This window comes from Streptomyces sp. NPDC006551, from assembly GCF_040611675.1.
Classification (GTDB): domain Bacteria; phylum Actinomycetota; class Actinomycetes; order Streptomycetales; family Streptomycetaceae; genus Streptomyces.
Map to the genome: position 1 here is coordinate 1 of NZ_JBEXOT010000014.1, position 57,671 is coordinate 57,671.

48 protein-coding genes and 2 tRNA genes (1 of these 50 running past the window's edge) are annotated in these 57,671 nt (G+C 70.4%); 12 read left to right on the forward strand and 38 right to left on the reverse strand.

What is annotated here, in order from left to right; all coding sequences use genetic code 11:
• Positions 1-80: 80 nt before the first annotated feature.
• Positions 81-153: transfer RNA gene (locus tag ABZY12_RS15690), tRNA-Ala, on the reverse strand.
• A gap of 120 nt (positions 154-273) precedes the next feature.
• On the opposite strand from ABZY12_RS15690, the gene ABZY12_RS15695 reads away from it, so the two are divergent.
• The gene (locus tag ABZY12_RS15695) at positions 274-1,491 is read left to right on the forward strand and encodes a glycosyltransferase 87 family protein (RefSeq protein ID WP_356890430.1); all 1,218 of its coding nucleotides are present in this window, start codon (positions 274-276) and stop codon (positions 1,489-1,491) included.
• On the opposite strand, the gene ABZY12_RS15700 is transcribed toward ABZY12_RS15695, so the two are convergent.
• From ABZY12_RS15700 to ABZY12_RS15735, 8 genes are all read right to left on the reverse strand, one after another.
• The gene (locus tag ABZY12_RS15700) at positions 1,460-1,693 is read right to left on the reverse strand and encodes a hypothetical protein (protein WP_137989347.1); all 234 of its coding nucleotides are present in this window, start codon (positions 1,691-1,693) and stop codon (positions 1,460-1,462) included. The two genes, ABZY12_RS15695 and ABZY12_RS15700, sit on opposite strands and share 32 nt — an antisense overlap.
• 3 nt (positions 1,694-1,696) lie before the next feature.
• Positions 1,697-1,900 (reverse strand): hypothetical protein, encoded by a 204-nt coding sequence (locus ABZY12_RS15705; RefSeq protein ID WP_356890432.1) that lies wholly within the window; start codon positions 1,898-1,900, stop codon positions 1,697-1,699.
• Between the two features lie 163 nt (positions 1,901-2,063).
• A tRNA-Ala gene (locus tag ABZY12_RS15710) sits at positions 2,064-2,136 on the reverse strand.
• A gap of 96 nt (positions 2,137-2,232) precedes the next feature.
• The gene (locus ABZY12_RS15715; RefSeq protein ID WP_356890644.1) at positions 2,233-2,886 is read right to left on the reverse strand and encodes a histidine phosphatase family protein; all 654 of its coding nucleotides are present in this window, start codon (positions 2,884-2,886) and stop codon (positions 2,233-2,235) included.
• Positions 2,883-3,320: a ribosome silencing factor gene (rsfS, locus tag ABZY12_RS15720; RefSeq protein WP_356890434.1), complete on the reverse strand. Its 438-nt coding sequence runs from the start codon at positions 3,318-3,320 to the stop codon at positions 2,883-2,885. Before rsfS ends, ABZY12_RS15715 begins: the two co-directional genes overlap by 4 nt.
• 107 nt (positions 3,321-3,427) lie before the next feature.
• A complete protein-coding gene (locus ABZY12_RS15725) occupies positions 3,428-5,155 on the reverse strand; it encodes an LCP family protein (RefSeq protein WP_356890436.1) in 1,728 nt (575 codons plus the stop codon).
• A 19-nt stretch (positions 5,156-5,174) separates the two neighbouring features.
• Complete coding sequence (gene nadD / locus ABZY12_RS15730) at positions 5,175-5,795, reverse strand: nicotinate-nucleotide adenylyltransferase (protein WP_356890438.1); 621 nt, start codon at positions 5,793-5,795, stop codon at positions 5,175-5,177.
• 52 nt (positions 5,796-5,847) lie between these two features.
• On the reverse strand, positions 5,848-6,009 hold the full coding sequence (locus ABZY12_RS15735; RefSeq protein WP_356890440.1) for a hypothetical protein: 162 nt from the start codon (positions 6,007-6,009) through the stop codon (positions 5,848-5,850).
• A gap of 226 nt (positions 6,010-6,235) precedes the next feature.
• Between ABZY12_RS15735 and ABZY12_RS15740 the strand changes: the two genes are divergently transcribed.
• The gene (locus tag ABZY12_RS15740) at positions 6,236-7,372 is read left to right on the forward strand and encodes a M48 family metallopeptidase (RefSeq protein WP_356890442.1); all 1,137 of its coding nucleotides are present in this window, start codon (positions 6,236-6,238) and stop codon (positions 7,370-7,372) included.
• Here ABZY12_RS15740 and ABZY12_RS15745 read toward each other — a convergent pair.
• From ABZY12_RS15745 to rfbA, 8 genes are all read right to left on the reverse strand, one after another.
• Positions 7,357-8,439 carry a hypothetical protein gene (locus tag ABZY12_RS15745; protein ID WP_356890444.1) on the reverse strand — a complete coding sequence of 361 codons (1,083 nt, stop codon included), beginning with the start codon at positions 8,437-8,439 and terminating at the stop codon, positions 7,357-7,359. The two genes, ABZY12_RS15740 and ABZY12_RS15745, sit on opposite strands and share 16 nt — an antisense overlap.
• Before the next feature lie 63 nt (positions 8,440-8,502).
• The gene (locus ABZY12_RS15750) at positions 8,503-9,093 is read right to left on the reverse strand and encodes a hypothetical protein (RefSeq protein WP_356890446.1); all 591 of its coding nucleotides are present in this window, start codon (positions 9,091-9,093) and stop codon (positions 8,503-8,505) included.
• A 124-nt stretch (positions 9,094-9,217) separates the two neighbouring features.
• Positions 9,218-10,501 (reverse strand): glutamate-5-semialdehyde dehydrogenase, encoded by a 1,284-nt coding sequence (locus ABZY12_RS15755; RefSeq protein WP_356890448.1) that lies wholly within the window; start codon positions 10,499-10,501, stop codon positions 9,218-9,220.
• 102 nt (positions 10,502-10,603) lie between these two features.
• Positions 10,604-11,107: a hypothetical protein gene (locus ABZY12_RS15760; protein WP_356890450.1), complete on the reverse strand. Its 504-nt coding sequence runs from the start codon at positions 11,105-11,107 to the stop codon at positions 10,604-10,606.
• Positions 11,108-11,266: 159 nt separating this feature from the next.
• Entirely contained in the window at positions 11,267-12,394 is a 1,128-nt protein-coding gene (gene proB / locus ABZY12_RS15765) for a glutamate 5-kinase (RefSeq protein ID WP_356890452.1), read from the reverse strand.
• 121 nt (positions 12,395-12,515) lie between these two features.
• On the reverse strand, positions 12,516-13,493 hold the full coding sequence (gene galE / locus ABZY12_RS15770) for a UDP-glucose 4-epimerase GalE (RefSeq protein ID WP_356890454.1): 978 nt from the start codon (positions 13,491-13,493) through the stop codon (positions 12,516-12,518).
• A 95-nt stretch (positions 13,494-13,588) separates the two neighbouring features.
• Positions 13,589-14,197 carry a dTDP-4-dehydrorhamnose 3,5-epimerase gene (gene rfbC, locus ABZY12_RS15775; RefSeq protein WP_356890456.1) on the reverse strand — a complete coding sequence of 203 codons (609 nt, stop codon included), beginning with the start codon at positions 14,195-14,197 and terminating at the stop codon, positions 13,589-13,591.
• A gap of 56 nt (positions 14,198-14,253) precedes the next feature.
• Positions 14,254-15,123, reverse strand: coding sequence for a glucose-1-phosphate thymidylyltransferase RfbA (gene rfbA / locus ABZY12_RS15780; RefSeq protein ID WP_356890458.1), 870 nt, complete (start codon positions 15,121-15,123; stop codon positions 14,254-14,256).
• A gap of 103 nt (positions 15,124-15,226) precedes the next feature.
• On the opposite strand from rfbA, the gene rfbB reads away from it, so the two are divergent.
• The 9 genes from rfbB (at position 15,227) to ABZY12_RS15825 (ending at position 28,026) form a co-directional block, all read left to right on the forward strand.
• The gene (gene rfbB / locus ABZY12_RS15785; RefSeq protein WP_356890460.1) at positions 15,227-16,216 is read left to right on the forward strand and encodes a dTDP-glucose 4,6-dehydratase; all 990 of its coding nucleotides are present in this window, start codon (positions 15,227-15,229) and stop codon (positions 16,214-16,216) included.
• Positions 16,213-17,094, forward strand: coding sequence for a dTDP-4-dehydrorhamnose reductase (gene rfbD, locus ABZY12_RS15790; protein ID WP_356890462.1), 882 nt, complete (start codon positions 16,213-16,215; stop codon positions 17,092-17,094). The genes rfbB and rfbD overlap by 4 nt, the downstream gene beginning before the upstream one ends.
• The gene (locus ABZY12_RS15795; RefSeq protein ID WP_356890464.1) at positions 17,091-18,359 is read left to right on the forward strand and encodes a hypothetical protein; all 1,269 of its coding nucleotides are present in this window, start codon (positions 17,091-17,093) and stop codon (positions 18,357-18,359) included. The genes rfbD and ABZY12_RS15795 overlap by 4 nt, the downstream gene beginning before the upstream one ends.
• Before the next feature lie 154 nt (positions 18,360-18,513).
• Positions 18,514-18,912, forward strand: a complete 399-nt coding sequence (locus ABZY12_RS15800) for a DUF2304 domain-containing protein (protein ID WP_356890466.1) — start codon at positions 18,514-18,516, stop codon at positions 18,910-18,912.
• A complete protein-coding gene (locus ABZY12_RS15805) occupies positions 18,909-19,640 on the forward strand; it encodes a glycosyltransferase family 2 protein (RefSeq protein WP_356890468.1) in 732 nt (243 codons plus the stop codon). Before ABZY12_RS15800 ends, ABZY12_RS15805 begins: the two co-directional genes overlap by 4 nt.
• A 4-nt stretch (positions 19,641-19,644) precedes the next feature.
• Positions 19,645-20,541 carry a glycosyltransferase gene (locus tag ABZY12_RS15810; protein WP_356890470.1) on the forward strand — a complete coding sequence of 299 codons (897 nt, stop codon included), beginning with the start codon at positions 19,645-19,647 and terminating at the stop codon, positions 20,539-20,541.
• Between the two features lie 62 nt (positions 20,542-20,603).
• Positions 20,604-22,841 (forward strand): bifunctional glycosyltransferase family 2 protein/CDP-glycerol:glycerophosphate glycerophosphotransferase, encoded by a 2,238-nt coding sequence (locus ABZY12_RS15815; RefSeq protein ID WP_356890472.1) that lies wholly within the window; start codon positions 20,604-20,606, stop codon positions 22,839-22,841.
• A gap of 71 nt (positions 22,842-22,912) precedes the next feature.
• Positions 22,913-26,494: a CDP-glycerol glycerophosphotransferase family protein gene (locus ABZY12_RS15820; RefSeq protein WP_356890474.1), complete on the forward strand. Its 3,582-nt coding sequence runs from the start codon at positions 22,913-22,915 to the stop codon at positions 26,492-26,494.
• A gap of 2 nt (positions 26,495-26,496) precedes the next feature.
• The gene (locus tag ABZY12_RS15825) at positions 26,497-28,026 is read left to right on the forward strand and encodes a DUF6020 family protein (protein WP_356890476.1); all 1,530 of its coding nucleotides are present in this window, start codon (positions 26,497-26,499) and stop codon (positions 28,024-28,026) included.
• A gap of 88 nt (positions 28,027-28,114) precedes the next feature.
• Here the strand turns inward: ABZY12_RS15825 and obgE are convergent, their stop codons facing one another.
• From obgE to ABZY12_RS15920, 19 genes are all read right to left on the reverse strand, one after another.
• The gene (obgE, locus tag ABZY12_RS15830) at positions 28,115-29,554 is read right to left on the reverse strand and encodes a GTPase ObgE (RefSeq protein WP_356890478.1); all 1,440 of its coding nucleotides are present in this window, start codon (positions 29,552-29,554) and stop codon (positions 28,115-28,117) included.
• A gap of 107 nt (positions 29,555-29,661) precedes the next feature.
• Positions 29,662-29,916, reverse strand: coding sequence for a 50S ribosomal protein L27 (rpmA, locus tag ABZY12_RS15835; protein ID WP_356890480.1), 255 nt, complete (start codon positions 29,914-29,916; stop codon positions 29,662-29,664).
• A 14-nt stretch (positions 29,917-29,930) separates the two neighbouring features.
• Complete coding sequence (gene rplU / locus ABZY12_RS15840; RefSeq protein ID WP_114036861.1) at positions 29,931-30,251, reverse strand: 50S ribosomal protein L21; 321 nt, start codon at positions 30,249-30,251, stop codon at positions 29,931-29,933.
• Between the two features lie 210 nt (positions 30,252-30,461).
• Positions 30,462-31,373, reverse strand: a complete 912-nt coding sequence (galU, locus tag ABZY12_RS15845; RefSeq protein WP_356890483.1) for a UTP--glucose-1-phosphate uridylyltransferase GalU — start codon at positions 31,371-31,373, stop codon at positions 30,462-30,464.
• A 95-nt stretch (positions 31,374-31,468) separates the two neighbouring features.
• Positions 31,469-35,110, reverse strand: coding sequence for an Rne/Rng family ribonuclease (locus ABZY12_RS15850; RefSeq protein ID WP_356890485.1), 3,642 nt, complete (start codon positions 35,108-35,110; stop codon positions 31,469-31,471).
• Between the two features lie 232 nt (positions 35,111-35,342).
• A complete protein-coding gene (locus ABZY12_RS15855; protein WP_356890487.1) occupies positions 35,343-36,134 on the reverse strand; it encodes a TIGR03936 family radical SAM-associated protein in 792 nt (263 codons plus the stop codon).
• A gap of 124 nt (positions 36,135-36,258) precedes the next feature.
• Positions 36,259-37,356, reverse strand: coding sequence for a hypothetical protein (locus tag ABZY12_RS15860; protein ID WP_356890489.1), 1,098 nt, complete (start codon positions 37,354-37,356; stop codon positions 36,259-36,261).
• Positions 37,357-37,429: 73 nt separating this feature from the next.
• The gene (locus tag ABZY12_RS15865; RefSeq protein WP_356890491.1) at positions 37,430-39,358 is read right to left on the reverse strand and encodes a TIGR03960 family B12-binding radical SAM protein; all 1,929 of its coding nucleotides are present in this window, start codon (positions 39,356-39,358) and stop codon (positions 37,430-37,432) included.
• A 50-nt stretch (positions 39,359-39,408) separates the two neighbouring features.
• The gene (locus ABZY12_RS15870; RefSeq protein ID WP_356890493.1) at positions 39,409-40,932 is read right to left on the reverse strand and encodes a CYTH and CHAD domain-containing protein; all 1,524 of its coding nucleotides are present in this window, start codon (positions 40,930-40,932) and stop codon (positions 39,409-39,411) included.
• Between the two features lie 65 nt (positions 40,933-40,997).
• Positions 40,998-42,197 (reverse strand): rod shape-determining protein RodA, encoded by a 1,200-nt coding sequence (gene rodA, locus ABZY12_RS15875; RefSeq protein WP_356890495.1) that lies wholly within the window; start codon positions 42,195-42,197, stop codon positions 40,998-41,000.
• Between the two features lie 4 nt (positions 42,198-42,201).
• Complete coding sequence (gene mrdA / locus ABZY12_RS15880; RefSeq protein WP_356890497.1) at positions 42,202-44,394, reverse strand: penicillin-binding protein 2; 2,193 nt, start codon at positions 44,392-44,394, stop codon at positions 42,202-42,204.
• Positions 44,395-44,413: 19 nt separating this feature from the next.
• On the reverse strand, positions 44,414-45,076 hold the full coding sequence (gene mreD, locus ABZY12_RS15885; protein ID WP_356890499.1) for a rod shape-determining protein MreD: 663 nt from the start codon (positions 45,074-45,076) through the stop codon (positions 44,414-44,416).
• A 4-nt stretch (positions 45,077-45,080) separates the two neighbouring features.
• The gene (gene mreC, locus ABZY12_RS15890) at positions 45,081-46,139 is read right to left on the reverse strand and encodes a rod shape-determining protein MreC (protein WP_356890501.1); all 1,059 of its coding nucleotides are present in this window, start codon (positions 46,137-46,139) and stop codon (positions 45,081-45,083) included.
• A 117-nt stretch (positions 46,140-46,256) separates the two neighbouring features.
• Positions 46,257-47,276 carry a rod shape-determining protein gene (locus tag ABZY12_RS15895; RefSeq protein WP_093876113.1) on the reverse strand — a complete coding sequence of 340 codons (1,020 nt, stop codon included), beginning with the start codon at positions 47,274-47,276 and terminating at the stop codon, positions 46,257-46,259.
• Positions 47,277-47,557: 281 nt separating this feature from the next.
• A complete protein-coding gene (ndk, locus tag ABZY12_RS15900; protein ID WP_356890504.1) occupies positions 47,558-47,971 on the reverse strand; it encodes a nucleoside-diphosphate kinase in 414 nt (137 codons plus the stop codon).
• Between the two features lie 130 nt (positions 47,972-48,101).
• The gene (locus tag ABZY12_RS15905; RefSeq protein ID WP_356890506.1) at positions 48,102-48,467 is read right to left on the reverse strand and encodes a DUF4233 domain-containing protein; all 366 of its coding nucleotides are present in this window, start codon (positions 48,465-48,467) and stop codon (positions 48,102-48,104) included.
• Between the two features lie 5 nt (positions 48,468-48,472).
• The gene (locus tag ABZY12_RS15910; RefSeq protein ID WP_356890508.1) at positions 48,473-49,972 is read right to left on the reverse strand and encodes a folylpolyglutamate synthase/dihydrofolate synthase family protein; all 1,500 of its coding nucleotides are present in this window, start codon (positions 49,970-49,972) and stop codon (positions 48,473-48,475) included.
• A gap of 114 nt (positions 49,973-50,086) precedes the next feature.
• The gene (locus tag ABZY12_RS15915) at positions 50,087-51,229 is read right to left on the reverse strand and encodes an ATP-binding protein (RefSeq protein ID WP_356890510.1); all 1,143 of its coding nucleotides are present in this window, start codon (positions 51,227-51,229) and stop codon (positions 50,087-50,089) included.
• A 127-nt stretch (positions 51,230-51,356) separates the two neighbouring features.
• Positions 51,357-53,978, reverse strand: coding sequence for a valine--tRNA ligase (locus ABZY12_RS15920; protein ID WP_356890512.1), 2,622 nt, complete (start codon positions 53,976-53,978; stop codon positions 51,357-51,359).
• A gap of 138 nt (positions 53,979-54,116) precedes the next feature.
• On the opposite strand from ABZY12_RS15920, the gene ABZY12_RS15925 reads away from it, so the two are divergent.
• Entirely contained in the window at positions 54,117-55,097 is a 981-nt protein-coding gene (locus tag ABZY12_RS15925; protein WP_356890514.1) for a hypothetical protein, read from the forward strand.
• Between the two features lie 506 nt (positions 55,098-55,603).
• Here ABZY12_RS15925 and clpX read toward each other — a convergent pair.
• Together clpX and ABZY12_RS15935 are read right to left on the reverse strand one after the other, a co-directional pair.
• Positions 55,604-56,887, reverse strand: coding sequence for an ATP-dependent Clp protease ATP-binding subunit ClpX (gene clpX, locus ABZY12_RS15930; RefSeq protein ID WP_356890516.1), 1,284 nt, complete (start codon positions 56,885-56,887; stop codon positions 55,604-55,606).
• A gap of 168 nt (positions 56,888-57,055) precedes the next feature.
• A protein-coding gene (locus tag ABZY12_RS15935; RefSeq protein ID WP_356890518.1) for an ATP-dependent Clp protease proteolytic subunit crosses the window boundary here: on the reverse strand, positions 57,056-57,671 show its 3' portion. The gene runs 56 nt beyond the window's last position; 616 of the gene's 672 nt are visible here — the last part of the coding sequence; its start codon lies beyond the right edge, outside the window — the gene reads right to left on this strand; its stop codon occupies positions 57,056-57,058.

Sequence of the window (57,671 nt, forward strand, 5' to 3'; positions counted from 1 at the left end):
CGCCCCGCGCCGCGCCCACCGCACCCCCCCCAAACACAAACCCCCCCCAACCCCCCCCCCCCCCCCCCGCTTCTCTTCTGTGGAGCTAAGGAGAATTGAACTCCTGACCTCCTGCATGCCATGCAGGCGCTCTACCAACTGAGCTATAGCCCCTTGCTGTCCGCCCCGCTCCGGGTTTCCCCCGCGGCGACAGACAGAACATTAACCGGCTCCCCGGGGGATCACCAAATCGTTTCCCTGGCGGTCGAGGGACGGCAGGTAGGGTCCCCCTCTGTGACCGTGACCGTCCTCGCCCGAGCCCGTGCCCGCCAGTGGCCCCTCGCCACCGCCGCGGCGGTGTGCCTGCTCTCCTTCATCGCCTTCTGGGTGGCCCAGCGCCTCGCCCACGTGAACATGCTGGACGTGATGGTCTACCGGGCCGAGGGCGAGACGGTCCGGGCCGGCGGCGATCTCTACGCGATGCGCGCCACCTCGGCGAACCTCGCCATGACCTACCCGCCCTTCGCCGGGCTGCTGTTCGTCCCGCTGACGCTGGTCGGCGTCCCACTGATGCGGACGCTGGCCACCGCGGGGAATCTCCTCCTGGTGATCGCGCTGGTCCAGCTCTCGCTCCAACTGGTCCGCCCGGCCCTGCCGCGCGAGGAGTTGTGGCGCAGGACGTTCTGGGTGGCCGCCGTCGTGATCTGGTGCGAGCCGGTGTGGACGACGCTGCGGTACGGCCAGATCAATCTGCTCATCGCCGTCGCGGTGCTCTGGGACCTCACCCGGCGTACGGGCCACCGCTGGGCCGGTGTCGGCATCGGTCTCGCCACTGCGGTGAAGCTCACACCCGGACTCTTCGTCGTCCTCCTCCTCGCCGCCGGTCTGTTGATCCTGCGGCGCGACAAGGGCTGGAACCAGTGGCTGCGCACGGCCGCCACCGCGACCGCGACGTTCCTCGCCGCGACCCTGCTCAGTGCGCTGGTCCTGCCGTACGACTCCCGGCGCTTCTGGACAGGGACGCTCTTCGAGAGCGGCCGGGTGGGCTTCGCCGAGGAGACCGCCAACCAGTCACTGCGCGGGGTGCTCGCCCGGCTGATGCACACCGACGATCCGGGCATGTGGTGGGCGGTCACCGCGGCCGTTCTCGGCGGTGCGGCGCTGGTGCTCGCGATACGGGCCGCGCTGCGCGGGGACAAAGCTCTGGCGGTGGTGGTCTGCGCGGTCACGGCGCTGATGATCAGCCCCATCTCCTGGTCCCACCACTGGGTGTGGTGCGTGCCGCTGCTGCTCCTGATCGCGGACCGGGTGAAGCCGGTGTGGCCGGTACTGCTGCCGGTGGCGCTGGCCTTCGCCTCGTTCGCGCTGTGGTGGGTGCCGCACGACCCGGGGCGGCCCGAACTCGACCAGAACGCCGGTCAGATGGTGCTCTCCGCGATCTACCCGCTGACCGTGACGGCGCTGTTCGTCGGGTACGGCATCAGGCGGTGGCGAAGGAGTAGAACCGCTTGAGGGTGCAGTGCTCGTCGAGGAGCCGTCCGTAGATCGGCTCGCCCTCGAGCTCGCGGTACGTCTCGATCGGGTCGCCTTTTATGATCAGCGCCCGCGCGCACTCCTCGCACCAGTACTGGTACTCGGTGTTGACCGGGTCCATGTCCCGGACGATGGGCGTACCGCTGCCGCACCAGTCGCACTTCCGCCTGTGTGCACCCATCACTCAGCTCCAGCTGTGGCCGCAGGACGTGCACACATAGGACACTCCGCCGTTGTCGCCGAGCACTTGGGCGACCTGGACGGAGCCGCACGAGGGGCAGTCGAGCCGGGCCCCGGCGCCGTCCTCGGCCCCGGGGTGGTCCTCGACGGGCTCCGCGACGGCATCGACATCGGCACACTCGGCCCCATCGGAACCGCTCGCGGTCATGCGCACACTCCCTCCCGTCCGGACCTTCGTCCCCTCCGGCCGTCCGATTCTGCCATGGCGCCGCAAGAGGGGTCAGCGCGCTGGGCCGATCCGGAGAAGGCGGGCGCACAAGGGAGGGGAACGACGAATCCCGCCCCCTACTGGGGACGGGATTCGGTGACTGTGGAGCTAAGGAGAATTGAACTCCTGACCTCCTGCATGCCATGCAGGCGCTCTACCAACTGAGCTATAGCCCCTCGTGTTCTTCGCGCTCCGCGCTGCGAACAAGAAGAACTTTAGCCTGTGACCTGCCGGAAAGTGAAATCCGGGTCTCCGGGCGGTACCGCGGCCGGTCAGTCGTCGTCGCCGAGGACCGGCTCGGGCAGCGTGCCGGCGTTGTGCTCGAGCAGACGCCAGCCGCGGGCGCCCTCACCGAGGACCGACCAGCAGCAGTTGGAGAGCCCGCCCAGGCTCTCCCAGTGACGCGCCTCCAGCTCGAGGAGACGGCCGATGGTGGTGCGGATCGTGCCGCCGTGGCTGACGACGACCAGCGTGCCGTCCTCGGGCAGCTTGTCGACGTGCTCCAGGACCACCGGGGCTGCCCGGTCGGCCACCTCGGTCTCCAGCTCGCCGCCGCCCCGGCGCACGGGCTCGCCGCGCTTCCAGGCGGCGTACTGCTCGCCGTACCGCGCGACGATCTCGTCGTGGGTCAGGCCCTGCCACTCCCCCGCGTACGTCTCGCGCAGGGCGGAGTCGTACGCGACGGGGTGGCCGGTGAGGGAGGCCAGCTCGGTCGCGGTGGCCGCCGCCCGCTTCAGGTCGGAGGCGATGATCGCGTCCGGCTTCAGCGAGGCGAGCAGCCGGGCGGCCCGGCGCGCCTGGGCGACACCGGTCTCGGTCAGCTCGATGTCCGTGGAGCCCTGGAAACGGCGCTCCAGGTTCCAGGAGGTCTGGCCATGACGCCACAGGACGATACGGCGGCCCCTGCCGCCCTTGGTGCCGTTCAGCTCAGCTCACCGTCCGCTCCGTCGGCGCCGGTGAGGCGGGCGTGCTCCTGCGCCTTGCCGCGCGTCTTCAGGGCGTCCTCGGGCAGGGAAAGCTCGGGGCAGTCCTTCCAGAGCCGCTCCAGGGCGTAGAAGACCCGCTCCTCGCTGTGCTGGACGTGGACGACGATGTCGACGTAGTCCAGGAGGATCCAGCGGGCGTCGCGGTCGCCCTCCCGGCGCACCGGCTTGGCGCCGAGCTCCTTGTTCAGGCGCTCCTCGATCTCGTCGACGATCGACTTGACCTGGCGGTCGTTGGGAGCGGAGGCGAGCAGGAAGGCGTCGGTGATCGACAGCACATCACTGACGTCGTACGCGATGATGTCGTGCGCGAGCCGGTCGGCCGCCGCCTGGGCGGCGGCGTTGACGAGCTCGATGGAGCGATCCGTGGCGGTCACAAGCAGGCTTTCGTCGGCGGTCAGAGACACCTCAAGGGTCTCACGTACCGCCGACCGCCCCGTAAACCTTTACGGGGCGGTACGACGAGGGGAAGGTCACCCGCTGGTCAGCCCTTGGTGCCGGGGATCTTGTAGTCCTCGCCCAGCACCACGGTGACCTCGGCGTTTCCGGCGGCCTTGCCCTTCTTCACCGAGCCGGCCGGCAGCCCGAGCGTCTTGGCGACCTCGCTCGCGGTCGCCTTCTGGGCGTCGTCGGTGTAGAGGACCTCGGACTTGTTCTCGGTGTCCGTCCCGGAACCGCCGGCGAAGGCGAAGCCGCCGTTGATCAGGACGATCCGGGCGGCCTCGGTGGCGCCGTCGTCACCGGTGGCGTTGCGGATCGAGACGCGGGCCGCCGCTCCCTTCTCGGGGGCGCTGACCTTTCCGCCGAGGATGTCCTTGACGACGCTGTCGACGGCGTCCTCGCTCAGCGAGCCGTCCTGCTCCACCGGCAGCAGCGCCGTCTTGTGGTCGCCGACCTTGGCGTGCTCGGCCAGCTTGGCGAGGGAGGCGCCGAGATCCTTCTCCGGCAGCGAGGGGTCGAGGATCTGGGCGAGCGTCTCGACGGTGACGGTGGCGGCCTTCGGGTCGTCGGAGATCTTCCGCAGCACGCCGTACATGACCTGGCCGAAGCGCTGCAGCTGCTTGGCCTCGGCCTCGCCGGGCGCGCGGTAGGTGGCGTAGGCGACGGCGGCGCGGCCGTTGAGTGTCTGGTTCTCGCCCTTGGCGACGAGCGGCGCGTCGTCCTTCTTCTCGCCGGGCACCTCGGTGTCGGTGGTGACCTCGATGTTGCTGACCAGCTCGACCAGGTTCTCCAGGTACGGGGTGTCGAGCCGCCACGTTCCGGTGATCCGGGTGCCGAGGAGGTTGCCGATCGCCTCGCGGGTGCCGCTGGAGCCGTCGTCCTCGACGGATTTGCCGAGCGTGGTGGTGGTGCCCTCGTCGTTGGCGACGGAGAGGGCGTTGGGGAGGAGGACGGTGGTGCCCTGCTTGGTCGTGGTGTTGTCCACCAGCAGGGCGGTGGAGGTGCCGCCGCCCTTGGTGTCGTGGAGGTGGACGACGATCGTGTCGCGCTTCTGAGGGCCGGTGGCGGTGTTCTGGGGCTGTCCGTCGTCGGACGTGCCGGGGAGCATGCCCGCGGACCAGAGGTAGCCGACACCGCCGACGGCGGCGAGGACGAGGACGACGACCAGGGCGACGATACGGTTGCGGCCGCGGCGCCTGGCCTCCTCGCGCCGCTCGGAGCGGCTCTCGGTGAACTTCAGCCAGTCGATGACGTCTTCGGAGTCCTCGTCGGGCTCCTCGATGAACGAGAACTGCTCGGTGCGGTAGGCGCGCTCGTCGCCACCGTCGCGGTCGCGGTCGTCCTGCGGCGCCGGGCGCTGGCCGGGCACTCCGGCGGGGGCGGCGACGGGGGCCGCCACCGGGGCGGGGGCGGGCTCGGCCTGGGCGGCGGCCCACTGCCGGCCGGTCTGCTGCGGGCCCGTCTGCTGCGGGCCGGTGTCGTAGTCGTAGGGGGCGTAGCCGTAGTCCTGCGGCTGCTCGGCCTGCTGGGGTTGCTGCGGCTGCTGGGCCTGCTGCGCGTACGGGTCGTACCGCTGCTCCTGCCCCTGGAGCGGCTGACCGTAGGCGTCGTAGCCGTAACCGGGCTGCGGCGCCCGCTGCTGGGCGTACGGGTCGTACTGCGGCTGTGCCTGCGGCGGAACCTGCTGGTAGACCGGCTGCCCGTACTCGTCGTAGCCGACGATCTGCGGCTGCGGGTAGTACGGGTCGTACGGGTTGTGCTGATCGTTCACCGGTGCCCCTCTCCGAGGCTCACTCGCCGCGGTACAACTGGCGCTTGTCGATGTAGCGCACCACGCCGTCCGGCACCAGGTACCAGACCGGGTCGCCCTGCGCGACCCTGGCCCGGCAGTCGGTGGAGGAGATCGCGAGCGCGGGCACCTCGACCAGCGAGACCCCGCCCTTGGGCAGGCCGTCGTCCGTCAGGTCGTGGCCCGGGCGGGTGACGCCGATGAAGTGGGCGAGCGAGAACAGTTCCTCGGCGTCACGCCAGGTGAGGATCTGCGACAGTGCGTCGGCCCCGGTGATGAAGAAGAGGTCCGAGTCGCTGTTGAGGGAGCGCAGGTCCCGCAGGGTGTCGATGGTGTACGTCGGTCCGCCGCGGTCGATCTCGATCCGGCTGACCGAGAACTGTGGGTTGGACGCGGTGGCAATGACCGTCATCAGATAGCGGTCCTCGGCCGCCGAGACGGCCTTGTGGCTCTTCTGCCACGGCTGCCCGGTCGGCACGAACACCACCTCGTCGAGGTGGAACAGGGCGGCCACCTCACTGGCGGCCACCAGGTGTCCGTGATGGATCGGGTCGAACGTCCCGCCCATCACGCCGAGTCGGCGCTTGCCGCGACTGCCAGTAGGCACTTCCTGCTCTCCCATGCGTGCAGAGCCTACTGGCACGGCAGCGGACGCCGGTTCCGCGGTCCCCGGCTCAGCGGTCGCGGTTGAAGCGGGTGGTGATCCACAGCAGGAGGAGGAGCGCACCGAGCGCGCCGAAACCGGTGAGGTAAGGGCTGAGGCTTTCGTGGTTGCCACCGTGCTTGGCGCCCTCGGCGAGCGTGACCAGGTTGGCGGCGGTGCTGTGGAGGCTCATCTTCGGCAGGACCTATCGATCGGGGGTGGGAGCGGAGACTTCGCCCACATCGTATGCGGGGCCTTCGGGCACGCTCACGCCGACTCAGTCGTTGGCGACGGTGTCGACCCCGACGATATCCACAGGCCCGACGATATCCACAGGCTCGGGCGCACCATGGGCCCAGCGCCTAGGCTGTGATGCGTCAGGGGGACGAGCAAGGTCTCGTACGAGCAGGGGGCACACCATGACCGAGAAGTCCGACAACCACGAGGGGAACGTGCCGAGCAGGCAGCGCAAACGCTTCCCCGGCATCTCCTCACGCGCCTACGAGCATCCCGCCGACCGTTCGGCCCTCGTCGCCCTGCGCAGGCTGACCGGCTTCGACACGGTCTTCAAGGCCCTCAGCGGACTGCTGCCGGAGCGCAGCCTGCGGCTGCTCTTCCTCTCCGACTCCGTACGGGTGAGCGACGCCCAGTTCACGCACCTCAACGACATGCTCAGGGACGCCTGTTACATCCTGGACCTGGAGAAGGTCCCGCCGATGTACGTCACCCAGGATCCGCAGCCGAACGCGATGTGCATCGGCCTTGACGAGCCGATCATCGTGGTCACCACCGGGCTCGTGGAGCTCCTCGACGAGGAGGAGATGCGGGCGGTCGTGGGCCACGAGGTGGGCCACGCGCTCTCCGGGCACTCGGTGTACCGCACGATCCTGCTGTTCCTCACCAATCTGGCGCTGAAGGTGGCCTGGATCCCGCTGGGCAATGTCGCGATCATGGCGATCGTGACGGCGCTGCGGGAGTGGTTCCGCAAGTCGGAGCTGTCGGCCGACCGGGCGGGGCTGCTGGTCGGCCAGGACCTGCAGGCGTCGATGCGCGGTCTGATGAAGATCGCGGGCGGCAACCATCTGCACGAGATGAACGTGGACGCGTTCCTCGCCCAGGCGGACGAGTACGAGAAGGGCGGCGATCTGCGCGACTCCGTGCTGAAGATCCTCAACGTGCTGCCGCGCTCGCACCCCTTCGCCACCGTCCGGGCCGCCGAGCTGAAGAAGTGGTCCGAGTCCCGCGACTACCAGCGGATCATGGACGGGCACTACCCCCGGCGCTCGGAGGACAAGGACACCTCGGTGAGCGACTCCTTCCGCGAGTCGGCCGGGCACTACGCCGACTCGGTCCGCACCAGCAAGGATCCGCTGATGAAGCTGGTCGGTGACATCGCGGGCGGCGCGGGCGACCTGGCCGGTGATCTGGGCGGGAAGCTGCGCAGCCGGTTCGGCGGCGGAGCCTCGCGCGGCGGCGCTGACGGTGAGGGCGGGACGCCCGGCGAGACCGGCGGCGGCGAGGGCGGCACCGCCAAGGGCGGTCAGAGCGAGGGCTGAGCGCCAGGCGCCAGCGCCCCGCAGAGCGACGAGACGGCGGGCCGGCCCGTGGCGTACGGGTCGGTGACCGCCGGACCGCCGGAGGCGGAGACCCGCTCGCCGGCCAGGAGCGGCTTCAGGGCTCCGGCGGCTCCGGCGCCGCATGCCTGCGGGCCGGCCTGGACGACGCTGGTCAACAGCTCGGCACGGTGCATGCGCAGGTCCTCGCGGTCGAAGCGGAAGTGCAGCTCGCGATGGACCGTGAAGAGGGAGGCCTGGGCCGTCGGACCGGCGCCGGAGGCGGCCGGGCGCACGGCGTAGGTGAAGGTGTGGTCGGTGGTCACCTCCAGCATGTCCGTCGCCGTCTCCGCGAAGCGGAGGGTGCCCTGGACGCGGGGGGTGGGGTCGGCCAGGCCGACCTTGGCCGGGTCGAACCGCACCAGCCAGCCGGAGACCGCGTGCCGGCCGTCGTCCAGCGACGACTCGACGCTCCGGTCGAACTGCGCCAGCTGGTCGGGGTCGAGCAGCAGCCGGACGGGCCGCACCGTCACCCCGGTCAGCACGTCGGGCTCCAGCGAGGAGGCCACGAGATAATCCTTGGCGATGCTCAGGGCCGTGACCACCTGGCTCTCCGAGAAGTGGCCGGTGCGCCCGGTGTCCGGGAGGTTGATGCCGGCGGCGCCGCCGCGGAACTCGGCGGCCGGGCTGCGGGCGAACAGCTGGGCGGGTTCGCCCCCGGCCACGGGGCCCTGCGGGGCCAGCGGGACCACGGTGATCCGCAGCGGTTCGGCCCGCTGGTCGCCGGGCGGCATGTAGGGGTTGCGGACGCCGAGATAGATGGCGGTTCCGAAGGCGAGGAGAATCAGCAGCACCAGCAGGACGGCCTGACGGGAGCCGTTCCTGGTCTCCCGGACGCCGGAGAGGCTGCGGACCGCCTGGGCGTGCTCGCCCATCCGCTCCGCGGCGGAGAACTCCTGGAGCCGGGCAGCGCGGACGAACGACTCGTCGAAGACGACGGATCGGTACTCGTCCTCACCACCGCCGGGGTCGGGTGCCATCCCCTCAGGCGGGTCGCCACGCCCTGCCATACCTTCAGAGTAGGTCCGCTGAAGCTCCGGTAAACGCCCAGGTACACGACAAGTTCCGAACGATCAGGGGGTGCGGGGAGCGGCCGGGACCGGGGGCGGGGAGTAGGCGGCGGAGGCGGAGGGCGCCGTGACGGCGGGAGGCACGGCGCGCGGCTTGTCGATGCCGGTGGTGGCAGGGGCGGGGATCCGGTCGTGGCGGTTGGCCGAGGCTCCGCGGTAGACGGCGGTGAAGGCGAGGGCGACCATGCCGACGCCCATCACCAGGGCGAGGACCCAGGCGACCGGCCGGTGCCAGCGGGCACTGCCCCGATAGGGGCGCAGGGCGCCGCCGTGCGGGCCGTACGGACCGCAGTCGTCGTCGGCGTCCTCGGAGTCCCAGCTGTCGGCGTAGCGGCCGCCGAAGGGGTCGGGGTCGTCCCCGAAAGGTTCGTCCGGGGCGCCGCCCGCCCTGGCGCGGGCGGCCTCGGCTTCGGCGCGCGCCTGCGCGGCCGCGAGCAGCCGCTCCACGGCGGTCGGTTCATGGACCTCGGCGGCTCGGACGAAGTCCTCGTCGAAGACCACGGTGGCGTAGTCCTCGTCCGCGCCCCCGCGGTCGTCAGCATCGTCAGGGTCCACGCCGTCCGGGAACGGCTTGCCCCCCACGTCGTCCGGCACGTTTTTCAGAGTAGACCTGGGAGGTGGTTTTGGGCAGGGAGAGTGCGAACCGTCCCCGCCCGTCCGGCCCTCGTTCCGCCCTCGTTCGGCGCCGCGAGGGCGGCGCCGAACGAGCGAATCGGGATCACCGCGTGTGACCGTCGCCGGTGACGATGTACTTCGTCGAGGTCAGCTCCGGCAGGCCCATCGGCCCGCGCGCGTGGAGCTTCTGGGTCGAGATCCCGATCTCGGCGCCGAAGCCGAACTGGCCACCGTCGGTGAAACGGGTGGAGGCGTTGACGGCGACGGTGGTGGAGTCGACCAGCTGGGTGAAGCGGCGGGCCGCCGCCTGCGAGGTGGTGACGATCGCCTCGGTGTGGCCGGAGGACCACAGCCGGATGTGGGAGACGGCGGCGTCCAGCGAGTCGACGACGGCGGCGGCGATGTCGTACGAGAGGTACTCGGTCTCCCAGTCCTCGGGGGTCGCGGGGACGACGGTGGCCTTGGATCCCTCGGCGTGGGCGAGGACCCGCTCGTCGGCGTGCACGGTGACGCCGGCCTCGGCGAGGGCGGCGAGCGCCCGGGGCAGGAAGTCGCCGGCGATGTCCTGATGCACCAGGAGCGTCTCGGCCGCGTTGCAGACGCTGACCCGCTGGGCCTTGGAGTTGACCAGGATGTCGACGGCCATGTCGAGGTCGGCCTGGGCGTCGACGTAGACGTGGCAGTTTCCGGTGCCGGTCTCGATGACCGGCACGATCGACTCCTCGACGACCGTACGGATGAGGGAGGCGCCGCCGCGCGGGATCAGGACGTCGACCAGGCCGCGGGCGCGCATCAGCTCGCGAACCGAGTCGCGGGACTCGCCGGGGACGAGCTGGATGGCGTCGGCGGGCAGGCCCGCCCCTCCGACGGCGTCGCGCAGGACCTTCACCAGGGCGGTGTTGGAGGAGTACGCGGAGGACGAGCCGCGCAGCAGGACGGCGTTGCCGGACTTCAGGCAGAGGGCGGCCGCGTCGACGGTGACGTTCGGGCGGGCCTCGTAGATGATGCCGACGACGCCGAGGGGGACGCGGACCTGACGCAGGTCGATGCCGTTGGGCAGGGTCGAGCCGCGGACGACCTCGCCGACCGGGTCGGGCAGGGCCGCGACGTCGCGGACGTCGGCGGCGATGGCCCGTACGCGCTCGGGGGTGAGGGTGAGCCGGTCGACGACGGACTCGCTGGTGCCGGCCTCGCGGGCGCGGGCGACGTCCTCGGCGTTGGCCTCGACGATCTCGGCGGTACGGACCTCGAGCGCGTCCGCGATCGCCAGCAGGGCCTCGTCCTTGGCCGCGCGCGGAAGTGGCGCGATTTCGGCGGCGGCGGCGCGGGCCCGGTAGGCGGCCTGGGCGACCGGGGACAGATTGTCGAGGGGCGTGAGCGAGGTCATGTCCGCAGGGTACTGGCACCACTGCGGACATCCCTCACGTTTCCCGTCCGTATCCCGCACTGCGAGACGTCTCTCAGGAGGCCCTGGACGTCTCCGGAGGTCTCAGTAGGGGTGCACTCCCACCGGGGCGGCCGGCGGCGGGCCGTATCCCTCGGCGATCCGCTGGTGGTAGGTCTCGCGGTCGATGACCTCCAGACCGACGATCTCCCAGGGCGGAAGCTTGGCGCTCTGCCGGTGCTCGCCCCACAGCCGGAGCGCGACCGCGGCGGCGTCGTGCAGGTCGCGGGCCTCTTCCCAGTACCGGATCTCCGCGTGATCATTGGCGTAGCGGCTGGTCAGCAGGAAGGGGTGGTCGTGGGCCAGCTGCTCGAGACCTCTCCTGACCTCCGTCAGCGGGGCCTCCGCCCCGGAAACGCTGAGCGTGATGTGCCAGAGCTTCGACACGGCCACCTCCCGCTCCTCGGCGCGTGTCTCACGGGCCCCGGTGGCCCGTCCCTCGGCGCCGGTCCCGTTCTCCTCGATGTCGAAGTCGGCTCCGGCCTCGACACTCGTCAGGGCGCGTTCGGCCGTCCCGCGGGGCACTGCCCCTGGGCGCGCTCGTCTCACCGGCGGCCTCCTGTTGTGATGCGTGTGGTGCTGTACCCCGACTTGTCTTGCCCCCGAGACAAAGTTGACCAGCCCGAGGCCGCACATGGGGCGGTTTTGGTGAAGGTCTCTACCGGATGACCGGACTTTCGGCCGTTTCCTCGCGGGATCCCCACGGAATCAGGGGCCGACCACGACGAGGTCGTCGCGGTGCACGACCTCCCGCTCGTACTCCGGTCCGAGCTCCTTGGCGAGTTCGGGGGTGGAGCGGCCGAGCATCCGGGGGATCTCCTTGGCGTCGAAGTTGACCAGCCCGCGGGCCACGGGCCGGCCGTCGGTGTCCCGCAGCTCCACCGGGTCACCGGCGACGAACTCGCCCTCGACTGCCGCGATTCCGGCGGCCAGCAGCGACTTCTTGCCTTCGACGACGGCCCGTACGGCGCCGTCGTCCAGGGTGAGGGACCCCTGCGGTGTGGAGGCGTGGGCGAGCCAGAGCAGCCGGTCGGCCGAGCGGCGGCCGGTGCGGTGGAAGTACGTGCCGGTGTCCCGGCCGTTCAGGGCGTCGGCGGCGCGGCTGGCGGAGGTGAGGACGACCGGGATCCCGGCGGCGGCCGCGATCCGGGCCGCCTCGACCTTGGTGACCATGCCACCGGTGCCGACCCCGGCCTTGCCGGCCGAGCCGATCTCTACATGAGCGATGTCGGCGGGTCCGGTGACCTCGGCGATCCTCGACGTGCCGGGCTTGGAGGGGTCCCCGTCGTAGAGCCCGTCGACGTCCGAGAGCAGCACCAGCAGGTCGGCCCGGACGAGGTGGGCGACGAGGGCGGCGAGCCGGTCGTTGTCGCCGAAGCGGATCTCGTCCGTGGCGACGGTGTCGTTCTCGTTGACGATCGGCAGGGCGCCCATGGCGAGCAGCTGGTCGAGAGTGCGGTAGGCGTTGCGGTAGTGGGCGCGGCGACTGGTGTCGTCGGTGGTGAGCAGCACCTGTCCGACGCGGACGCCGTAGCGGGCGAAGGAGGCGGTGTAGCGGGCGACGAGGAGGCCCTGGCCGACGCTGGCGGCTGCCTGCTGGCGGGCGAGGTCCTTGGGGCGGCGGGTGAGGCCGAGCGGGGCGAGACCGGCGGCGATGGCACCGGAGGAGACGAGCACGATCTCCTTCTCGCCACCGCTGCGGACCTTGGCGAGAACGTCGACGAGGGCGTCGACCCGGTCGGCGTCGAGGCCCCCGGACGCGGTGGTCAGCGAGGACGAACCGACCTTGACGACGACCCTGCGGGCTTCCGTCACGAACTGCCTTGCCACTGTCACCTGCGTCGTCCTCACTCGTCTTTCCCCACGGCGCCGCGCGCGTCCGGCCCCGCACGCCCTGCCGCGCACACCTGCCGCGACTGCCAGGCAATCTACGCGAGCGACGACGGCACCCGCCCGGCTATTCCGCTGGGTGGACGCGGCTCTCCCAGGCCGAGGCGATCATGGAACGGACGTCGTGGCGGGCCTTCCAGCCCAGCTCCGCGGAGATCCGCTCGCTCGAGGCGACGACCTTGGCCGGGTCGCCGGGGCGGCGCTCGACGACGTCGGGGGTGACGTCGAGACCGGTGACCTCGCCGATGAGGTCGATCATCTCCCGTACCGAAACCCCCTCGCCGCGGCCGACGTTGAGGGTGAGGTCGCCTGCCTCGCCGGCGGCGGCGCGCTCGTCGAGCCTGTGGGCGACGGCCAGATGCGCGTCGGCGATGTCGGCGACATGGATGTAGTCACGGACGCAGGTGCCGTCGGGCGTCGCGTAGTCGTCGCCGAAGACCAGGGGCGGCAGACCGGCGTCGAGCCGCTGGAAGACCATCGGGACCAGGTTGAAGACGCCGGTGTCGGCGAGTTCGGGCGCGGCCGTGCCCGCCACGTTGAAGTAGCGCAGGCAGGCGGTGGCGATGCCGTGGGCGCGGCCCGCCGCGCGGACCAGCCATTCGCCGGCCAGCTTGGTCTCGCCGTACGGGCTCAGCGGCAGGCACGGCGTCTCCTCGGTGACGAGTTCGACGTCGGGCGTGCCGTAGACGGAGGCCGAGGAGGAGAAGACGAAACGGCGGACGTCCGCCTCGACGGCGGCGCCGAGCAGGACCTGGAGGCCCGTCACGTTCTGTTCGTAGTAGAAGAGGGGACGCTCGACGGACTCGCCGACGGCCTTCTTCGCGGCGAGGTGGACGATGCCGCGGACGCCGTGCTCGCGCAGGACCCGGTCGAGGAAGGGGCGGTCGAGGACGGTGCCCCGCTCCAGCGGAACACCCTCGGGGACCCGGGCGGCGTCGCCGCCGCTGAGGTCGTCCACGACGACGACCCGCTCGCCGGCGTCCGTCATGGACGTGACGACATGGGAACCGATGTATCCGGCACCGCCGGTGATGAGCCACGTCATCCGGGCAGCCTAACCCGTACGCCGACGGCCCGGCGGCCCCTCGCGGGGGCAACCGGGCCGTCGGCGTACACGCGTCCGATCAGTCGTGCGCCCGCTCAGGCACCGGTGGTGCCGAGCGAGCGGCGGAACGCCAGGCAGTCCTCGTAGACGGGCAGGATGCCGGCCTCGCGGGCCTCGGCCAGCGTGGGCCCCTGGGCGTCCTTGGCGGACAGCTCGGGCTCGCCCGTCACCGGCCACTCGATGCCGATCGCCGGGTCGAGCGGGTACACGGTCCGCTCCCGCTCGGGGGCGTACCCCTCGGAGCAGAGGTAGGCGACGGTCGCGTCGTCGGTGAGTGCGCAGAAGCCGTGACCGAGCCCCTCGGAGAGGTAGACGGCGTTGCGCTCCTTCTCGTCGAGGCGCACCGCCTCCCACTGCCCGAAGGTCGGCGAGCCGACCCGGACGTCGACGATCACGTCGAGCACGGCACCACGCACACAGGTCACGTACTTGGCCTGCCCCGGCGGGACGTCGGCGAAGTGGATGCCGCGCAGGACGCCCGCCGCGGAGACCGACATGTTGGCCTGCTTCAGGCCGAGCGGATGGCCGACGGCCTCGGCGAGCCTGTCCGCCTTGTACCACTCGAGGAAGAGACCACGGGCGTCCCCGTGCTGCTGCGGGACGAATTCCCAGGCACCCTCGATACCAAGGGGATTGACCTTCATTACGAGTCCTTATATCGGTGCGATATCAGTGCGGTGACGCCTCGAATACGGAGCGGCTATGCCTCGTGCTTGAGGAGATTCAGCAGATAGTCGCCGTAACCGCTCTTGGTCAGCGGCTCCGCGAGGGCGCGCAGCTGGTCGTCGTCGATGAATCCGGCCCGCCAGGCGGCCTCTTCGAGGCAGCCGATCTTCATTCCCTGACGCTCCTCGACGACCCGCACGTACTCGGACGCCTGGACGAGGGACTGGAAGGTTCCGGTGTCCAGCCAGACGGTGCCGCGGTCCAGGACGGAGACCTGGAGCTCCCCGCGGTCGAGGTAGTACTTGTTGACGTCGGTGATCTCCAGCTCGCCCCGGTCGCTCGGCTTGAGGCCCTTGGCGACCTCCACGACACGGCTGTCGTAGAAGTAGAGGCCGGGGACCGCGTAGCGGGACTTGGGGTTCTTCGGCTTCTCCTCGATGGAGCGGGCGCGGCCCTGCTCGTCGAAGTCGACCACGCCGTACGCCGTCGGGTCGGAGACCGCGTGGGCGAAGACCACACCGCCGTCCGGCCGCTGGAAGTCGGCCAGCTGCCGGCCGAGGCCGACGCCGTGGAAGATGTTGTCGCCGAGGATCAGCGCGACGGGCTCGTCGCCGATGAACTCCTCACCGATGACGAACGCCTCGGCGATGCCCGCGGGGCGCTCCTGCGTGGCGAACTGGATGTTCAGTCCCCAGTCCGAGCCGTCGCCGAGCAGCCGCTCGAACTGAGGGCGCTCCTCCGGGCCGGTGATGACCAGGATGTCCCGCAGGCCGGCCATCACGAGGGTCGACAGCGGGTAGTAGATCATCGGCTTGTCGAAGACCGGCATCAGCTGCTTCGACACGGCACGGGTGATCGGCCAGAGCCGGGAGCCGGTACCACCGGCAAGCAAAATTCCACGCATGGTCCTGCACCCTACGACAGCGCCGGGGCGCCCGCCGCCACCGCACGGGTGACACCCGCCACTGAACAGCGGGCAACGGGGAGACCATAGAATGGCGCCCCTTATGAAGATTCTCGTCACCGGCGGCGCCGGCTTCATCGGTTCTCAATTCGTGCGGGCACTCCTTCTGGGAGAACTGCCCTCGGGCCAAGACGCCCACGTCACCGTCCTGGACAACCTGACCTATTCGGGCAACGAGGCGAACCTCCTGCCGGTGGCCGACAAGGCGGGTTACACCTTCGTCCACGGCGACATCCGTGACTTCGCGACGGTCGACGACGTGATGCGCGGCCAGGACGCCGTCGTGCACTTCGCCGCCGAGTCCCACGTGGACCGCTCGATCATGGACGCGTCCCCGTTCGTGACCACGAACGTGCTGGGCACCCAGGTCCTCCTCGACGCCGCGAAGCGCCACGGCGTCGGCCGCTTCGTGCACGTCTCCACGGACGAGGTCTACGGCTCCATCGCCGAGGGCTCGTGGACCGAGGACTGGCCCCTCGCCCCGAACTCCCCGTACTCGGCCTCGAAGGCCGGCTCGGACCTGCTGGCGCTCTCGTACCACCGCACGCACGGCATGGACGTCGTCGTCACGCGCTGCTCCAACAACTACGGGCAGTACCACTTCCCCGAGAAGATGATCCCGCTGTTCACCACGAACCTGCTGGACGGGAAGAAGGTGCCGCTGTACGGCGAGGGCCTGAACATCCGCGACTGGCTGCACGTCTCCGACCACTGCCGTGGCATCGAGATGGTGCTGCGCGGCGGCCGCGCCGGTGAGGTCTACCACATCGGCGGCGGCACCGAGGTGACCAACAAGGAACTCACCGGCATGCTGCTCGACGCCTGCGGCGCCGGGTGGGACATGGTCGAGCACGTCGCCGACCGCAAGGGCCACGACCTGCGCTACTCCCTGTCGATCGCCAAGATCCAGGAGGAGCTCGGCTACACCCCGCTCGTCACCTTCGAGCAGGGCCTGGCCGACACGGTCTCCTGGTACCGCGACAACCGCGCCTGGTGGGAGCCGCTCAAGGCGAAGGCGGCGCTGTCCGCATGACGCGCTGGCTGATCACCGGTGCGGCCGGCATGCTCGGCCGCGACCTGACCGAGGTCCTGCGGGAGAGCGGGGCGTCCGTCACGGCGTTGACGCGCCACGACCTGGACATCACCGACCCGGAGGCGGTCCGCGCGGCGGTCGCCGGCCAGGACGTCGTGGTCAACGCGGCCGCGTGGACCGATGTCGACGGCGCGGAGGCCGACGAGGCCGCGGCGACCCGGATCAACGGTGAGGGCGTGCGCGTCCTGGCCGGGGCCTGCGCCGAGCGGGGCGCCGTCCTGCTCCAGGTCTCCACGGACTACGTCTTCCCCGGCGACGCCGACCGGCCGTACCCGCACGACGCCCCGACCGCGCCGGTGAACGCCTACGGCCGCAGCAAGCTGGCCGGCGAGCGGGCGGTCGCCGAGCTGCTGCCCGAGCGCGGCTATGTGGTGCGTACGGCGTGGCTGTACGGCGCGCACGGCCGCAACTTCGTCTCCACGATGCTGAAGCTCGCCGAGCAGCGCGAGACCGTCGACGTCGTCGACGACCAGCGCGGCCAGCCGACCTGGACCGGCGCGCTCGCCCGTCAGCTGCGCGATCTCGGTGAGGCGGCGGTGGCGGGCAAGGCCCCGGCCGGCGTCTACCACGGCACGGCGACGGACACGGCGACCTGGTTCGACCTGGCGCGGGCCGCCTTCGAGCTGTCGGGTCTCGACCCGGAGCGGGTGCGGCCGACCACGTCGGAGAAGTTCGTCCGTCCGGCGCGCCGCCCCTCGTACAGCGTCCTGGCGCACGAGCGGTGGGCCGAGGCGGGCGTCGCCGCGCAGCCGCACTGGCGTGACCAGCTCACCGAGGCGCTGAGCGTCATGACGCGGGGCGGGCGGCCGAACGCGTGACTTTGCTCGAACGCATCACCACCGCGCTGCCCCAGGGCACGGCCTTCGTCGGCGCCGGCACGGCCGTCCTCGGCGTGGCCAGCTATGTCCATCTCGCCGCGGCGGGCCACACGCTCGCCGTGGACGACATGGCGAGCTTCTCCGTCCTGTGGACCGTGGTGTTCTCCATCGGTCTCGGCCTCTTCTTCCCGGTCGAGCAGGAGATCACCCGGGTCGTGGCCTCGCGGGTCGTGGCCGGTGACGGGGCGCTGCCGGTGCTGCGCCGCGGTGCGGCGCTGTCCTTCGGGCTGCTCGCGGTGGTGCTGCTGCCGATGTCGCTGTTCGGGCGACAGCTGGCGGACCTCTTCTTCCACGGTGACGTCGGTCTGGTGGTCGCGATGGGCGGCGCCTTCGCGGCGCTGGCCCTGGCCCATGTCACCCGTGGCGTGCTCGCGGGTCTGGGCCGGTTCCAGGCGTACGGGCTGCAGCTCGGGCTCGACGGCGGCCTGCGGATCGTGATGTCGCTGGCGCTGGCGCTGGCGGGTGTCCGTTCCTCCTTCGCCTTCGCGGCGGTGCTGACGGTTGCTCCGCTGATCGCGGTGCTCGTCACCCTGCGACCGGTGTTCCAGGGGGCCCGTCCGGGCTCGGCGGCGCACTGGCGTGAGCTGATAGAGCACCTGGGACTGCTGGTCGGTTCGACGCTGCTCGCCCAGCTCCTCGTCAACATCGCTGTGATCAGTACGAAGCTGATCGCGACGGACGACAACGAGCTGGTCACCGCGCTGCTGGCGGCGCTGGTGCTCGCCCGTGTCCCGCTCTTCGTGTTCGGGGCGTTCCAGGTGTCACTGCTCGCCGGGCTCTCCTCGGCCGCGGCCGAGGGCGACACGCAGGGTTACCGGCGGCTGCTCCTTCGGGCGGCGGCGGTGACGGGCGGCCTGGGGGTGGCCGGCGGGCTCTGCGCGGTGGCGCTGGGACCGCTCCTGCTGCCCGTCTTCTTCGGCGCCCCGGACGTGCTCGGACCGGTCGACTTCGCGTGGCTCTCGCTCGGAACGACGCTGTACATGCTGGCCATGGTGCTGGGGCAGGCACTGCTCACGAGCGGTGGCGCGCGGCAGCAGTTGCTGGCCTGGATCGTGGGCACGGTGGTGCTGGTGGCGGTTACTCTCAGTCCGCTCGAACTGCGCAGCAGGGTGGAGATCGCCTACGCCGTGGGGTCGCTCGCGGTCGTCACCAGCATGATTCTCGCCCTTCGCTCTCGTGTAGGCTACCGTTCGGTGCACTCATAGGAATGATCACCATTCCCTCACTCTCCGTAACCATCGCGGCGGACAGTGGACTGCAATTCAAGCGGCTCATTTCTCCCAGCCGCTCAGCCCGGAAGAGTAGACAGGCCCTTTCCATGAGTCGTCCGATACACCGGAGTCCGGCATGAAGTTGTGGATGCTGACTTCGGTCACCGGAGTCATTCTGGTCGCGTGCATCGTCGAGCTCCTGCGTCGGCGCAAGCTCAAGGAGAAGTACGCGTTCCTCTGGGTGATCACCGGCCTGGTGATCATCCCGCTCGGGTTCTTCCCGTCCCTGCTCGACTCCGTCGCGCGTGCGGTGGGGGTCGCCTCGGGCGTCAGCCTCATTCTGTTCCTCAGCGTGGCGTTCCTGTTCATCGTCTGCCTCCAGTTGAGCTGGGAGGTCGGCCACCTCGAGGAGGAGGGCCGGACGCTATCGGAGGAGGTCGCTCTGTTGCGGATAGACGTACAGGAACTGCGGGCACAGGCATCGGACGCCCAGCAGGCACCGGCCGGGGAGATGGCCGACTCGGCCGAACAGGGGGGCGGCAAGTGATCGACGGCAAGCGCGTACTGATCATCATGCCCGCGTGGAACGAGGCCGACGGCGTCGCCGACGTCATCAAGGAGGTCCACACCACGCTGCCCGGTGTCGACGTCCTCGTCGTCGACGACGGCTCCGCCGACGGCACGTCCCGGGTGGCCAAGGCCGCCGGCGCGACCGTGATGACCCTGCCGTACAACCTCGGTGTCGGCGGCGCGATGCGGGCCGGTTACCGCTACGCCCACGACCGCGGCTACGACGTCGCCATCCAGGTCGACGCGGACGGGCAGCACGACCCGCGCAACGTTCCCGAACTCCTGGCCCGCCTGGGCCACTCCGACCTGGTCATCGGCGCGCGCTTCGCCGGCACCGGGGACTACGAGACCCGCGGCCCGCGCAAGTGGGCCATGCTCGTCCTCGCCTTCTGGCTCTCGCGCATGGCCAAGTCGAAGCTCACCGACGTGACCTCCGGCTTCCGCGCCTGCAACCGCGACCTGATCGACGTGTTCGCGCACTGGTACCCCGTCGAGTACCTCGGCGACACCGTGGAGAGCACCATCGCCGTCGTCCGGGCGGGCTACCGCATCGAGCAGGTCCCGGTGGCCATGAGGCCCCGCGCGACCGGCACGCCCAGTCAGTCGCCCTGGAAGGCCACGCTCTACCTCGGCCGCATCGGCATGATCCTGCTGCTCGCGCTGAGCCGCCGGTCCGCCCTCGGCCCGGCGCGGAAGGGCAAGTGACGCGGTGGAGACGCTCGACATCATGCTGCCGCACTACGGCGACACCGGTCTGCTCCAGGCCGCCGTACGCAGCGTGCTCGACCAGACCGACAAGGACTGGCGGCTGACCGTCGTCGACGACGGCCGCGAGGAGGGCGTACCCGAGTGGTTCGCCTCCCTCGGCGACAGCCGGGTGCGCTACATGCGCAACGAGCGGAACCTCGGCATCACCAAGAACTTCCGCAAGTGCGTGGAGCTTGTGGAGTCCACCCACTTCACCATGCTCGGCAGCGACGACCTGCTGCTGCCCGACTATGTGGCCACGATCCGCGCCGCCGTCGAGGCGGTCCCGGACGCGGCGATCTACCAGCCGGGCGTCGAGGTCATCGACGAGCACGGCAACCCCTCCACCACGCTGGGCGACGAGGTCAAGAAGCGGCTGTACGCGCCGAAGGACAAGGGCCGCCGTCTGGTCCTGTCCGGCGAGCCGCTGGCCGCGAACCTGCTCGGTGGCAACTGGCTGTACTTCCCCTCGATCGCCTGGCGCGCCGACGCCGTCAAGGAGATCAGCTTCCGAGAGGACCTCTCGGTCATCCAGGACCTGGCTCTGATCATCGAGCTGATCCGGCGCGGGGAGAAGCTGGTGGTCGAGCCGGTGACGGCGTTCCGCTACCGGCGCCACTCCGGAAGCCTCTCCTCGGCCGAGGCCGTGACCGGCGCCCGCTTCGGCGAGGCCGTGCGGTTCTTCAACGAGGTGGCCGTGGATCTCGACCGGCACGGCTGGCCGAAGGCCGCCCGGGCCGCGCGCCGGCACCTGTCCATGCGACTCCACGCGCTGACCCTGCTTCCCGGTGCGCTGCGGCAGCGTCAGTCGGCCACGATACGTCGGCTGCTCGGCTACGCCCTGACTTCCACTCCTTGACCGCCCTCCCGGGGCTGCAGGACGCGGTCCCGCCGCCCCGCTGAACTCCCTCTGGTAGCAACATGACTCCCACTCAAGCAGCAGACCTGCCGGCGGTACCTCGGTTCAGCATCATCGTGCCGGCGTACGGCGTCGAAGCGTATCTGCGGGACTGCCTCGACTCCGTGCTGAGCCAGTCGTTCGGGGACTTCGAGGTCATCGCCGTCAACGACGCCTCGCCCGACGCCTGCGGCGAGATCATGAACGAATACGCGGCGCTGGACGCGCGGGTCGTGGCGGTCCAGCTGGCGACCAACGTCGGCCTGGGCCGCGCCAGGAACGCCGGAATGGCCCGCGCCAAGGGCACGTACCTGCTGTTCCTGGACAGTGACGACACCATGCTGCCCGGCGCCCTGCAGGCGATCGCACAGCGCCTGGAGCAGACCGAGGACCCCGATCTGCTGGTCTTCGACTACGCCCGTACGCACTGGGACGGCCGGATCACCCCCAACGCGAAGGCCGCGGTGCTGGCCGAAAGTCCTCGTGGCGCCTTCGCCCTGGACGAGAAGCCGGAGCTCCTCGGCCTGCTGCAGGTCGCCTGGAACAAGGCGTACCGCCGTGAGTTCGTGGAGCGTTGGGGCTTCGCCTACCCCACGGGCTACTACGAGGACACGCCCTGGACCTACCCGGTCCTGGTCGCCGCCGAGCGGATCGCCGTCCTCCCCCGGGTCTGCGTCCACTACCGCCAGCGGCGCCAGGGCAGCATCCTGCACAGCAGGAGCCGTAAGCACTTCGACGTCTTCGACCAGTACGAGCTGGTCTTCTCCTTCCTGACGGAGCACCCGGAGTTCGAGCGCTGGCACAGCGCCCTGTTCGAGCGGATGATGACCCACTTCCGGGTGATCGAGCGCTCGCCGGGCCGGCTCCCGGACGATGCCCGCGAGGAGTTCCACACCCGGGCCCTGGCAGCCGAACGCGCCCACCGCCCCGCCGGCTACAAGGAGCCGCAGGGCTCCCCGTCCGCCGCGCGCAGGGCCGCCGCACGGCTGCCGGTGCCGCTGCGCAAGGTCGCCCGCGGCGCCTACCGGTCGGCACGCAGGCTGCGCAGGGCCCCGCGCAAGCTGCGCAAGCCGCTGCGCAACATGGTCCTCAACGGCTACTACCGCGCGCAGCGCATGCTGCCGGTGCAGAACGACGTCGCCGTGTTCGCCGCGTACTGGAACACCGACTACGCCTGCAACCCGGCGGCGGTGCACCAAAAGCTCCTCGAGCTGGCCCCGAAGATCAAGACGACCTGGATCCTCAAGCCCGGTTCGCGCAACACCCCACCGCCCGGCACGAACGTCGTCCACCCGGGGTCCTTCGCCTTCTGGCGCGCGATGGCCCGTGGCAAGTACTTCGTGAACAACGTGAACTTCCCCACCCGGGTGGTCAAGCGGCCCGGTCAGATCCATCTGCAGACGCACCACGGCACTCCGCTGAAGCGGATGGGTGTCGACCTGGCGGAGTTCCCGGTCGGCAAGGGCGACCTGAACATGAAGACGCTGATGCAGCGGGTGGACCGCTGGGACTACAGCGTCTCGGCGAACAGCTTCACCACGGCGATCTGGGACCGCGCCTATCCTGCCGAGTACACCTCGCTCGACTACGGCTATCCGCGCAACGACGTCCTCGTGCGGGCCACCGAGGAGGACCGGGCGCGGGCCCGCGAGAAGCTCGGCATCACCCCCGGCTCGACGGTCGTGCTCTACGCGCCGACCCACCGCGACTACCACAGCAGCCCCCGCCCGATGCTGGACCTGGAGCGGTTCGCCCATGAACTCGGCGACGGCTTCACCGTGCTGTCCCGCGCGCACTACTTCCACCTGCACGTCCCCGACGGCAGCGGCGTGAGGGGCGGGCACGGCATCCTCGACGTCAGCGGACACCCCTCGATCGAAGAGCTGTACCTCGCGGCCGACTGTCTGCTGACCGACTACTCCTCGCTGATGTTCGACTACGCGCTCCTGGACCGGCCCATCGTCGTCTTCGCGAACGACTGGGAGGTCTACCGCGCCACCCGAGGGACATACTTCGACATTCACGTCGAATCTCCGGGCCATGTGGTGGAAACCGAGACAGACCTCCTCGACGTCTTCCTCTCAGGACGCTGGTCGGACGAGGCGTCCACGAAGGCGCGGGCGGAGTTCCGCAGACGTTTCTGTGAGTTCGACGACGGTTTCGCCGCGGAGCGTGTGGTGCGAAAGGTCTTCCTGAACCAGGACAATGAACCGCCGGTGACGCTCCCCACAGAGCGACCGAGCCCTCGTGCACGAGGCTAGAGCTACCGTGTCCGGCGAGCCCGGCCATCGCCGTCACGAACGAACACCTTGAGGAAAGGCGCAGTACCCCAATGCCTCCCCGCCTGTCAGTAGTCGTTCCCGTTTACAACGTGGAGCTCTTCCTCGACGAGTGCCTTCAGTCGCTCGTCGACCAGACGTTCACCGAGTGGGAAGCCGTCGTCGTCGACGACGGCTCCACCGATGGCAGTCTGGCGATCGCACGACGCTGGGCGGCGAAGGACGCGCGTATCCGTGTCGTCGAGCAGGAGAACAAGGGACTGGGCCCGGCACGGAACACCGGTGTCGCGCATCTCACCGACGGTACGGAGTTCCTCGCGTTCGTCGACAGCGACGACATCGTGCTGCCTGACGCCTACGAGCGGTGCATCGCCGCTCTGGAAGAGTCCGGCTCCGATTTCGTCAGCGGCAACGTGAACCTCCTCAAGGCCGGCGAGGTCCTTCCCTCGCCGCTGCACGAGAAGCGTCTGGGCAAGGACCGCACGCGGACGCACATCACCCGTGACAAGGCTCTCGTCTACGACCGCACCGCCTGGAACAAGGTCTTCCGCCGGTCGTTCTGGGACCGTCACGCCTTCGAGTTCCCCGGCATCCTCTACGAGGACGCCCCGGTCACCCTCCCGGCCCACTTCCGGGCCTCCTCGGTCGACGTCCTCGGGGAGCCGATCTACCTGTGGCGCCAGCGGACCGGCGGCGCCCCGTCGATCACCCAGCGCCGCACGGAGCCGGTCAACGTCCGCGACCGCATCCGCTCGTGCGACTCCGTCAGCCGCTTCCTCGCCTCCCAGCCCGGCGAGGCGTACGCCGAGCACAAGCGCTGGTACGACGAGATCTTCATCAGCGACGAGCTGCCCCTGTTCATGGGCGTCCTCGACGAGGCCGGGGACGAGTTCCGCACGCTGTTCATGACCGGGGCCGCCGACTTCCTCAGCCGCGTCGACCCCCGGATCATGCCCCGTCTCACGGTCTCCCTGCGGCTGAAGTGCCATCTGATCTCCCAGGGACGCCTGGACGAACTCCTCGACCTGCTCGCCTTCGAGCGGGAGACCGGCCGCGCGGTCCCGGTGACCCGCCAGGGCCTGCGCCACTTCGCCGACTATCCGGTCATAGACCGGGCCAAGGGCGAGGTTCCGCGCCAGGTCCTCCGGGTCGACTCCGACTTCTCGGCGCGGGCCCGGGTCGAAGAGGTGAACTGGCGCGGCGGCCGCCTGCACATCGACGGCCACGCCTACATCCGTAACCTGTCGGCCGAGAAGCCCAAGCCGGCGCTGCGCGTGCTCATGCTGCGCGAGACCGGCAGCCGGCGCACGGTCCTGGTCCGCCCCACCCGGACGCAGGCACCCAAGGCCACCCAGACCTCGGGGCAGTCGCTGCACAACTACGACTGGTCCGGCTTCGCCCTCGACCTCGACCCCGCCAAGCTCAAGGGCCGGGGCGGCTGGCGCGACGGCGTCTGGCGGCTGACGGTCGCCACCGTGCAGCAGGGCGTGATACGCCGTACGCGCCTCAAGGCCGGTGAGAGCGGCAGCGCCGAGAGTCCCGCCCAGCACTGGGTGGAGGACGACGTCCGGGTCGTGCCGTACGTCGTCGACAGCCACCTGTACGTCCGCGTCGACCGGGTGCGTGCCCGGCTGACCGGCCACCGTGCCGTGGACGGCGCGATCGAACTGACCGGAGTCCTCGGCCACGAGGCCGCGGCGGGCGGCGCGACCGCCAGGCTGCGCCTGACGCACGCGACCTCCGGCGCCCGGAACGAGTACGCGGTGAACCGAACGGCCTCCGCCTCGGGCGCCCAGGAGTTCTCCGTACGGGTTCCGCTCGCGGACCTGGACGTCGAGGGGCGCGACTCGGACAACCCCGAGGTCACCGACAAGTGGACCGCCGAGCTGCTGATCGCCGGCCGCAAGTTCCCGGTCGCGGTGGACGACAAGCACGGCGACCTCGGCCGCCAGCACCCGCTCACCGCCGACGCCTCCGCCCCGTGGGGCGCCAGGGCGATCGCGGTGACCAACGACGGCGTCGGCCGGCTCGTGCTGCGCACCCAGCCGGTCCAGCCCATGATCAGCGGCATCACCGTCACCCCCGAGGGACGGATACTCCTTGAGGGCTCCGTGCCCGCCACGGTCGACGAGCCGGTCGAACTGGTGATGCGCCACAGCCGCCACGCGGAGGAGCACGCCCACCCGGCCACCGTCGAGGACGGCACCTTCCGGGCCGACTTCCTGCCTGTGCCCGCCGGGATCACCGAGGTCCCGCTGCGCCAGGGCCGGTGGTACTTCTTCGCCCGTACCACCGAGAGCCGCCTCGAGGTGCCCCTCCGGGTCGTCCCGACGTCCATGCCGGACCTGCCGGTCGGCTTCACGGCCCGCGGCCGCGACTACGCCCTCACCCACCGGTTCTACGACCGGCTGCTCGTCGAGGCCGCCCCCGACCTCGGCACCGAGGAGTTCGGCTGGTACCGCCAGCGCCAGCTGCGGACCAAGCTGTACGCCGAGGCCCGCACCGCGCCCCTGCGCGACACCGTGCTGTACGCCTCCTTTTCCGGCCGCCAGTTCTCCGACTCGCCGCGCGCGGTCTACGAGGAGCTGCTGCGTCAGGGCTCGGACCTGGAGCACGTGTGGGTCGTGGAGGACCGGCGGGCGGACATCCCGGAGGGCGTCAAGGTCATCCGCCGGTGGAGCCGCGAGTGGTACGAGGCCCTGGGTCGCAGCCGCTTCATCGTCACCAACACCCACCTGCCGCACTGGATCCGGCGCCGCGAGGGCCAGGTGATCGTGCAGACCTGGCACGGCACCCCGCTCAAGCGGATCGGTCACGACATAGACAGCGTGCAGTTCGCGGACCGCAAGTACCTGTCCAAGGTCGCCGAGGAGACGCCGAGCTGGAGCTTCCTCGTCTCCCCCAACCGTTTCTCGACGCCGATCATGAAGCGGGCGTTCCAGTACGACGGGGAGATCCTGGAGTCCGGCTACCCGCGCAACGACGTCCTGCTGTCCGAGAAGACCGAGGACCTGGCGCGCACCGTGCGCGAGCGCATCGGCCTGCCGGACGACAAGAAGGTCGTGCTGTACGCGCCGACCTGGCGGGACGACCAGTTCTACCAGGCGGGCAACTACAAGTTCGATCTGCGGCTCGACATCGAGAAGGCCGCGGCACGCCTCGGTGAGGACCACGTCCTGCTGGTCCGTAAGCACTCGAACATCGTCGACGCCGTGCCCGGCGCGGGCGACGGCTTCGTCTGGGACGTCTCCAGCTACCCCGACATCGCCGAGCTGTTCCTGATCACCGATGTGCTGATCACGGACTACTCCTCCCTGATGTTCGACTTCGCGAACACCGGGCGGCCCATGCTCTTCTTCACGTACGACCTCGAGTACTACCGCGACCAGCTCCGCGGCTTCTACTTCGACTTCGAGAAGCGGGCTCCCGGCCCGCTGCTGCAGACGTCGGACGAACTGATCGAGGCATTGAGCGACATCAAGCGGATCAGCGCCGGATACACCGAGGCGTACCGTGAGTTCCGCGATGTCTTCTGCGACCTCGACGACGGCCACGCCTCCGAGCGCGTGATCCGGCGGATGCTGGAGCTGGCATACCCCGACCGACCGTCCCTCGACCCCGCGGAGCAGCGTTGAGATTGCCGACCATTCCCTACGTCAGCGAGCGGCTGGAACGGATCCCGGCTCAGCGGCGGCTGCCCCTCGCGGTATACGCCACCACCCAGGTGATCTTCCTGGTCTGGTGGGCCGCCTTCTACCCGGGCGGGATGAGCTACGACTCCATCTCGTACGTCTGGCACGTCACCACCGGCCACTGGATGTCGAACCACTCGGTGGCCTACGACAGCCTGGTGTGGCTCTCGCTCCAACTCACCGGTGACCTCGCCGCGCTCACGTTCCTGCAGACCGTGGCGATGGCCGCGTCCCTCGCCTATGTGACGGTGACGCTGCGTCAGTTCGGGGTGCGGGGCAAGTGGAGCGCGCCCGCCGCGATCGCGTGCGCGGTGCTGCCCTCGATCGGTGTCTTCACCGTGTTCGTGTGGAAGGACGTGCCCTTCGCCATCGGCGGCATCCTCGCCTTCGGCGCGGCGGGCCGGCTGGCGGCACGGCGGCTCCGGGGCGAACAGGCCGTCCGCGACAAGGCGTTCCGCAACGAGATCGCGATCCTGTTCCTCGGCTTCCTGTGCATGGGGATCTTCCGGAACAACGGTCTCCTCGTCGCCGTCATCGCGGTCCCGGTGCTGCTGCTCGTCCTGCCGAAGATGCGGCGCTGGCTGCTGTTCGCGACCGTGGTGCCGGTGGTGATCGCCGCGGTGCTCAACACGGTGATCTACCCGGCCCTGGGCGTGCAGACGCCGACCAAGGACCAGGTGTACGCGATGAACTACGCGGACATCGCGGTGGTCTACGGCAACGTGCCGTACACGTTCACCAAGGCCGACAAGGACCTGATGGCGAAGGTCGCGCCGATGGACCACTGGAGCGGGCGGGCGGCGAACTGCTACAACGCCGACTGGGCGATGAAGAAGCCCATGGACCGCAAGACGGCCGAGAAGCTCAACAGCGAGCTGATCGACCTGTGGGTGCGGGTCATGAAGCGCACGCCGGACCAGATGATCTCGGCCCGGCTGTGCCGCTCGCACATCGCGTGGTCCCCGTTCCCGGGCCCGAAGGAGCTGATGGGGCACACGCTCATCAGCCCGCCGGCCGTGCCGAAGAACCTGTTCGGCTGGGCGGACTGGAACGAGGAGGTGCGGGACAGCCCGTACCGGCCGCTGCTGAAGATCCGTCCGCTGTCGGAGCAGCTGAACGACGTGGCGTACTTCACCTGGATGGCCAGCAAGACGCCGCAGCTGCAGTGGCTGCTGTTCCGTGGCGCGTTCTGGTGCTACGCGGCGTACGCGGTCGTGCTGGCGTTCTCCCGCCGGAACCGGACGTGGACACCGCTCGCGCTGCTGGCGATTCCGTTGGCGCTCCAGCTGACGGTGGTGGCGGCGAACCCCGCTCCGCTGGCGCGGTACATGTTCGCCCCGATGTTCATCGGCATCCTGGCGCTCCCCCTGATCGGCGCGAAGCCCCGCTTCGGCAAGCAGGGCACCCAGAACCCGTCGACGTCGACCCCGAACTCCCAGCGCGACCCGGAACCGGAACCCGAACGGGTCCACTGACCGTCCCGGCCCACCCGAAAGGGCCCGGCCGCTCCCCGAAGGGGGCGGCCGGGCCCTTTCGTCACTCCCGGCGCGGCGCCGACGGAGCCTAGAACGGGTTGAAGTCGTCGAACTCCCGCTGCGCCTCGTCCCGCTCCGCGTCCCGGTCCCGGCGGCGCTGCGCCGCCGGGCGCGGGGCCTCGAGGCGGTGGTCCTCGCCACGGCGGCCGAGCATCTCGGCGCCGGCCATCATCGTGGGCTCCCAGTCGAAGACGACCGCGTTCTCGTCGGAGCCGATCGCGACGCCGTCGCCCGCGCGGGCGCCCGCCTTCATCAGGGCGTCCTCGACGCCGAGGCGGTTGAGGCGGTCGGCCAGGTAGCCGACGGCCTCGTCGTTGTTGAAGTCGGTCTGGCGGACCCAGCGCTCCGGCTTCTCGCCGCGCACGCGGTAGACGTCCTCGTCCGCGTCGTACGTGACCGTGAAGCCCGTGTCGTCGACCGCCTTCGGGCGGATGACGATCCGGGTCGCCTCCTCCTTCGGCTTGGCCGCACGCGCCTTGGCGACGATGTCGGCCAGCGCGAAGGACAGCTCCTTCAGGCCCGTGCGGGCCACGGCCGAGGCCTCGAAGACCTGGTAGCCGCGCGCCTCCAGGTCCGGGCGGATCATGTCCGCGAGGTCCTGGCCGTCCGGGATGTCGATCTTGTTGAGGACGACGATCCGGGGGCGGTCGTCGAGCCCGCCGTACTGCTTGAGCTCCTCCTCGATCACGTCGAGGTCGGAGACCGGGTCGCGGTCGGACTCCAGCGTCGCCGTGTCCAGGACGTGCACGAGGACCGAGCAGCGCTCCACATGGCGCAGGAACTCCAGGCCCAGGCCGCGGCCCTGGCTGGCGCCCGGGATCAGGCCCGGCACGTCGGCGATCGTGTACACGGTCGAGCCGGCGGTGACGACGCCCAGGTTCGGGACGAGCGTGGTGAAGGGGTAGTCCGCGATCTTCGGCTTGGCGGCCGACAGGACGGAGATGAGCGAGGACTTGCCCGCGCTCGGGTAGCCCACCAGCGCCACGTCGGCGACGGTCTTCAGCTCCAGGACGATGTCCCGCGCCTCGCCGGGCTCGCCGAGGAGCGCGAAGCCGGGGGCCTTGCGGCGGGCGGAGGACAGCGCGGCGTTGCCGAGGCCGCCGCGGCCGCCCTGGCCCGCGATGAAGGTGGTGCCCTGCCCGACGAGGTCGGCGAGCACGTTGCCCTGCTTGTCGAGGACGACGGTGCCGTCGGGCACGGTCAGGACGAGGTCCTGGCCGTCCTTGCCGGAGCGGTGGTCGCCTGCGCCGGGCTGACCGTTGGTCGCCTTGCGGTGCGGCGAGTGGTGGTACTCGAGGAGCGTGGTGACGGCCTGGTCGACGACCAGGATCACATCGCCGCCACGGCCGCCGTTGCCGCCGTCGGGGCCGCCGAGCGGCTTGAACTTCTCCCGGTGGACGGAGGCGCAGCCGTGGCCTCCGTTACCCGCGGCGACATGCAGTTCGACGCGGTCCACGAAGGTGGTCATGGTTGTGCCTCCATCTAATTACGTGCGGAATGTCTATCTAGTAACACGCGAAAGGCGGACCCGCTTCCCGTTACGGGAAGTGAGGTCCGCCTCCGCAAAAGAACCGATCAGGCGACCGGAACGATGTTCACGACCTTGCGGCCACGGTGGGTGCCGAACTGCACCGCACCGGCGTCCAGCGCGAACAGCGTGTCGTCGCCGCCGCGGCCGACGCCCGAGCCCGGGTGGAAGTGGGTGCCACGCTGGCGGACCAGGATCTCACCGGCGCTGACGACCTGACCGCCGAAGCGCTTCACGCCGAGCCGCTGAGCGTTGGAGTCGCGACCGTTCCGAGTGGACGATGCGCCCTTCTTGTGTGCCATCTCTCCTCAGTCCCTTACTTCGCAGCCGTGGGGATGCCGGTGACCTTGATCGCCGTGTACTGCTGGCGGTGGCCCTGGCGACGGCGGTAGCCGGTCTTGTTCTTGTAGCGAAGGATGTCGATCTTCGCGCCCTTGTGGTGGTCCACGACCTCGGCCGTGACCTTGATACCGGCCAGGACCCACGGGTCGCTGGTCACGGCGTCGCCGTCGACAACGAGCAGGGTCGAGAGCTCGACCGTGTCGCCAACCTTGGCAGTGGAAATCTTGTCAACCTCAACGATGTCGCCGACAGCAACCTTGTGCTGGCGACCACCGCTGCGCACGATGGCGTACACGCGGATCTCTCTCTCACTCGGGAACGGACCCCTGATGCCAGCCGCTCACACGGGCGAGGCCCGCGGTGATCCGGAAGTGGACGAGCGGCCTCTCCCGGCAGACCGGGAGGAGGGTGCTCAGGGGGGTGGCGTGCCATACGACACGCCGACGGTCAAGGTTACGGGCCGGTGCCGCGGGGGGTCAAATTCAGCGGACCACCCAGTCGGCCGTCACGCTTCGGCGGTCTCCGCGACGAAAGCGCGCAGCCAGGCGCGGAACTCGGGACCCAGGTCCTCGCGCTCGCACGCGAGACGCACGATCGCCCGCAGATAGTCGCCGCGGTCGCCCGTGTCGTAGCGGCGCCCCTTGAAGACGACACCGTGCACGGGACCGCCCACGGCCTCGTCCCGCGCCAGCGTCTGCAGGGCGTCGGTGAGCTGGATCTCCCCGCCGCGGCCCGGCTCGGTCTCGCGCAGCACGCCGAAGACGGCCGGGTCGAGGACGTAGCGGCCGATGACGGCGTAGCTGCTCGGCGCCTCGGCCGGGTCCGGCTTCTCCACCAGGCCGGTGATCCGTACGACGTCGGCGTCCTCGGTCGGCTCGACGGCGGCGCACCCGTACAGATGGATCTGCGCCGGGTCCACCTCCATCAGCGCGATGACGCTGCCGCCGCGCTGCGTCAGGACATCCAGCATCCGGGCGAGCAGCGGGTCACGGGGGTCGATCAGGTCGTCGCCGAGGAGGACGGCGAACGGCTCGTCGCCGACGTGCGGGGCCGCGCAGAGCACCGCGTGGCCGAGGCCGCGGGGGTCGCCCTGCCTGACGTAGTGCATGGTGGCGAGCTCGCTCGACTCCTGCACCTTCGCCAGCCGCTCCTCGTCACCCTTGCGGGTGAGGGCGGACTCCAGTTCGTGGTTCCGGTCGAAGTGGTCCTCGAGAGGGCGCTTGTTGCGCCCCGTCACCATGAGGACGTCCGGCAGTCCCGCCGACACCGCCTCCTCCACCACGTACTGGATGGCGGGCTTGTCGACGACGGGCAGCATCTCCTTGGGAGTGGCCTTCGTCGCCGGCAAGAACCTCGTGCCCAGACCGGCGGCGGGGATGACCGCCTTGCGGACACGCGTGGTGGGGATGTTGTTCATCGGGCTGGTTCCTGTTTTCCGAATCTCGTGTCAAAACCGTGTGGGCCGTCCTCGGGCGAGGACGGCCCACACGGGCCGGCTGCGTCGGTGCCCCGTCAGTCCTGCGCGGGGGCCGCGGTCTTCTTGGCAGCCTTCTTGGCGGTCGTGGTCTTCTTCGCCGCCGTCTTCTTGGCAGCCGCCGTCTTCTTGGTGGCGGCCTTCTTGGCGGTGGCCTTCTTGGCCGTCTTGCGGGCCGTCTTCTTGGCCGGGGCGGCTGCCTCGGCCTCGGACGCCGCCTCGGACACCTCGCTCGCGGGCTCGGCGGCGACCGGGGTCTCGACCACCACGACGGCGGCCTCCTCGGCACCGGCCGGGGAACCGGCGGGAGCGGTGACCTTGCGGACCACACGGCGGCGGGCCCTCGGCGGGGCGCCCACGGGGGCCTCCTCGACTACCGGCTCGGGCGCGGCCTCCACGACCGGCTCGGGCTCCACGACCGGCTCGGGCGCGGTCACCACGACCGGCTCGGGCTCCACGACGGGCGCCGGGGCAGGCGAACCGGCCGGGGCCGTCGCCTTGCGGGTGGCACGGCGGCGGGCCCTCGGCGGGGCGGCCACGGGGGCCTCCTCGACGACCGGCTCGGGCGCGGCCTCCACGACCGGCTCGGGCTCGACGACCGGCTCGGGCGCGGCCTCCACGACCGGCTCGGGCTCGACGACCGGCTGCGGCTCGACGACCGGCGGGCCGGCGGGCGCGGAGACCTTGCGGGTCGCCCGGCGACGGCCACGGCCGCGCGTCGCGGCGGCCTCGGCCTCGGCGGCGCTGCTGTACAGCTCCTCGTCCGGACGGAAGGGCTCCTCCACCGCGACCGGAGCGGCGACCTCGGCGGCCAGCTCGGCCTCCGTCTCGACGGTCTCGGCCTCGGCCGGCTCGACCGCCTCGATGTGCTCGTGCTCGTGCGGCTCGACGCCGCCGCGGCCACGCTTCTTGGCGCGCTTGCCGCCACCGCCGCCACCCGGCGCGGTCGGCTGCTCCATGTGCACGATCACACCGCGGCCGTTGCAGTGGACACAGGTCTCGGAGAACGACTCCAGGAGGCCCTGGCCGACCCGCTTGCGGGTCATCTGGACCAGGCCCAGCGAGGTGACCTCGGCCACCTGGTGCTTGGTCCGGTCCCGGCCCAGGCACTCCAGGAGGCGGCGCAGCACCAGGTCGCGGTTGGACTCCAGGACCATGTCGATGAAGTCGATGACGACGATGCCGCCGAGGTCGCGCAGGCGCAGCTGGCGCACGATCTCCTCGGCCGCCTCGAGGTTGTTCCTCGTGACGGTCTCTTCGAGGTTGCCGCCCTGACCGGTGAACTTGCCGGTGTTGACGTCGACGACGATCATCGCCTCGGTCTTGTCGATCACCAGCGAGCCACCGCTCGGCAGCCAGACCTTGCGGTCCAGCGCCTTCATCAGCTGCTCGTCGATCCGGTACGTCGCGAAGACGTCGACCTCGCTCGTCCACTTGGACAGGCGGTCGGCCAGGTCCGGCGCGACATGGGAGACGTACCCGTGGATGGTCTCCCACGCGTCGTCGCCACTGACGATCACCTTCGAGAAGTCCTCGTTGAAGATGTCGCGGACGACACGGACGGTCATGTCCGGCTCGCCGTAGAGAAGGGTCGGCGCGTTGCCGTTCTTCGCCCTCTTCTGGATCTCCTCCCACTGCGCCTGCAGACGCTCGACGTCACGGCGCAGCTCGTCCTCGCTCGCGCCCTCGGCGGCGGTGCGCACGATGACGCCCGCGTCCTCGGGGACGATCTTCTTGAGGATGGTCTTCAGACGGGCCCGCTCGGTGTCCGGGAGCTTGCGGCTGATGCCGGTCATCGAGCCCTCGGGGACGTACACGAGGTAGCGGCCCGGCAGGGAGACCTGGCTGGTGAGGCGCGCGCCCTTGTGACCGATCGGGTCCTTCGTCACCTGGACGAGGACGGACTGGCCGGACTTGAGCGCGGTCTCGATGCGGCGCGGCCCGTTGGCCATGCCGAGCGCCTCGAAGTTGACCTCACCGGCGTACAGGACGGCGTTGCGGCCCTTGCCGATGTCGACGAAGGCGGCCTCCATCGACGGCAGGACGTTCTGGACCTTGCCCAGGTAGACGTTGCCGACGTACGAGGTGGCCTGCTCCTTGTTGACGTAGTGCTCGACGAGCACGTTGTCTTCCAGGACGCCGATCTGGGTGCGCTCGCCGTTCTGGCGGACGACCATCACGCGCTCGACGGCCTCGCGGCGCGCCAGGAACTCCGCCTCGGTGATGATCGGCACACGACGACGGCCCTGCTCGCGGCCCTCGCGGCGCCGCTGCTTCTTCGCCTCCAGACGCGTGGAGCCCTTGATGGACTGCACCTCGTCGGACGGCTCGGCCTTCTCACGGGCCGGGCGCGGCTCGCGGACCTTGACGACCGTACGGACGCCGTCCTCCTCGCCCGGCTCGGTGTCGGTGGAGGCGTCACCGCTGCGGCGGCGACGGCGGCGACGGCGGCGGGAGCTGCTGGTGCCGGCGGCGGACGGGGTGCCGCCCTCGTACTCGTCGGACTCGTCCCCCTCCTCCTCGGACTCCTCGTCCTCGGCGCGGGGCTCCTCGGCCTCCTCGGCCTCCTCGCCCTCCTCCGCCTCGGTGAGCTCACCGCGGCGACGGCGACGGCCGCCACGACGACGGCGGCGGGAGGGGCGGTCCTCGTACTCGTCGGACTCCTCGGCCTCCACGGCCTCCGTCTCGGGCTCCTCCGCCTCGACCTCGGGCTCGTCGGCCACGGTGGCCGGGACGGGCTCGACGGCGACGGGCTCGGCGGGCTCGCCACGACGACGACGGCGGCGACGGCCGGCGGGCTCGGGACGCTCGGCGGGCTCGGCCGGCTCAGCGGCCCGGACGGCCTCGACCGTCTCGGTGGTCTCCTCTTCCTCCTCCTGGTCCGCGGCCTCGGCGGCAGCGGCGGCGGCCGCGGTCTCCGGGGTCTGGAACATGGGCTCGGTGAAGACCGGGGCCTGGAAGACGGCGACGGCGGGGCGCGCGGCGCGGCGGCCGCGGGGCGCCTCCTCGGCGGCCGGAGCCACGGGGGCGGCGGTCGGCTCGGAGGTGAACTGCGGCGAGGTGGCGCGGCGGCGGGTACGGCCGCGGGTGGCGGCCTTCTCCGCGGCGGCGACCTCGGGCTCGTTCTCACCGGCGGTGATCTGCGCGACGGTCTCCTCCGGCAGGCTCTCACCGGCCGGAGCGGCCTCGGGCGAGGTGGCCTTGCGGGTCGCACGACGACGGGTACGCGGCGCGGGCGCGGCCGGCTCCTCGGCGGGAGCCGCCTCGACAGGCGCCTCCACGGCCGGGGCCTCCACGACCTGCTCGGCGGGCGCCTCGGGCGACGTGGCCTTGCGAGTCGCACGACGACGAGTACGCGGCGCGGGCGCGGCCGGCTCCTCCGCCGGAGCGGCCTCGACAGGCGCCTCCACGGCCGGGGCCTCCACAGCCTGCTCGGCGGGCGCCTCGGGCGACGTGGCCTTGCGAGTCGCACGACGACGAGTACGCGGCGCGGGCGCGGCCGGCTCCTCCGCCGGAGCGGCCTCTACGGGCGCCTCCGCGACGGGTGTCTCCACGACGACCTCGGCGGCGGTGTCCGCGGCGACCGGGGGGCCGGCCGGGCGGGAGGCTGCGCGGCGCCTGCGGCGCGGCGGCAGCTTGTCACCAGGTGCGTTGTTGTTCTCTTCGTTCGGCTCGAGCATGCGGGGTTCTCCCGTCACGCTCCCGGGCGCCGCGCCTTGTTCCGGTCCGGCGGCACGATCGCGCGAGATGCGCGGTGCCGCCGTCCGGGGCGCGGGCGCCGCACGGGAGCTGATGTCTGGCTCGCCGGTTCCGTACGCCCTGTGCGTACGGCCTGGCGAAAGTCTTCTGGTCAGTGCGCTGCCCGACCCAGGTGGCTCCCGAGTGCCAGGGCTGCGCTACAACGACCGCTCCCTACGCGGTACCGGCACCCGGCGCCGTCGCTGAGGCGGTCGCGGCGGCCGTGGGTGGAGCGGCCGTGACTGCCTCGCGGTCGGGCGCGAGCGGGTCGGTCACCGTGCCGGACTCCTCGTCGAAGAGCCCCTGCGCCAGCCTGGTCACCGCAGCGGGGACCGGCGGCGCCAGGTCGGCCACAGCTCGGAGACCGGACAGGACGTCGTCGGGTCGTACGGCAGGTGTCACGTGCCGAACAACCAGCCGCAGTATCGCACAGGCATTGTCCAGCGGCCTATCAGCCTCGGATCGTGCCTGTGGACGGTCGGCGACGAGGTCGGCGACGGCGGAACGGGCGTCGAAGGTGCGGATGCCGTTCTTGGTCTTGCGCTTCACTTCCACGGTCTCGGCGGCGAGGAAGGCCTCGACGGCCTTCCGCGCCTCCTCGACGGTGACGCCGTCGAGCCGCAGCTCCCACACGGAGGCGGTGAGCCGGTCGGCGAGCCCGGAGGTCCGGGCCTCGACGGCATCGGTGATGTCGAGGCCGGCCGGGAGCGACTCGTCGAGCAGGACCCGCAGCGTCTCCGGATCCCGCGTCTCGGTGAGGGCGATCTCCAGGTACTCGGCCTCGGATCCCGTACCCGTGGGGGCGGCGTTGGCGTACGACACCTTGGGGTGCGGGGTGAAGCCGGCCGAGTACGCCATGGGCACGTCGGCTCGGCGCAGCGCACGCTCGAACGCACGCTGGAAGTCACGGTGGCTGGTGAACCGGAGGCGGCCGCGCTTGGTGTAGCGCAGTCGGATGCGCTGCACCGCCGGTGCGGGCGGCGGGCCTTCGGGCTGTCGCTTGCCCAGTGGTTCTTCTCCTCGGTGCGGGGCGGACGCGGGTGGCGCACCGCCCACGAAATGCGGGTCGCCCCTGGGGGTCCCGACCGGCTCACCCCCGCCTGAACGGGGAGATCTCGGGTGCGGGCGCCGCGCCGGAGGCGGTTGTTGTACTACCCAGAGTACGCGTAGAGGCCGCCACCGGTTCCCCAGGCTCGGTCGGCCGGGCTCCGCCGACCAGGGCGTGCCAGGCGTCCCGCCTGGCCTGTCGCACGGTGGCGCGGGCGGAGGCGAGGGCGGCGCGGGCGGCGCGCCCGGCTTCGAGGGCGGCCATCCGGGCCGGGGCCCAGACCTGGTCGCGGACCCAGTGCCCGACGGGGGTGCACACGCTTCGGTAGACCCGGACGGCGGGCCGGCCGAGCAGCTGCCAGGCCACCCACTTGAGCGCCCGCCCGACGGCCCGGGAGACGAAACCGGCGATCCGCCAGCAGACCTGGAAGGCGTCGCCGATCTCCCGGCAGACGGGGACGATCGCCCGCCGCCACAGCCAGCGGACCGGTGCCACCAGCCCGTACCGGACGACCGGCACGACGACGTACCGCCAGAGCCCCACCCACGGCCACACGAACACGGCCCGGCCCACCCACGCCAGACCACGCCCGAGACCGGTGAACACCCACGCCAGACCACGCCCGAGCGGCGCGAGCACGGTGCCGTACAGCCAGAGGGCGGGGATCACGAAGCCGTAGCGGGCCACCGGCAGGACGCCGTACCGCCACAGGGCGTCGGCCAGGAAGGTGAGCGCCCGGCCGATCGGGGTGAGGATCCAGCGGTACGCCCAGAGGACGGGGACGGCGATCCCGTACCGGACGACCGGCACCACCAGGTACCGCCACAGCCCCACCCACGGCCACACGAACACGGCCCGGCCCACCCACCCGGCGCCGACGGCCAGTCCTCGGAAGAGCGGCGCCAGCACGTTCCGGCCCAGCCAGATCAGCGGGACGGCCAGCTGCCGGCCGAGCCGGCCGAGCCCTCGCCCCAGCGGCCGCAGCAGCACCCGCTCGACGAACCGGCCGCAGACGCACAGCACGTCCCAGACCATCCGGACAGGCACGACGACCACCAGCACGACGATCCGGACCGGCACTCTGATGAACGCCGTGAGGCAGCCCTCGGGCCGGGGCGGCTGCGACTTCTCCATGCTCATGCAGAACATGACGCGACGGCCCGGCCGGGGGTTTCCCCCTGGCCGGGCCGTCGTCGGAGTGTTACCGAACGCGCTACTTGACGACCGACAGCGGCAGCAGCTTCTTGCCCGTCGGACCGACCTGGATCTCGGTCTGCATGGCGGGGCAGACGCCGCAGTCGAAGCACGGCGTCCAGCGGCAGTCCTCGACCTCGGTCTCGTCCAGCGCGTCCTGCCAGTCCTCCCAGAGCCAGTCCTTGTCGAGACCGGAGTCCAGGTGGTCCCAGGGCAGGACCTCCTCGTAGGTGCGCTCGCGCGTGGTGTACCAGTCGACGTCGACGCCCATGGACGGCAGGGTCTTCTCGGCGCACGCCATCCAGCGGTCGTACGAGAAGTGCTCGCGCCAGCCGTCGAAGCGGCCGCCGTCCTCGTACACCGCGCGGATGACCGCGCCGACGCGGCGGTCGCCGCGCGAGAGGAGGCCCTCGACGATGCCGGGCTTGCCGTCGTGGTAGCGGAAGCCGATCGAGCGGCCGTACTTCTTGTCACCGCGGATCTTGTCGCGGAGCTTCTCCAGGCGCGCGTCGGTCTCCTCGGCGGAGAGCTGCGGCGCCCACTGGAACGGCGTGTGCGGCTTGGGCACGAAGCCGCCGATCGACACCGTGCAGCGGATGTCGTTCTGGCCGGAGACCTTGCGGCCCTCGGCGATGACCTTGACCGCCATGTCGCCGATCTGGAGGACGTCCTCGTCCGTCTCGGTCGGCAGGCCGCACATGAAGTACAGCTTCACCTGGCGCCAGCCGTTGCCGTACGCCGTGGAGACGGTCCGGATCAGGTCCTCCTCCGAGACCATCTTGTTGATGACCTTGCGCATGCGCTCGGAGCCGCCCTCGGGGGCGAAGGTGAGACCGGAGCGACGCCCGTTCCTGGTCAGCTCGTTGGCGAGGTCGACGTTGAAGGCGTCGACGCGGGTCGAGGGGAGGGACAGACCGATCTTGTCCTCTTCGTACCGGTCGGCCAGGCCCTTGGCGATGTCGCCGATCTCGGTGTGGTCCGCGGAGGACAGCGAGAGCAGGCCGACCTCTTCGAAGCCGGTCGCCTTGAGACCCTTCTCGACCATCTCGCCGATGCCGGTGATGCTTCGCTCCCGCACGGGGCGCGTGATCATGCCGGCCTGACAGAAACGGCAGCCGCGGGTGCAGCCGCGGAAGATCTCGACGGACATCCGCTCGTGGACGGTCTCGGCGAGCGGGACCAGCGGCTGCTTGGGGTAGGGCCACTCGTCGAGGTCCATGACGGTGTGCTTGGACACGCGCCACGGAACGCCGGAGCGGTTGGGTACGACACGGGCGATGCGGCCGTCGGGCAGGTACTCGACGTCGTAGAAGCCCGGGATGTAGACCGAGCCCGTCTTGGCGAGGCGGAGGAGGACCTCCTCGCGGCCGCCGGGGCGGCCCTCGGCCTTCCAGGCACGGATGATCTCGGTCATGTCGAGGACGGCCTGCTCGCCGTCGCCGATGATCGCCGCGTCGATGAAGTCCGCGATCGGCTCGGGGTTGAAGGCCGCGTGGCCGCCCGCGAGCACGATCGGGTGGTCGACGGTCCGGTCCTTCGACTCCAGCGGGATGCCCGCGAGGTCGAGGGCGGTGAGCATGTTGGTGTAGCCCAGCTCGGTGGAGAAGCTCAGGCCGAAGACGTCGAAGGCGCCGACGGGGCGGTGGCTGTCCACGGTGAACTGGGGGACGCCGTGCTCGCGCATCAGCTCTTCGAGGTCCGGCCAGACGCTGTAGGTGCGTTCGGCGAGGACGCCCTCCCGCTCGTTCAATACCTCGTAGAGGATCATGACGCCCTGGTTCGGCAGACCGACCTCGTACGCGTCCGGGTACATGAGCGCCCAGCGGACATCGGCGGACTCCCACGGCTTGACCGTGGAGTTCAGCTCTCCACCGACGTACTGAATCGGCTTCTGCACGTGCGGGAGCAGGGCTTCGAGCTGCGGGAAGACAGACTCGGCAGCAGACATCTCGAACCTTCGTGAGCTGGCAGGGGGCGACTCTCAAGCGTACCCGGTGCTCAGTGGGTGAGTGCCGCCCTGCTTTTCGGGGCCGAGGCCCGCTCCCAGACCTCGGGGAAGGCGCGTTCCCGGTCCGCGCCGAGGGCTTCCTCCTGGCCGTGCAGGAGTCCCCAGGTGAAGGCGGACTCCCCCGCCGCGTGGGCCTGGATCGCGAGGGTGCGCAGCGTCTCGCGGGCGACGACGCTGTCCTGGTGGTCGCCGAGGACCGACTGGACGGCCTTGAGGTGTCTGGCGAAGCGCTTGGCGGGCTTGCCGAGCGTCGGCACGGCGGCCTCGGCGGCGTAGCGAGCACGCTTGGCGGCCTTGCGGGCCGCGTGCAGGGCGAGGTCGCGCTCGGGCCCCGGGGTGAGGGTGAGGGCGCGGTCGACGCGGCCGGCGAGACGGTCGTAGTCCTTCAGGACCGCCTTGGCGACGACGGGCGGTGCGTCCCGGTGGGCGGCCTTGCGCAGCGGCGGGTCGGTGAGGAGCCGGTCGAGGGTCTTGAGGAGCGCCAGGTGGCGGTCGGACTCCAGGGCGTCGAGGACCGCGCGCCGGGCGTCGGCGCGCCGCGAGGCGTCCCAGACCTGCAGGCGGGCGCGGACGGGGCCGAGGAGCAGGGTGTCGGGGAGGTCGTCGATCCGGCGGCTCAGGTGGGCGGCGAGGACCTCCTGGTCGCGGGCCACGCCGAGCTCTCCCGCCAGCCATTTGAGCTCGTCGCCGATGGGGTCCGTGACCGTTCGGTCGAGGACTCCGCGGTACGTCTTGAAGGCGCTGCGGAGCCGTCGGGTGGCGACGCGCATCTTGTGGACGGCGTCGGGCAGGTCGCGGCGGACGGCGGGGTCGAACCGGACGATGGCCTCGATCTGCTCCCGTACGTACGCGAGGACGCTGGCGCCCGCGGTGGTCTCGCCCAGGGGCTCCGGCCGGACCCGGCTGGGCTCGGGTGTCGTCTCGTCCAGCGCTCTGGCCAGCTTCGACGGTGAGGTGGAGGGCCGTACACCGGCCTTCTTCAGGCGTTTCTCGACCGCGTCGAGGAGGCCGGGGTCGGTGCCGTCCGCCAGCTCGACCTCGATCTCCTTCCAGGAGGCGGTCTCGCCCTGGTCGGTGTCCAGTCGCTCCGCGAGGACCGTGTCCACCGACACTTCGGCCAGCAGGGTGCCTTCGTCGTCCACGAGGTGGCGGACGTCCCGGGAGGAGAGGAGGCGTACGACGGGGACGACGTCCTCGTCCAGGGTGCGGGAGCGCAGGAGCCGCGCCAGGGACACCGGGAGGGTGTCGGCCAGCGGGGCCCTGATCTCGTCCCGGATTCCGGCGGCGACGGGGAACTTGAGGTGCCAGCCGGCGTCCTGGCCGCCGGTGCGGCGGCGCAGGGTGAGCGAGTCGGCGGCCAGGCGCAGGTCGGCGGTGTCGTAGTAGACGGCGTCCAGTTCGGCGACGCCCCGGTCGAGGACGGCGGCCACGCCGGGGGCCCGGGTGAGGTCCGGCAGGGTCGTCTCGTCGGTGGCTTCGTACTTTCGCTCGATCTCGCGCTTCGTCTCCGCCATCATTCGAATCTAATTGCCCCCGGGCCGCCGGTCCATGCCGTTATGTCGCCATCAGTGTCGTGGCGTCATGCCGTCATCGGCCGCTGGACTCTGATCGACTGCAGCAGCCCGATCGCCACCCACACCGCGAACATCGACGAGCCGCCGTAGGAGACGAACGGCAGCGGGAGTCCCGCGACCGGCATGATGCCGAGGGTCATGCCGATGTTCTCGAAGGACTGGAAGGCGAACCAGGCGATGATGCCGGCGGCGACGATCGTGCCGTACAGCTCCGTGGTCTCGCGGGCGATCCGGCAGGCCCGCCAGAGGATGACGCCGAGCAGTGCGAGGATCAGTCCGGCGCCGAGGAAGCCGAGCTCCTCGCCGGCGACGGTGAAGATGAAGTCGGTCTGCTGTTCGGGCACGAACTGGCCGCTGGTCTGGTGGCCGTTGAAGAGCCCCGCGCCGTACAGGCCGCCGGAGCCGATCGCGATGCGTGCCTGGTTGGTGTTGTAGCCGACGCCCGCCGGGTCGAGCTCGGGGTTGGCGAAGGCGGCGAACCGGTTGATCTGGTACTCGTCGAGGACGCCGAGCGCGGCGACGAGGAGGGCGCCGGTGACTCCCGCGGCGATGAGGCCGAAGACCCAGCGGTTGGAGGCGCCGGAGGCGAGGAGCACACCGAGCACGATCACCACCATGACCATCACCGAGCCGAGGTCGGGCATCAGCATGACGATGCCCATCGGGATCGCGGCCAGGACGAGCGCCTTGGCGACGGTGCGGTGGTCGGGGTGGATCTGGTCGCCGGCGTCGACCTTGGCCGCCAGTAGCACCGCCATGATCAGGATGATCGTGATCTTGACGAACTCGCTGGGCTGGAGGGAGAAGCCGCCGCCGATGACGATCCACGCGTGGGCGCCGTTGATGGTCGCGCCGAGCGGGGTGAGAACGGCGAGGATCAGCAGGAGGGAGATGCCGTAGAGGACGGGCACCGCGCCGCGCAGGGCGCGGTGGCCGAGCCAGACGGTGCCGATCATCAGGACGAGACCGATACCTGTGTTGAGCAGGTGACGCCAGAGGAAGTACTGCGGGTCGCCCTGGTTGAGTTCGGTACGGCCCTGGGTGGCGGACCAGACGAGCAGGGAGCCGACGAGGGACAGGGCGAGGCTGGAGAGCAGGATCGGCCAGTCGAGCCGGCGCAGCACCGAGTCGCGGGCGGTGAGTCTCGCGAGCGGCCCGCGCTCGGGGGCGTACCGCGAGACGGAGAAGCCGTGGGGTGCGGTCATCGGGTCAGTCCCTCCAGACGGGAGGCGGGCCCGCGAGTGGCTCCTGCCCGCCTTCCCTCTTCTTGTTCGGGTCGACCAGCTGCGACTTGGGGTCGTACGGCTTGACCTCCGGCGCGTCGATGGAGCCGTCGGGCTGGATCTTCGGCAGCGTCTGCTGCGGCTTGGGCAGCAGGGCGCGCTTGAGGTCCTGGTTTCCCTCGTCGTCGAGGCCGTAGAGGGCGTCGTAGATGTTGCGCACGGCGGGGCCGGAGGCACCGGAGCCGGTACCACCCTGGGAGATCGTCATGACGATGGTGTAGTCGTCGGTGTACGTCGCGAACCACGAGGTGGTCTGCTTGCCGTAGACCTGCGCGGTGCCGGTCTTGGCCCGCATCGGGATCTTGTCCTGCGGCCAGCCGCCGAACCGCCAGGCGGCGGTGCCGCCGGGCTCGACGACGGAGCGCAGGCCCTTGTCGAGGTCGCTGATGGTCTGGGCGTCGACCGGCAGCCGGCCGTGGGCCTTGGGCTTGATCTCGTCGATCCTCTTGCCGTCGGGGCTGATCACGGCCTTGCCGATGGTGGGGTTGTAGAGGGTGCCGCCGTTGCTGATGGCGGCGTAGGCGGTGGCCAGCTGGATGGGGGTGATGAGGACGTCACCCTGGCCGATGGCGAAGTTGATGCTGTCGAACGCCTTCAGCTGGTTGCCTTCGAGGCAGCTCTCGTAGGCGATCTGCTCGACGTACGTGCCGCCCTTCTTGCCCTGCTTGCACCAGGCGTCCTTGTTCGCCTCCCAGAAGGACTTCTTCCAGTGGCGGTCGGGGATGCGGCCCTTGACCTCGTTCGGCACGTCGATGCCGGTCTCGGAGCCGAACCCGAAGTCATGGGCGGTCCGGTAGAACCAGTCGTGGGCGTCCTTGTTCGGCTTGAGGCCGCCGTCGCGCTGCCACTCCTGGTGGCCGAGGCGGTAGAAGACGGTGTTGCAGGAGAACTTGAGGGCGTCGCCGAGGCTGATGGGGCCGTGCCCCTTGGACTCGAAGTTCGCGAAGCTCCGGTTGCCCATGCTGTAGGAGCTGCTGCAGTTGTAGCGGCCGTTGAAGGGATAGCCGGCCCGCACGGCCGCGCTCGCCGACACCACCTTGAAGACGGAGCCGGCGGGTGCCTGCCCCTGGATGGCCCGGTTGAGCAGCGGGTAGTTGGAGTTCTTGCTGGTGAGCGCGGCGTAGTCCTTGCCGGAGATGCCGCCGACCCAGGCGTTGGGGTCGTAGTCCGGCTGGGAGGCCATCGCGACGACGCGGCCGGTCCTGGACTCCAGGACGACGACGGCGCCCGCGTCGGCCTCGTACCTACGCCCGGTGATCTTGTCGGTCTCCCCCCGGACCGTCTTCATCGCCGCGTGGAGCTCGTACTCGGCGACCGACTGGACCCGGGCGTCGATGCTGGTGACGACGTGGGAGCCGGGCACGCCCGGGTCGGACTGCGTCTGGCCCATGACCCGGCCGAGCTTGTCGACCTCGTACGACGTGACGCCCGCCTTGCCGCGCAACTGCCTGTCGTACGTGCGCTCCAGGCCCGAACGGCCGACCTGGTCGGAGCGCAGATGCGGCGAGTCGGTGTCCTTGGCCTTCTCGATCTCCTCGTCGGTGACCGGCGAGAGGTAGCCGAGCACCTGCGCGGTGCGGGCCTTGGCGGGCGCGGGATAGCGGCGTACGGCGGTGGGTTCGGCGGTGATGCCGGGGAAGTCCTCGGCGCGCTCGCGGATCTGGAGCGCCTGCTGCGGGGTCGCCTCGTCGGTGACCGGGATCGGCTGGTAGGGCGAGCCGTTCCAGCAGGGTTGCGGCGTCTCGGAGTCGCAGAGCCGGACCTTGTCCATGACGTCCTTGGGCTTCATGCCCAGGACGCCGGCGAGGCGGGTGAGGACGCCCTTGCCGTCGTCCTTCATCTTCATCAGGGCGGTGCGGGACGCGGAGACGACGAGGCGGGTCTCGTTGTCGGCGAGCGGGACGCCGCGGGCGTCGAGGATGGAGCCGCGGACGGCGGGCTGGACGACCCGCTGGACGTGGTTGCTCCTCGCCTCTTCGGTGTACTCCTTGCCGTTGCGGACCTGGAGGTACCAGAGACGTCCACCGAGGGTGAGGAAGAGGGAGAAGACGAGGACCTGGATGATGACGAGCCGGATCTGGACCCTGGGAGTCCGCCCGGTCTCCGGGATGTTGCTCATACTGCCGGTGCCCCCTCGGTCACAGTCGCTTGACTCCCTTGATACGTCCGGCGCGTGAGGCTCTGGTGCGGGCCGCCCTGACGAGCAGTCCGCCGCGCTGGGTTCCGATCCGCAGGCCGGTGCCGGAGGAGAGCCAGCCGGAGGCGACGTCGGTGCCTCCGCTGGTCTCGGCGAGCGGGTCGTTCTCCACGCGCCGGGCCAGGGCCATGATCAGCGGGACGGTGAAGGGCGCGAGGAGCAGGTCGTAGACGACCGCGGTGAAGAGCAGGGAACCGAGGCCGACATGGCGGGCGGCGGTGTCTCCGACGAGGGCGCCGACCCCGGCATACAACAGGGTGGTGGCGATAGCGGCGGCGACGACGGCGGCCATCGGGCCGCTGGCGGACTTGAGCCGGCCGTTGTCGGGGCGGGCGAGTCCGGCGAGGTAGCCGATCAGGCAGAGCACCAGGGCGTAGCGGCCGACGGCATGGTCGGCGGGCGGGGCGAGGTCGGCGAGCAGGCCGGCCCCGAAGCCGATGAGGCAGCCGCTGACGGGTCCGTACACGAGGGCGAGACCGAGGACGGTCAGCAGGACGAGGTCCGGTACGGCGCCGGGGAGCTGGAGGCGGGCGAGGACGGAGACCTGGACGACGAGGGCGAACACGACGAGTGCCGTGGAGAGCAGGATCCGGTTGAACTTCATGGTCTCAGTCCCCCTGCAGCTGGTTCTGTCCGTCGTCCTGCGGCTCCGGCTGCACCGGCGGCCGGCTCGCCTGCTGGCCGTCCTGCGGCTGCTGTCCCGGCTGCTGGCCGTCCTGCGGCTGCTGCCCCGGCTGCTGACCCTCCGCCTGCTCGCCCTGCGGTGCGGGCGGGGTGACCGTGACGGTGACGGTCGGCGCGGGCTTGGGCTTGGGCGGCAGGACCATGTCGCGCGGGTCGGTGCGCGGCGCCTGGACGACGATGCCCACGATGTCGAGCTTGGTGAAGCCGACGTACGGGCGGACGTAGACGTTACGGGTGAGACCGCCGCCCGCCGGGTCGACGCGGACGACCTCGCCGACCGGGACGCCGGGCACGAAGGGCCGGTCGGCCTGCGAGCCGAACGTGACGAGCCGGTCCCCCGGCTTGACCTTGGCCTTGCCGTTGAGGAGCTGCACGAGCAGCGGGCGGTCGCCCTGGCCGGTGGCGAAGCCGAGTTCGTCCGTCTTCTCCATGCGCGTACCGACGGTGAAGTCGGGGTCGTTGGCGAGCAGCACGGTCGCGGTGGAGGGGCCGACCGTGGTGACGCGGCCGACGAGACCGGAGCCGTTGAGCACGGTCATGTCGCGCCGGATGCCGTCGTCGGCGCCGGCGTCGATGGTGACGGTCCAGGAGAAGCCCTGGGCCGACCCTATGGCGATGACCTCGGCGGCCTTGATGCCGTACTGCCCGGCACCGGCCGTCTTCAGCATGGTGTCGAGTTCGCGGAGGCGGCTGCGGTTGCGGTCGTCGCTGCCGAGCTTGGCCTTGAGGGCGGCGTTCTCGTGTTCCAGGGCGGCGATCCGGGTGTGCCGCTCGCCGGAGTCGCGTACCGCTCCTATGGCGTTGCCGATCGGGTCGACGGCCGTCGCGACGCCGTTCTCGACCGGTCCGAAGACCGCGGCCGCGGCCTGCCGGGCGCCGTCGACCGGTGACTCCTCGCCACCGCGGATGTCCACCGTGATCAGTGCGAACGCGATGGCGATCAGCAGCACCAGGAGCAGCCGGCTCTCTCGTGTGTCCCTCACGTGCGGCGGCCGTGCCTTTCCTCTTGGTTCGATTGTTCCGAGCGGTGTGAGCCGTGATGTCAACGATCCGCTGTACGGGCGTTCTCGCCACCCGTACAGCGGATGTTCATTGATCCGTTACCGGCGGGGCTGTGCGTCCAGGACCTGCTGGAGCGCCTCGAACTCCTCCACGCACTTGCCCGAGCCGAGGGCCACCGAGTCCAGCGGGTCCTCGGCGATGTGGATCGGCATCCCGGTCTCGCGGCGGAGCCGCTCGTCCAGGCCGCGCAGCAAAGCACCGCCACCCGTGAGAACGATGCCGCGGTCCATCACGTCACCGGAGAGTTCCGGCGGGCACTTGTCGAGCGTGGTCTTCACGGCGTCGACGATGGCGTTGACGGGCTCCTCGATCGCCTTGCGGACCTCCGCGGCGGAGATGACCACGGTCTTGGGCAGACCGGAGACGAGGTCGCGGCCGCGGATCTCGGTGTGCTCGTCCTTGTCGAGGTCGTACGCCGAACCGATGGTGATCTTGATCTGCTCGGCGGTGCGCTCACCGAGGAGGAGCGAGTACTCCTTCTTGATGTGCTGGATGATCGCGTTGTCGAGCTCGTCGCCGGCCACCCGGATGGACTGTGCCGTGACGATTCCTCCGAGCGAGATCACCGCGACCTCGGTCGTGCCGCCGCCGATGTCGACGACCATGTTGCCGGTCGCCTCGTGCACGGGGAGGCCCGCGCCGATGGCGGCGGCCATCGGCTCCTCGATGATGTGCACCTGTCGGGCGCCGGCCTGGGTCGATGCCTCGATGACGGCGCGGCGCTCGACTCCGGTGATGCCGGAGGGAACGCACACGACGACCCGGGGGCGGGCCAGATAGCGGCGCTTGTGGATTTTCAGGATGAAGTAGCGGAGCATCCGCTCGGTGATCTCGAAGTCGGCGATCACGCCGTCCTTCAGCGGCCGGACGGCGACGATGTTGCCGGGCGTCCGGCCGATCATCTTCTTCGCCTCGGCACCGACCGCGAGGATCCCGCCGGTGTTGGTGTTGATCGCGACGACGGACGGCTCGTTCAGAACGATCCCTCGACCCCTGACGTACACCAGCGTGTTGGCGGTCCCGAGGTCGACAGCCATGTCACGGCCGATGAACGACATAGAGTTCCCCTTGTTTCCCATGAGGATGCGTCGGGCCTTCCCAATTGGAGCTTGACGGCTTCTCAGGTCGGCGAGGTGGTGGGTGCGGGTGGTGCGGCGTGGAGTTTTCCATCGTAGTGCCGCCCGCACGGATACCGCGCGGTGGTCCACCTCTGTATAGGTGACGGTAGGACGCAGCGATGCGTTCCCGGTTGCGTCGTTCATATGCCCGGGGGCGACCGAAATTCCTTCGGTCGCCCCAGGTCGTTGCGGTGGATGGCTGACACCCGGTCAGCCTCGGGTCACGCCTGCCCGGGGAAGAAAATCTTCATTTCCCGAATGGCGGACTCCTCGGAGTCCGAGGCGTGGATCAGGTTCTCCCGGACGATGGTCCCGAAGTCCCCTCGGATGGAGCCGGGGGCCGCGGCGATCGGGTCGGTCGGGCCGGCCAGGGTCCGCAGACCCTCGATGACCCGCTCGCCCTCGACGACCATGGCGACGACGGGGCCGGACTGCATGAAGCCCATCAGCGGCTCGTAGAAGGGCTTGCCCTTGTGCTCGCCGTAGTGCTGCTCCAGCGTGTCCTCGCTCAGCTCGCGCAGCTCGAGGGCGGTGATGGTCCAGCCGGCCTTCCGCTCGATACGGCCGATGATCTCGCCGATCAGCCCACGGCGGACGGCGTCGGGCTTGAGCAGGACGAGCGTGCGCTGGCTCACGGTGGAGACTCCTTACGAATGCGGTGTGCGGACCTCAGAGGCTACAGGGCCCCCACGGCCGCCGATTACTCAGCGTCAGGCCGTACGGATACCCGGGCGTCGAGCCCGGTTCGCCACGGTCCCGGGGCGGTCAGCCGGGCTGACCGGCCTCCGCTTCCGCCGCCTCCGCCTGTGCGGCCCAGCGCGCCTTCGCCTCGTCGATCTTCCGGCCGTAGTGGAGGGAGGCCCACCACAACACCGCGAAGGTCGCCCCGAGGAAGAACATCACCGGCACCACGAAGCCGCTCGCGATCAGGGCGATCTGCAGCGCCCAGCCGAGCTGGAGGCCGCCCGGGCGGGTGATCAACCCGCACAGCAGCACCGACAGCAGCATGGCGACGCCGCAGACCGTCCAGACCGTGGTCAGGGACAGGCTGTCGTCCTTCATCGCGACGAGCCCGGCGAACCCGATCACGAAGAACTCGCCGATCAGGGTCGAGGCACAGAGCGTACGCATCGGATTCAGCGCCTTCCGAGCAGCAGCCGGGCATCCCCGACCGTGAAGATCGAACCGGTCACCAGCACACCCGCGCCGGCGTACTCGCCCTCTTCCTCCGCGAGAGTGATCGCCGCCTCGATGGCGTCGTCCAGGCGCGGCTCGACGACCACCCGGTCGTCGCCGAAGACCTCGACGGCGATCGCGGCCAGCGCGTCCACGTCCGTGGCGCGCGGGCTGGAGTTCGCGGTGACGACGACCTCGGCGAAGATCGGCTCGAAGGCTTCCAGGAGCCCCTTGGCGTCCTTGTCCGAGCTGGTGGAGACCACACCGATGAGCCGCGAGAAGCCGAAGGACTCGCTGACGCCGTCCGCCGTGGCCCGCGCGCCCGCCGGGTTGTGGGCGGCGTCCAGGATGACGGTCGGGGAGCTGCGCACGACCTCGAGACGGCCCGGCGAGGACGCCGAGGCGAAGGCCCGGCGGACCGTGTCGATGTCCAGTGTGCGGGCGTGGTCGGCGCCGATGCCGAAGAACGCCTCGACCGCCGCCAGCGCGACGGCCGCGTTGTGCGCCTGGTGCGCGCCGTGGAGCGGCAGGAAGACGTTGTCGTAGGCGCCGCCGAGCCCGCGCAGGGTCAGCAGCTGGCCGCCGACCGCGACCTCCCGCTCCACGACCCCGAACTCCATGCCCTCGCGGGCCACCGTGGCGTCCACCTCGACGGCCTTCTTGAGCATGACCTGCGCCGCGTCCACCGGCTGCTGCGCCAGGACGACCGTCGCACCCTGCTTGATGATCCCGGACTTCTCGCCCGCGATCGCGCCCGGCGTCTCGCCGAGGCGGTCGGTGTGGTCGAGGTCGATCGGAGTGACGACGGCGACCGAGGCGTCGATGACGTTGGTGGCGTCCCAGGTGCCGCCCATGCCGACCTCGACGACGGCCACGTCCACGGGGGCGTCGGCGAAGGCCGCGTACGCCATCCCCGTCATGACCTCGAAGAAGGAGAGCCGGAACTCCTCGCGGGCGTCCACCAGCTCCACGTACGGCTTGATGTCCTGGTACGTCTCGATGAACCGCTCCGCGGAGATCGGGGCGCCGTCCAGGCTGATCCGCTCGGTGATCGTCTGCACGTGCGGAGAGGTGTACCGCCCGGTGCGCAGGTCGAAGGCCGTGAGCAGCGACTCGATCATCCGGGCCGTGGACGTCTTGCCGTTCGTGCCCGTGATGTGGATCGAGGGGTACGCGCGCTGCGGCTCGCCGAGCACGTCCATCAGGGCGGCGATCCGCCTGACCGACGGCTCCAGCTTGGTCTCGCCCCAGCGGGTGGCGAGCTCGGTCTCGACCTCGCGCAGCGCCTTGTCCACCTCCGGATCGGAGGGACGGGCGGGCACGGGGTCGCCCTGGGGCGGGCCGGCCTGCGCGCGCAGCGTGCGGCTGCCGGCCTCGATCACCGCCAGGTCGGGGTCACGGTCGGTCTCGGCGTCGACGATGTCGTCGAACTGGTCGAACTCGTCGCGGGGCTCACTCACGGACCCAGTCTACGGAGGGGGACCGACAGGACCCGGGACCACCCCTTTCGGGACTTTCGGCCCACCGTCCGGCGAGGCGGCCGGGCACGGTCGCACAGGAGTGGCCCGCGGCGGCTACGCCCGCTCGAAGCCCGTCGGCAGGAGCGCCGTCACGCGGTAGGTGTCGCCGTCCGGGCCGGCCGACAGGGTGCCGCCCATGCTGTGGACGCGCTCCTTCATGGAGAACAGACCGGTGCCCGTCGAGACGGGAGCGCGGTCCGGCGGGGTCTTCGGCAGCGGATTGCGGACGTCGACGAGCAGGTCGCGCCCGGCCACCGAGATCGACACGGTCACCGGCAGCCCCGGCGCGTGCTTGGCGGCGTTCGTCAGGCACTCCTGGACCACCCGGTGGACGGCCGTCTGCCGCAGCGGGGAGAGCGCCTTGGCCTCCTCCGCCACTATCAGCTCGACCGGGCCGCCCAGCCGCTCGCTCTCCTCCGCCAGCGCGCCCAGTCCCTCCAGACCCGGCGTGGCCGCGCCCCCGTCGGCCCGTCGCACGATCGTCTCGTTGAGCATGTGGTGGGCCCGCCGCGCGGTGTCCGCGAGCTCCTCGAAGTCCTTCCGGTGGGCCTCTCCCCTGGCGCGTACGGCGAGCACCTCGGCCCGCACCGCGAGCACCGTCAGTTCGCGGCCCACCAGGTCGTGGACGTCCCTGCCGACGGAGATCCGCTCCTCCTGGACGGCCTGTCGAGCGGCCGCCTCGGCGCGCTGGCACTCCAGGGCGCGCACCAGGTCCTGCCGGTACGCGGCGATGCCGACGCCCGAGGCGAGGACCCCGATCGGGACCACGAGGCTCAGGAACTCGCTCAGCGTGTCGCCGTGGCGGGCGGGCCAGCCGGGCGTGTGGAACAGCGCGTACGCCACGGCCACATAGAGCACGGTCGCGGCGACGGCCGTCCGCCGCCCGCGGAAGCGGCCCAGCGAGTACAGCGCGAACTGGATCATCGTCAGCTCGTGCAGCCAGCCCATCAGGGCGAGGGCGACCAGGTACGGCACCCAGGGCAGCCGGCGCCGCAGCACCAGCGTCGACGCACCGGCCGCGAGGACCAGGGAGGCGGTGATCCCGGTCAGCGGGTTGTCGGCGCGGGCCAGGCCGGGCACGTCGAGGGACATCAGCGCGAAGGCGCTGAGGGCCGTGATGACGTCCAGGGCCCGTGGCGTACCGGCCCACCGGTCCACGCGGCGACGCAGCGCGGCGACGGCGGGGGGACGGTGCATGCCCTCCATCATCCAGGGTCGTTGGACCCGGGCGAACGGACTTACGTCACAACTGGTGTGAGGTCCTGCACTCCGGACAAACGGCAAGAGGCCCGGAACCGACCGGTTCCGGGCCCCTCACCAGCGCTCACGCCTGCGGCAGCCGCTCCAGCTGCGCCTGGATGCGGGCGATGTCCTCGTCCGCCTTGGCGAGCCGCGTCCGGATCTTCTCGACCACGTTGTCCGGCGCCTTCGCCAGGAACGCCTCGTTGCCGAGCTTCCCGTTGGCCTGCGCCTTCTCCTTCTCGGCGGCGGCGAGGTCCTTGGCGAGCCGCTTGCGCTCCGCCGCCACGTCGATCGTGCCGGACAGGTCGAGCGCGACCGTGGCGCCGGCGACCGGCAGGGAGGCGGTGGCGGAGAAGCCCTCGCCCTCCGGCTGGAGGCGCAGCAGCTGGCGGATGGCCGCCTCGTGCGGCGCGAGCGCGGTCCCGTCGAGCTCCAGGCGGGCCGGGACCTTCTGGCCGGGCTGCAGGCCCTGGTCGGAACGGAACCGGCGGACCTCGGTGACGACCTGCTGGACGAGCTCGATCTCCTTCTCCGCGGCCTCGTCGCGGAAGCCGGAGTCGCTCGGCCAGTCGGCGATGACGACGGACTCCTTGCCGGTGAGCGTGGTCCACAGCGTCTCGGTGACGAAGGGGACGACCGGGTGCAGCAGCCGGAGGGTCACGTCGAGGACCTCGCCGAGGACGCGGCCGGAGACCTTGGCCTGCTCGCCTCCGTCGAAGAACGTCGTCTTCGACAGCTCGACGTACCAGTCGAAGACCTCGTCCCACGCGAAGTGATACAGCGCGTCCGAGAGCTTGGAGAACTGGTAGTCGTCGTAGTACGCGTCGACCTCGGCGACCGTCTTGTTGAGACGCGACAGGATCCACCGGTCCGTGGCGGACATCTGCGACGGGTCCGGCAGCGGGCCCTCGACCGTCGCGCCGTTCATCAGCGCGAAGCGGGTCGCGTTCCAGATCTTGTTGGCGAAGTTCCGGGACGCCTGGACCCAGTCCTCGCCGATCGGCACGTCGACGCCCGGGTTGGCGCCACGCGCGAGGGTGAAGCGGACTGCGTCGGAGCCGTAGGTGTCCATCCAGTCCAGCGGGTTGACCGCGTTACCGAAGGACTTCGACATCTTCTTGCCGAACTGGTCGCGGACCATGCCGTGCAGGGCGATGGTGTGGAACGGCGGGGTGCCGTCCATCGCGTACAGGCCGAACATCATCATCCGGGCGACCCAGAAGAAGAGGATGTCGTAGCCGGTGACCAGGACGGAGTTCGGATAGAACTTCGCGAGACTGTCCGTCCGCTCGGGCCAGCCGAGCGTGGAGAACGGCCACAGGCCGGACGAGAACCAGGTGTCCAGGACGTCCGTGTCCTGGTGCCAGCCCTCGCCGGCCGGCGGCTGCTCGTCGGGGCCGACGCAGACGACCTCGCCGTTCGGGCCGTACCAGACCGGGATGCGGTGGCCCCACCACAGCTGGCGCGAGATGCACCAGTCGTGCAGGTTGTCGACCCAGTCGAAGTACCGCTTCTTCATCTCCTGCGGGTGGATCTTGACCCGGCCGTCACGGACGGCGTCCCCGGCGGCCTTGGCGAGCGGACCCACCTTGACCCACCACTGCATCGACAGACGCGGCTCGATGGTGGTCTTGCAGCGCGAGCAGTGGCCGACCGAGTGGACGTACGGCCGCTTCTCGGCGACGATCCGGCCCTCGGCGCGCAGCGCGGCGACGATGGCGGAGCGGGCTTCGAGGCGGTCCAGACCCTGGAAGGGGCCGTGGGCGGTGATGACCGCGCGCTCGTCCATGACCGCGAGGTTCGGCAGGTTGTGACGCTGGCCGATCTCGAAGTCGTTCGGGTCGTGCGCCGGGGTGACCTTGACGGCACCGGTGCCGAACTCGGGGTCGACGTGCTCGTCGGCGACGACCGGGATCCGGCGGCCGGTCAGCGGCAGCTCGATCTCGGTGCCGACCAGGTGCTTGTACCGCTCGTCGTCCGGGTGGACGGCGACGGCCGTGTCACCGAGCATCGTCTCGGCGCGGGTCGTCGCGACGACGATCTCCGTGTCCCCGGAGCCGTACCGGATGGAGACGAGCTCGCCGTCGTCGTCCTGGTACTCCACCTCGATGTCCGAGATGGCCGTCAGACAGCGCGGGCACCAGTTGATGATGCGCTCGGCGCGGTAGATCAGCTCATCGTCGTAGAGCTTCTTGAAGAGGGTCTTGACGGCCTGGGACAGGCCTTCGTCCATGGTGAAGCGCTCACGGGACCAGTCGACGCCGTCGCCGAGGCGCTTCATCTGGCCGGAGATCTGACCGCCGGACTCCGCCTTCCACTTCCAGACACGCTCGACGAACGCCTCACGGCCCAGGTCGTGGCGGGACTTGCCCTCCTTGGCGAGCTCACGCTCGACGACGTTCTGGGTGGCGATACCGGCGTGGTCCATGCCCGGCTGCCACAGCGTCTCGTAACCCTGCATGCGCTTGCGGCGGGTGAGGGCGTCGATCAGCGTGTGCTCGAAGGCGTGGCCCAGGTGGAGCGAACCGGTGACGTTCGGCGGCGGGATGACGATGGTGTACGGCGGCTTGTCGCTGTTCTCGTCGGCCTCGAAGTAACCGCGCTCTACCCAGCGCTCGTACAGCTTCCCCTCTACTTCGGCCGGCGCGTACTGGGTCGGCAGTTCGGGGTTGGCTGCTGGCTGCTGCTGAGTGTTCTCGGTCACGGGGTCAGTTTAGGGGTGTCACCCGGTGGTCCTGAAACGCGATTGTTCCGTAACGGTGTGGGCCCCGATTCCCCGGCGGGGTGGCCGTTCCGACAGGATGTTCGCTACGCATAAACATCTTGTGAGGGGAACCTGTCCATGAGCTACAACCAGCCGGGCCCGTACGGCGGTCAGCCCCAGCAGCCCGGGCCGTACGGTCAGCCGGGCCCCTACGGTCAGCAGCCGGGCCCTTACGGCCAGCCGCCGCAGGCGCCCCAGCCCGGCTACGGCTACCCGCAGCAGGCGCCCCAGGGCGTGCCGCCGCAGCAGCCGCCGTACGGCTACCCCCAGCAGCCGCCTCAGCAGCCCGGCCCGTACGGACAGCCTCCCCAGCAGCCCCCCTACGGTCAGCAGCCTCCGTACGGCCAGGCCCCGGGCGGCTTCCCGCCGCCCCCGCCGGCCGCCCCGAAGAAGAAGACGGGCCTCGTCGTCGTCGGCGTGGTCGTGGCGCTCGCACTGATCGGCGGCGGCGCGTGGTACTTCACGGCAGGGGGCGGTGGCTCCTCGATCGCTGACGACGGCCCGCACAAGTTGATCACCCCGGAGACGGTGCTCGGCGAGTACAAGAAGAACCCCGGCAGCGACGGTTCGGGCAACAAGGACTCCCTCAAGGAGGCCCAGCAGAACGGTGTCAAGAACGCCACGAACGTCAGCGCCGGATATCAGGTGAAGGATCCGACCAACCCACTCGGCACCAAGATGATCTCCTTCAGCGGCCTCTACGGCGAGATCGACGACCCCGAGAAGGTGGTCGACAGCGTCTTCGCCAACATCGAGACGGAGGCCGAGAAGGACAAGGGCAAGGCCGACGAGCCGGAACTGGTCGGCAGCCCGCAGGAGTACAAGCCGGCGGAACTCGACGGCGCGGTCCTCAAGTGCCAGCAGGCCAAGACCAAGGGCGACGCCGCCACCTCCACCCCTGCGTTCACCATGACGTTCTGCGTGTGGGCCGACCACAGCACGGTCGGCTTCGTGACGCCGATGGACATGGCCTCCGTGGCTACGGGCAAGGCAGGCTCCGCCGACGAGGCCGCCGCCATCACCGCCAAGCTCCGCAAGGAAGTCCGCGTCAAGCTCTGATCCGCCCTACGGCGGCATAGGTGACTCACACCCGTGCCGCCGTGGGCCTATCTCACGCCGGCCGCGAAGCCTGGTGGCACGCGGTATTCGCGTGGTCACCCCTCACCCCGGCCCAGATCAGCGTAGGCGGACACAAATGCGCATATATGCCTGCGCCCTGGGAACATCCGGACGAGACCTTCGGCCCCACGATGTAGCCCATGTTGCGCAAGTAGATCGTGCAGTCCATGTACGTAGCCTGCGCAGGTGAAGCAGCAGCCATAGGGATGGCCAAGCCGGCCATCACCGTTGCTGCCACGATCCCCACTGAGCGCTTGATCCTGGACAATTGAGTCCCTCCCGGTCAATCACAGTTGCCGAGACCAAGGCAATCACGAGTGAAGCGACTCCATTCCGCAATTTTCGATCACTTGACCGAATGTCGTTCGGAACTGGCTGGTCGGCGCAACAGGGGCGCCCGGCGCGGTTGTCGTCAACCGGCCGGGCGCCCCTGGGTGTTCTCGTACCTACGCCGACTTCTCGTGGCGGCCGTCGTTCTTCACGATCCGCGGCACCAGCGTCGGGTTCACGTTGTTGTGCACGACGTCCGCCGTGATGACCACGCGGGCCACGTCCTTGCGGGACGGGACCTCGTACATCACCGACATCAGGACCTCTTCCATGATGGCCCGCAGGCCACGCGCGCCCGTGCCGCGCAGGATCGCCTGGTCGGCGATGGCCTCCAGGGCCGGGCGGTCGAAGTCCAGCTCGACGCCGTCGAGTTCGAAGAGGCGCTGGTACTGCTTCACCAGCGCGTTGCGCGGCTCGACGAGGATCTTCAGCAGGGCCTCGCGGTCCAGGTTGTGCACCGAGGTGATGACCGGGAGACGGCCGATGAACTCGGGGATCATCCCGAACTTCACCAGGTCCTCGGGCATGACCTCCTGGAACTGGTCGCTCGCCTCGATCTCGCGCTTGGAGCGGATGGTCGCCCCGAAGCCGATGCCCTTGGCGCCCGCCCGCGACTCGATGATCTTCTCGAGGCCGGCGAAGGCGCCGCCCACGATGAAGAGCACGTTCGTCGTGTCGATCTGGATGAACTCCTGGTGCGGGTGCTTCCGGCCGCCCTGCGGCGGCACGGAGGCGGTGGTGCCCTCCAGGATCTTCAGCAGGGCCTGCTGCACGCCCTCGCCGGAGACGTCGCGCGTGATCGACGGGTTTTCGCTCTTACGGGCGACCTTGTCGATCTCGTCGATGTAGATGATCCCCGTCTCGGCCTTCTTGACGTCGTAGTCGGCCGCCTGGATCAGCTTGAGCAGGATGTTCTCGACGTCCTCGCCGACATAGCCGGCCTCCGTCAGCGCCGTCGCGTCGGCGATGGCGAACGGGACGTTGAGCATCCGGGCCAGGGTCTGCGCGAGCAGCGTCTTGCCGGAGCCCGTGGGCCCGAGCAGCAGGATGTTGGACTTCGCCAGCTCGATGGCGTCGTCCCGGCCCTGCCCGCCGCCGTTCTCGCCGGCCTGGACGCGCTTGTAGTGGTTGTACACCGCGACCGAGAGGGCCTTCTTCGCGGGCTCCTGCCCGACGACGTACCCCTCGAGGAACTCGTAGATCTCGCGGGGCTTGGGGAGTTCCTCCCACCGCACCTCGCTCGTCTCCGCGAGTTCTTCCTCGATGATCTCGTTGCAGAGGTCGATGCACTCATCGCAGATGTACACACCGGGTCCTGCGATGAGCTTCTTCACCTGCTTCTGGCTCTTTCCGCAGAACGAGCACTTGAGCAGGTCGCCGCCATCACCGATGCGTGCCACGAGGTGCTTCCCCTTCGCCTGGGAGCGCTTGGTTCAGCGACTCCTGGTGCCTCATATTCGACGGTACCTTGCCGGGCCCCCCGTTCGGGCCCCCCTTGGCACGGTTCACATGGACGGGAATGCGCCATGATCCCCGCCGTGCTCCCCGTGCCGAGGGAAGGTCGAGCGTCAGGCTGCCGCGGCGGCCGTGCTCTTGCGGGTCGAGACGATCTGGTCGACCAGGCCGTACGCCAGGGCGTCCTCGGCGGTCAGGATCTTGTCCCGCTCGATGTCGTCGCGGATCTTCTCGATCGGCGTCGAGGAGTGCTTGGCCAGCATCTCCTCCAGCTGCGTGCGCATGCGCAGGATCTCGTTGGCCGCGATCTCCAGGTCGGAGAGCTGCTCACGGCCGGTGCCGCCGGACGGCTGGTGGATCAGCACGCGGGCGTTCGGCAGGGCCATCCGCTTGCCGGGCGTACCGGCGGCGAGCAGCACGGCCGCGGCGGAGGCCGCCTGGCCCATGCAGACCGTCTGGATGTCCGGCTTCACGAACTGCATCGTGTCGTAGATGGCCGTCAGCGCGGTGAAGGAGCCACCGGGGCTGTTGATGTAGATCGAGATGTCCCGGTCGGGGTCCATCGACTCCAGGCACAGCAGCTGCGCCATGACGTCGTTGGCGGAGGCGTCGTCGATCTGCACGCCGAGGAAGATCACGCGCTCTTCGAAGAGCTTGGCGTACGGGTCGTACTCGCGCACGCCCTGCGAGGTGCGCTCGACGAAGCGCGGGACGACGTACCGGTTGTCC

Bases quoted from the DNA above. Each gene is read 5' to 3' on its own strand.
- ABZY12_RS15905 (WP_356890506.1), bottom strand. From the start codon at position 48,467: ATGCGTACGCTCTGTGCCTCGACCCTGATCGGCGAGTTCTTCGTGATC.
- rfbB (WP_356890460.1), top strand. From the start codon at position 15,227: ATGAAGATTCTCGTCACCGGCGGCGCCGGCTTCATCGGTTCTCAATTC.
- rodA (WP_356890495.1), bottom strand. From the start codon at position 42,197: ATGACCGCACCCCACGGCTTCTCCGTCTCGCGGTACGCCCCCGAGCGC.
- ABZY12_RS15745 (WP_356890444.1), bottom strand. From the start codon at position 8,439: ATGGCAGGGCGTGGCGACCCGCCTGAGGGGATGGCACCCGACCCCGGC.
- ABZY12_RS15705 (WP_356890432.1), bottom strand. From the start codon at position 1,900: ATGACCGCGAGCGGTTCCGATGGGGCCGAGTGTGCCGATGTCGATGCC.
- ABZY12_RS15895 (WP_093876113.1), bottom strand. From the start codon at position 47,276: ATGTCGTTCATCGGCCGTGACATGGCTGTCGACCTCGGGACCGCCAAC.
- galE (WP_356890454.1), bottom strand. From the start codon at position 13,493: ATGACGTGGCTCATCACCGGCGGTGCCGGATACATCGGTTCCCATGTC.
- ABZY12_RS15870 (WP_356890493.1), bottom strand. From the start codon at position 40,932: ATGGCGGAGACGAAGCGCGAGATCGAGCGAAAGTACGAAGCCACCGAC.
- mrdA (WP_356890497.1), bottom strand. From the start codon at position 44,394: ATGAGCAACATCCCGGAGACCGGGCGGACTCCCAGGGTCCAGATCCGG.
- ABZY12_RS15850 (WP_356890485.1), bottom strand. From the start codon at position 35,110: ATGCTCGAGCCGAACGAAGAGAACAACAACGCACCTGGTGACAAGCTG.
- ABZY12_RS15800 (WP_356890466.1), top strand. From the start codon at position 18,514: ATGCTGACTTCGGTCACCGGAGTCATTCTGGTCGCGTGCATCGTCGAG.
- rpmA (WP_356890480.1), bottom strand. From the start codon at position 29,916: ATGGCACACAAGAAGGGCGCATCGTCCACTCGGAACGGTCGCGACTCC.
- ABZY12_RS15735 (WP_356890440.1), bottom strand. From the start codon at position 6,009: ATGAGCCTCCACAGCACCGCCGCCAACCTGGTCACGCTCGCCGAGGGC.
- mreD (WP_356890499.1), bottom strand. From the start codon at position 45,076: ATGAAGTTCAACCGGATCCTGCTCTCCACGGCACTCGTCGTGTTCGCC.
- ABZY12_RS15740 (WP_356890442.1), top strand. From the start codon at position 6,236: ATGACCGAGAAGTCCGACAACCACGAGGGGAACGTGCCGAGCAGGCAG.
- rfbC (WP_356890456.1), bottom strand. From the start codon at position 14,197: ATGAAGGTCAATCCCCTTGGTATCGAGGGTGCCTGGGAATTCGTCCCG.
- ABZY12_RS15755 (WP_356890448.1), bottom strand. From the start codon at position 10,501: ATGACCTCGCTCACGCCCCTCGACAATCTGTCCCCGGTCGCCCAGGCC.
- ABZY12_RS15860 (WP_356890489.1), bottom strand. From the start codon at position 37,356: ATGAGCATGGAGAAGTCGCAGCCGCCCCGGCCCGAGGGCTGCCTCACG.
- ABZY12_RS15815 (WP_356890472.1), top strand. From the start codon at position 20,604: ATGACTCCCACTCAAGCAGCAGACCTGCCGGCGGTACCTCGGTTCAGC.
- ABZY12_RS15865 (WP_356890491.1), bottom strand. From the start codon at position 39,358: ATGTCTGCTGCCGAGTCTGTCTTCCCGCAGCTCGAAGCCCTGCTCCCG.
- nadD (WP_356890438.1), bottom strand. From the start codon at position 5,795: ATGGGAGAGCAGGAAGTGCCTACTGGCAGTCGCGGCAAGCGCCGACTC.
- ABZY12_RS15700 (WP_137989347.1), bottom strand. From the start codon at position 1,693: ATGGGTGCACACAGGCGGAAGTGCGACTGGTGCGGCAGCGGTACGCCC.
- ABZY12_RS15925 (WP_356890514.1), top strand. From the start codon at position 54,117: ATGAGCTACAACCAGCCGGGCCCGTACGGCGGTCAGCCCCAGCAGCCC.
- ABZY12_RS15820 (WP_356890474.1), top strand. From the start codon at position 22,913: ATGCCTCCCCGCCTGTCAGTAGTCGTTCCCGTTTACAACGTGGAGCTC.
- rfbD (WP_356890462.1), top strand. From the start codon at position 16,213: ATGACGCGCTGGCTGATCACCGGTGCGGCCGGCATGCTCGGCCGCGAC.
- rfbA (WP_356890458.1), bottom strand. From the start codon at position 15,123: ATGCGTGGAATTTTGCTTGCCGGTGGTACCGGCTCCCGGCTCTGGCCG.
- galU (WP_356890483.1), bottom strand. From the start codon at position 31,373: ATGAACAACATCCCCACCACGCGTGTCCGCAAGGCGGTCATCCCCGCC.
- obgE (WP_356890478.1), bottom strand. From the start codon at position 29,554: ATGACCACCTTCGTGGACCGCGTCGAACTGCATGTCGCCGCGGGTAAC.
- ABZY12_RS15915 (WP_356890510.1), bottom strand. From the start codon at position 51,229: ATGCACCGTCCCCCCGCCGTCGCCGCGCTGCGTCGCCGCGTGGACCGG.